This is a genomic window from Amycolatopsis sp. NPDC052450 (assembly GCF_044547565.1).
Taxonomy (GTDB): domain Bacteria; phylum Actinomycetota; class Actinomycetes; order Mycobacteriales; family Pseudonocardiaceae; genus Amycolatopsis.
This window is the reverse complement of the sequence record NZ_JBIUAQ010000001.1, coordinates 909,045-963,407: the sequence shown is the minus strand read 5'-3', so window position 1 is coordinate 963,407 and position 54,363 is coordinate 909,045. Positions and strand designations below refer to the sequence as shown.

Below are 54,363 nucleotides of genomic sequence, written 5' to 3'. Positions count from 1 at the left end.
CTTCCAGATCCAGCTCGACCAGCGTCTCGTCGATGATCGCCGGGGTCCGCGCGCGGCTCAGCGCGGCCGCGAGCCGCTCCCTGCCGACGGCGTCCAGGCGCAGGCCGGTCGGGTTCTGGAAGTCCGCGACGAAGTACGCGAGCCTCGGCGCGGATTGCCGCAGCGCCGCCTCGATCCCGACGATGTCCCAGCCGGTGACCGGGTCCAGCGGCACCGGGACCGGGATGGCGTGCGCGGCGCCGATGGCTTCGAGCGAGTTCGGGTACGTCGGCTGCTCGACCAGCACCCGGTCGCCGGGACCGGCCAGCATGCGCAGGACCTGCACGAACGCGTGATGCGCCCCGTTGGTGACCATCACCTGATCGGCGTTCGTCGGCAGCCCGCGTTCGGTGTAGCGCCGGGCGATCCGCTCACGCAGGATCCGCAGGCCGCGTACGTGATAGCCGTTCTCGCCGAGGTGGTCCACGAGCGCCTTCCGCGCGGCGTCCACCGCGGGCACCAGGCCGGGGATGGCGGGCGGACAGGCTTGCGCGAGGTCGATGAGGTCCCCGCCGCTCGGCAGGATCGGGTCCCGGCCCCGGCCGCCGGGCGACGCGATCCACGAACCGGCGCCGCGACGGCTGGCGACCAGGCCATCGGCCCGCAGTTTGTCCAGCGCGGCACCGATCAGCGTGCGGCTGACCTCCAGCGCGTCGGCGAGCTCGCGTTCGGCCGGGAGTCTGGTGCCGAGCGGGAGCCTGCCGTCGAGGACCAGCAGCTCGACGGCGGCCGCGAGATCCGCGGCACCGTGTCGAGAACCACTCTGCCGCCAGTTCCCCAGCAAAACGGCCAATTTCGCACCCGAAACGCGTCCAGTCAGCGGGATCAGCGGTTCCATAAGGCCAATTGTTCCAGATTGGCCATGGTCAAGGTAGCCACTTACCCCCGATGGTGCACTCGTGGCACTGAAACTCGATCTCCGACCCGTCGGCATCTCCCAAGACACCACCCGCCGCTCGATCCAGCTCGTCGCCGGACTCGTCCTCTACGGCGGCAGCATGGCCATGCTGACCAGGTCAGGACTCGGACTCGACCCGTGGGACGTGCTCCACGAAGGCCTGATGAAGATCACCGGCCTGTCGTTCGGCACGGTCACCGCGATCGCGTCGGTCCTGGTGCTCCTGCTGTGGATCCCGCTCCGGCAGCGGCCGGGCATCGGCACCGTCGCCAACATCGTGGTCATCTCGCTCACCGTCGACTTCGTGCGGCTCTTCCTGCCCGACCAGGACGTGCTCGGCTGGCAGCTCCTCAACCTGGTCGCCGGTGTCGTGCTCAACGGCCTCGGTGCCGCGGTCTACGTCGGCGCGCGGCTCGGCCCCGGCCCCCGCGACGGTCTGATGACCGGGCTGTCGGCCCGGACGGGCAAGTCGATCCGCCTCGTCCGGACCCTCATCGAGATCACCGTTCTCGCGGCGGGCTGGTTGCTCGGCGGCACAGTCGGCGTCGGCACCGTTCTCTACGCGCTCGCCATCGGACCGCTGACGCAGGCGTTCCTGCCGTACGTCATCTGGCGGGGGCGCACCGCCGAACTCGCTTAGGTACGTTCCGCCGGCGGTTTCGCGTGTTCGGATGGACGGCACACGTGACTGGATGGACGACACACGTGATGGGGCGGACGGCTCGTGGCGGGATCCGGCCGCGGTCGTGTCGTCCGTCCAGTCACGCGTGTCGTCCGCCGGATCACGCGTGTCGTCCGTCCGGTCATGCCGCCGCCCTCCCGCCGGCTGCTTGCAGAGGCGTCCTGAAGGTCACCTTTGGGACATCGAACGTCTCAAAGGGCCCTTTCAGGACACCGGCCGAGGGCCACCCAGGGCGGGCCGGCTCAGCTCGCCTCCCGTTGTTCCAGCAGGCGCCGGACGGCGAGGTAGTCGATACCCCGCTGCGCGAGGACGTCGGCGGCCACGCCGGGGACGGCGGTCATCGCGAGCAGGAGATGCTCGCCTTCGATGCGCTTGCTGCCGACGTCGATGGCTTCGCGAAGGCTCTTCTCCAGCACCTTCTTCGCCTCCGGCGTGAACGGCCGATGGCCGCGCCCGGTGCGACGGCCGCCGGTCAGCGCGCCGGGGCCGTGCGTCTGCTCGACCCGCTCGACGATGTGCTCGACGTCGATGCCGAAGCCGCTCAGGGCTTCGACGTCGGCGTCGCTCATCCCGCCCCGGCGGCGTACTCGCCGGAGGTCGTCGGCGAGTTCGTCCGCCGGGCAGCCCAGTGCGGTGAGCACGCCGGTGTGCCGGGCGAGGGACGTCAGCAGGTGCAGTGGGTCGACGTTCCCGGCCACCTCGTCCGACGCGACGCGCTGGGCTCCGACGACGACTTCGCGGGCTTCGGTGGTGAAGCGTTCGAACATCAGTGCCTCCCGTACTTCTTGTGCACCGCTTGCCTGCTGACCCCCAGCTCGGCCGCGATCTCCTGCCAGGACCAGCCGTGCACCCGCGCGCTGCGGACCTGCACGGCCTCGAGTTGTTCCAACAGCCGGCGCAAGGCGGCGACGGCGCGCAATCCCACGCGGGGATCGCGGTCACCGGCTCGCGCGGCCAGATCTGTCGCTTCGGTCATGACGTCAACCTACGTTGACATCGCCATCCATGTCAACCTCAGTTGACAGTTAGGGTCGGGGACATGCCCCAGATCTCAGTGGCGGAAAGGGACGGAGTAGGCGCGGACGGAGCGACGCGCCCGACCGAAGACCATGTCGCCGTACTCGGCAACGCCGTGGTGGTGCTCGACGGAGCGACCGCGCCGCGGCCGGATCTGCCGTCCGGCGGCTGGTACGCGAGCCTGCTCGTGCACAGCCTGTCGCGGGCTTTGAGCGCGGAACCCCAGGCGGATCTCGCGGTGCTGCTTGCCGAGTCGATAGCCGACGTCGCACGTCGTGAAGGCCTCGAACCGGGGCGATCGCCGTCGAGCACGGTCGCGATCGCACGCTGGACGGACGACACCGTCGACGGGCTGGTGCTCGCCGACAGCCCGATCGTCGCCTTCGGTCCTTCGGGCGCCGATCCGCTCACCGACGACAGGCTGGTCTCGCTGCGCGAAGACGGCCAGCTCCGCACAGGCGCCGACGTCCGCGCGAAACGCAACGCGCCGGACGGCTTCTGGGTCGCCGAAGCGGAACCGAAGGCGGCCGCCGAAGCCGTACGCCGCAGCTGGCCGCGCTCGGAGGTCGACGCCCTGCTCCTGGCGACGGACGGCGTCGCGATCGGTGTCGACGAGTACGAGCTGTTCGACTGGCCGGAAGTGCTCGACATCAGCAGGCAGCGTGGTCCGGACGCCGTCCTCGACGCGGTGCGCACGGCGGAGAAACAGGACCCGGACGGCGAGCGCTGGCCCCGTGCGAAAAGGCACGATGACCAGCTACTGGTACTGGTCGACTTCGGGGTAGCCCCAGGGTAAAACCGGGGGCTTCCCGGATCGGAAATTCGCGACGGCGCGAGCACGCTGGACGCATGACGTTCCCTGGGGAGAGATCGAGGACCAAGCCCTGGCTGATCGTGTCGGGCACGGCCATCGGCTGGGCACTGTTCACCATGGTCGTGCTCCATCTGATCAGCTCACGCGATCCGGTGTTCGACACGCTGTCCAGTTACGCCTACGTCGACCGCGGCACCGGCATGCTCGGCGCCAGCGTGCTCTCCCTGTCGATCGGCTCGCTCACCGCGCTCGGCGCCCTGGCCGCGGCCGGGATCCAGCTCAGCCGCACCACGAAACTGCTGTTCGTGCTGTGGTCGCTCGGGCTGGCGGCGGCCGCGATCTTCCCGGCGAGCTACCCCGAATTCCCGGATCCGGTCAGCGGCGAGATCCACCTGTACGCGTGCCTCATCGCGTTCCTCAGCCTGCCCGCCGCCGGATTCACGCTGCGCGACAACCTGCGCGGAACGCCCGCGGCCAAGCTGGTCGGCCGCCTGGCGTGGGGCAGCGCGGCGGGGTTGATCGTCTTCGGGCTCAGCTTCATCTTCGTGCGCCTGTCCGATATCCCGTTCTTCAAGACGCTGACCGACATCGCGCCGGTCGGTGTCATGCAGCGGGTTTCACTGGTGGCGCACGTGGTCCTGATCGCCGGGATGCTGAAGGTCGCGTCAGCGGCGCAACGCGTCGGCGAATTCGGGGGCGTAACCGTAGAGGCCGGGCAGACCGCCCGTGTGCAGGAAGACAACGTGCTCGTCGGCCGCGAAATGGCCTTCGGCGGCCCAGTCGATCAGCGCGGCGCCCACTTTGCCGGTGTACACGGGATCGAGCGCGATCCCTTCCGTACGACCGAAAAGCCGCACCGCTTCCCAGGTCCCGCCGGTCGGGATGCCGTAGCCGGGGCCGATCGCGCGGTCGTCGATGCGCAGGCCGTCGAGTGACGGCGGCTCGGTCCCCAGCAGTACCGACGCCGCGATGGTGAGATCCGCCAGGTTGTCGAGGGCCTCGTCGACCGGATGGCTGACGCAGGCGATGTCCAGCGTCAGCCAGTCGAGGTCCGCCGTTCCGACGATGAGCCCGGCGGAGGTCCCGCCGCTGGCGTGCGGGGCGACCAGCCGCGCCTGGGTGATGCCCAGCTCGGTGAGCTGCCCGGCGAGTTCACGCGCGGCCGCGACGTAGCCGAGTGCCCCGACGCCGTCGGAACCGCCGACCGGGAACGTGGCCACCTCGCGACCCTCGGCCGCGGCCTCGGTGATCAGCCGCTCGTAGGTCCTTCCGGTTTCTTCGCCGTCACGGCAGATGTGCACATTCGCGCCGAAGAGGTGGTCGAGGGACACGTTGCCGGACCGTTCGTACGCGTCACCGTCGCGAGGGACCTTCGCGGTGAGTACGAGCTCGCACCGCAATCCCAGCTTCGCGCAGGCCGCGGCGGTCTGGCGGCCGTGGTTGGTCTGAAGCGCGCCGAAGGTGATCACCGTGTCGACGCCGTTTTCGATCGCCGCGCCGAGCAGGAACTCGAGCTTGCGCAGTTTGTTGCCGCCCACCCCGAGTGGATGCACGTCGTCCCGCTTGAGCAGCAGGTTCGGCAGGCCGAGGGCCTCGCCGAGCCGGGGTGCCGAATGCAGCGGCGTCGGGTAGCCGCCGAGGTCGACGCGGGGGAAGCGTTCGAGGTTCATGAAAGTCACGTAACCACATCGACCTTACCCGGTGGTATCGTTCGTTTGAACGAACGAGACGTGCAGGGGGAGCCATGACCACCTCGAAACCGAAGCTCGCGTTCACCGGCCTGGCCGAACAGGCCGCGATGCTCGCCAGCGGAGCCACGACGTCAGTCGAGCTCACGCGCTTGGCGCTCGAAAAGGCCGAAGCCAGCCAGCCGGTTCTCAACGCCTTCAAATGCCTTCGCACCGAAGAAGCCCTTCGCGAGGCCGAAGAGGCCGACCGGAGGCTGGCCGCCGGCGAAACCGCTCCCCTGCTCGGCGTCCCCACCGCGATCAAGGACGACCTCGACGTCACCGGACTGCCCACGGCGTTCGGCTGCGAAGGCGACTTCTCCGTCGCGACGGAGGACTCCCCGCCCGTCGCCGCGCTTCGCCGCGCGGGCGCGGTGTTCATCGGGAAGACCAACACCCCGGAACTCGGCCAGTGGCCGTTCACCGAAGGCCCGGCATTCGGCGCGACCCGCAATCCGTGGGACACCGAACGCACGCCGGGCGGTTCCTCCGGCGGCGCGGCGGCGGCCATCGCGTCGGGGGTGATCGCCGCCGCGCTGGGTTCCGACGGGGCCGGTTCGATCAGGATCCCGGCCGCGTGGACCGATCTGGTCGGGATCAAACCGCAGCGCGGCCGCGTCCCGACCGAACGCGAGCTCTTCCACGGCTTGACCGTGGTCGGCCCGCTCGCGCGCACCGTCGCCGACGCGGCCCTGCTGCTCGACGTCGCGGCGGGCACCGGCACCGCGTTCCAGTCGGCCGCCCGCCGCGAACCGGGCCGGATGCGGATCGGGCTGTCCACGCGGATCCCTTTCACCGCGACGAAAACCCGGCTCGAACCGCAGGCGCACGCGGCCGTCGTCCGGCTCGCGGAGCGGTTCGCCGAACTCGGCCACGAGATCGTCGAGATCGAACCCGACTACCGCCTGATCGGCCTCACCTTCCTGCCGCGTTCGCTCGTCGGCGTCCGTGACTGGTCTCGTCGAGTCCCGGATCAGGCGCGGCTCGACCCGCGCACCCGCGCCAACGCCCGGCAGGGCTCGGCACTCGCCGGACCGGCACTGAGCCTCGCCCGCGCCGCGGAACCGTTGCTGCAACGGCAGATCGGCTCGGTGTTCGGCCGGGTGGACGTCGTCCTCACGCCGACCACCGCGACGCCGCCACCGCGGATCGGCGCCTTCGACAAGCTCACCGGCTGGCAGACCGACCAGGCCATGATCGCGGCGTGCCCCTACGCTTGGCCGTGGAACGTGCTGGGCTGGCCGGGCGTCAACGTCCCCGCCGGGCTGAGCCCCGAAGGCCTGCCGCTCGGCGGGCAGCTGCTCGGCCCCTCGCACGCCGAGGAACGGCTGATCTCGCTGGCCGCACAACTGGAAGAGGTCGAACGGTGGCAGGACCGCAAACCCGAGACCGCTTGGTGAACACCCGCGAGACCATTCTCCACGCCGCGCTCAAGGTGGTCGGGGAACAGGGCGTCGGCGGGCTGACCAACCGCCGGATCGCGACCTCGGCCGGCGTCTCGCTCGGCACGCTGACCTACCACTTCCCCAGCCAGACCGCGTTGCTGCGCGAAGCGATGCTGCTGTTCGCCGAAGAAGAGACCACGAAGCTGACCGGCTTCGTCGACGCCTACCGCGAACAGGGGTTGAGTGTCGAGCAGGCCGCGTCGGTGGTCGAGCAGGTCATCGCGCGGCTTCCGTTCGGGACCGACGAACTCGGCGCGCACGAGCTGTATCTCCAGGCCGCGCGCGACCCCGGGCTCCAGGACGCGGCCGCGCGGTGCTTCGCCGCCTACGACGAGCTGGCGCTGGTGATCCTGCGGACGCTCGGCGTGCCGTCCCCGGAGCGGCTGACCGGTCCCGTCGTCGCGTTGATCGCCGGACTCCAGTTGCGCAGACTGGCCACGGGCGATGACGGGGTCGCGGTGGCGCAGTCGTTGATGATGCTCATCCGCGGCGCGTCATGACCGGTCCGCCGATCGTCAAGGGGACGGCGGCGTGGAAGTACTTCGGTGACTTCCGGGCCGGTTTGCTGGCCGGCCAGGTGCTGGTGCTGCAGGTCGCGCATCCGGTCGTCGCGGCCGGGGTGCGCGATCATTCCGACTACGTCGAGGATCCGTGGACGCGGCTGATGCGCACGGCCGCTTCGCTGTCCATCTACATTTACGGCGGCCCGGAAGGCGCGCGATACGAGGCGGACCGGCTGCGGGCACTGCACCGGTCGTTCACCGGTGTCGACGCCGACGGCCGCCGGTACAGTGCGCTGAACCCGCACGCGTATGCCTGGGTGCACGCCACGCTCGTCATGGTTCCCGTTGACACACAACGGTTCTACGGCACCCCGATGACACCGTCCGAAGTGGACGAATACTACGCGCAGATGTGCGACGTCGGGCGGCTCCTCGGCCTGCGCGAACAGGATCTGCCGCCGACGTGGCCGGAGTTCGAGCGGTATTACGCGGACATGCTCGGCGGCTTCGGCCCGAACGAGACGATTTCGACGCTGTTCGAAACGATCCGGACGGTCAAGAAACCGTGGCGATGGCTGCCCGACAAACGCTGGGTTCGGCTGCGACGGTGGCAGTATCGAGGACAGATGTTCGTCATCCGCGGCACGCTGCCGCCCGCACTACGTGATCGTCTCGGTCTACAGTGGACAGCAGATGACCAGCGCAGATTCGACCGGTTCCGTACGGCGGTGAGGCTCATCGGCAGGCTGGTGCCGGTGACGTTGCGCTCCTCGCTCGTCCGCCGGATCGGCAGGCTGAACGTCTGGTTCCGGGCGCATCCGCGCGCGTATCGTTTCCTGGGCGGCTGACCCCACCGGAGTAAGGGTCATCATCCCCTTTACGGGGGACCCCGATTCACCCCGCGCCGTGACGCTTTCCCCCGCCGCCGTCGCTAACTTCAGCCGGGATGGGGAATTCACCGAGGGGTCGGCGCACGGCGCCGTCGGTCATCGCCCGCGTACTCGTACTCTGCGCGCTGGCGTCCTTGCTGCTGGGCGGCACCGCGCGGGCGGACGGCGTGTCGAGCGGCGCGGACGTCCAGGTCGCGCAGACGCTCGGCACCCGCGATCTCACGATCATCCTGCGGCGGATGGACATCGCACCCGGGCCGCTGCACGTCGACGTCGTGACGCACACCGGAAGCGCGCCGGGAACGCTGAAACTGCGTGCGTCGACCGCGGGGACGACGTTTTCCGAAACCACCGTACTGCTGGACGGCAGGCCCGGCGCGCATTCCGCGCGGCTACGGGTGGACCAGCCGGGGCCATGGGAGCTCGGCCTCGACGACGGGACGGACACCGCGTCGATCCCGTTCATCGTCCCGGCCAGGGTCATCCCGCCGTGGGAGAAGGCCACCTTCGGCGGATTCGTCGCCGCGGGCGTGTTCCTGGTGCTCGGTCTCGTCGTCGCGATGCGCGTGCGCCGGCCGCGGCTCGCGCTGATCCCCGCCGGCGGGATGGTGGCCGCGCTCGCTGTCGCGATCACCGGCGCGATGCTCTCCGCGTCGACGCCGCCGCCGCCCGCGCCGGGCGCCGCGCTGGATCCGACGATCGACAACATCCGAGACCCGTACGCGAACGCGCAGATGTCCACTGTGGACTTCTCGCGGCCGCCGGTGAACCTGGCCGTACGGTCCGCGAACGCGCGGTCGGGTGCTCTCACCGAGGTCCGGCTCGCCATCGCCGACGGCGCGACCGGCCGCGCCGTCGACGATCTTTTGGTGCACGACAACGCCTTGGTCCATCTCGTCGTCATCTCGCCGACGGGCAGGCTCTGGCATCTGCATCCGGTGCGGGTCGGCCCCGGTGACTACCGGGTGAAGTTCACGCCGCCCGAGGCCGGCACCTACGCCGTCGCCGCGGAACTCGCGCGGCGAGGCGGTGGCGTGCAGCTGGTCCGCTCGACGCTGGCTGTCGCGGCCGGAACGGACTCCCCCGCCGAACCCGTCCCCGCCGGCGCCGGGAAGCGGGTCGTGAACGGGAACCCGGTCGACGTCGACGTCAGACCGGGTACGCCGGCCACGATCACCGCCCGGTTCGGCCGTGCGGACCTCCAGCCGTGGCTGGGCATGCTCGGCCATCTGATCGTCGTCGGCCCGATCACCGACGACAGCCGGGTCGGCGCGGCTGCCGCTGCCGCGCCGACCTGGGCTCACGTGCATTCGATGATCCCGCAATCACCAGGGATGCCGGGAAAGCCGGACGAGACCGTCGCCGCGTACGGCCCCGACGTCCCGTTCACCTACACCTTCGCCGCACCCGGCAAGTACCGGATCTGGTTGCAGGCCGAGCGCGAGTACACGGTCTTGACCGTGCCCATGCAGATCGAGGTCCCGGCGGAAGGGGCACCGCAGTGATTTCCACAGTGGACAGACGAAAGCCCGTCCTGCTGATCTCCGTGGTCGCGGTGCTCGTGGTGGCGATCGTGGCCTGGCTGGTCTGGCCGAGCGGCGGCGGCACCCAGGTCCAGCGCTCGACGCAGGGCCCGTACACCGTGCAGCTTTCGGTCGAAGATCCGCACCAGGGCGGGAATGTCTTCGAGCTGACCGTCACCGGCGCCACCCCGGACGTCGTCACCCTCGAACCGGTGATGCCGCAGATGGGCCACGCGCTCGCCCCGTCGCCCGCGATCGCGGAGGCCCCGGGGAGGTTCCGCACCGGCGACGTCCTGCTGCCGATGCCGGGGCAATGGGAGATCACCGTTTCACTGCGCGGGCCGTCCGGCGCCACGCAGCACGTTTTTCCTTTGCTGGTCAAGTAAGAGAGGGAGGTCGGGGGGTTATGGATCTCACCGCGGGAGGAGCGAGGGTCGCCTCGGTGGCACGAAGTGAACGCACCGGTCTCGTACCGGCGGGCACCGTGCTGGCCGGATCGGTGATCTCGCTGGTCGGGCTGACCTGGGACATCCAGTGGCACGGCGACGTCGGCCCGGACACGTTCTTCACGATGCCGCACCTGTTCCTGTATTCGGGCAGCGCGATCTCCGGGCTCGCGAGCCTCATGGTCGTGCTGATGACCACGGCGGCACGCCGGGCGGGCCGTCCGATCGACGCGCGCGTCGGCGGCCGCGCGATCAACGTCTTCGGCAAGGTCTTCGCCGCCCCGGCGGGCTATCTGGTGACCGGGACCGGCGCGGCGATGTTCCTGCTGTACGGCCTGTGGGACCAGTGGTGGCACGGTCTGTACGGCTTCGACGCGGTGATCGACTCGCCACCGCACATCGGGCTGCTGCTGTCGATCACGCTGAGCATCATCGGCACGGTCATGGTGTTCGCGGCCGCGCGGGAGCACCGCTGGGGCACCGTCGGCGTGGTCGGCAGCCTCGGCGTGCTGATCGCGTTCAGCACGGTGACCGTGCTGGGGCTGGAGCAGATCGACGTCGACGGGCTCGACGTCGTCTCCGTGGGGATCGCCCTGCTTTCGGTGCTGCTGGTCTCGGCGGGCGCCGGGTTCTGGGGCCGGCCCGGCGGCGCGATCCGGGTCGCCGCGGCGCTGGCGGTCATCCAGGCGATCACCTGGTGGTTCTCGCCGTGGGCCGCCGAGGCGTACGCGAGCGCCGTCGGCCTGCCGATGCGGGACTACATCGACGGCGTACCCGCGATGCCTTCGATGATGCCGATGGCGTTGCTGCCGATCGCGGCCGTACTCGAAGCGGTGTACCTGCTTTCGCGGCGCGGCTGGTCCGCGGGCCGCGTTTCGGTGCTGGCGGGCGCGATCGGCGGCTTCCTGGTCGGCGCGAGCATGCCGATCCAGAACGCGATCGTCTACGGGGCCGACTCGGTCAGGTGGCCGATCGTGTTCGCGACGGCCGCCGCCGGCACGGTGTTCGGGCTGCTCGGCGGGTTCGCCGGGTGGCGGTTCGGCGGGATGCTGAGGCTGCTGGCCCCGGCGAAGGGGGACAACGCGCATGCGTAAGACACTGCTGGCCTTGGCGGCGGCGATCGGGTTGCTGTTCGCGACCACGCCCGCGGCGAACGCCTACGAACCGGTGAACATCGTCCACACCGAACGGGTGCAGGTCGGTCCGTACGGGATGACGGTCGGCTTCAGCACGTGGCCGTTGCGCGCCATGCAATCGCTGGACTTCACGTTCATCCCGGACGACGGGATCGCCGGGAAGTCGGGGACGCTCGCGTTCCTCAATCCGGAGACCGGGCGGCTCGGCCGTCCACAGCCGCTGGCGAAGCATCCGCGGAAACTGGAGGTGTGGGGACTGGACATCCGGGCCCTGCAGACCGAGGGCTCGTGGACGTTCCGGTTCGAGATCGACGGGCCCGCCGGCAAGGGCTCGGGGGAACTCCGTGATCTCGCGGTGCTCGAACAGCCGGGGCCGCCGATGGCGGTGAGCTGGTCGATCAGCCTGATCCCGCTGATCGTGCTCGCCGTCCTGATCACCATCGCCTGGCGGCGCACCAAGTCCAGGCTGCGCGGGAACGGGCTCCCCGCGACGGTGTGACTCGAAGTGACCGAAGATCGGATGGCTCGCGTGTCGAGGCGGGCACGCGAGCCATCCGTCAAGGGCTCAAATCGAACTGTCCGGCCTTGACCGCCTTGAGGAAGGCGTTCCACTCACCGGAATCGAAAACGAAGACAGGACTGTTGGCCAGTTTGGTGTCACGTACCCCCACCAGGCCTTCGTTGGCGAGGTTGACCTCGACACAGTTCCCCCCGTTGGGCTCGCTCGCGAAGGATTTCTCCCACGTGGCGTCGTCGAACAGCGACACGGCCGTGGTCGGATCGTAATCCGCCGCCGATGGATAATCGGCCATTGGTCGTACCTCCGAACGTCGGTCGGGGGTGCGGGTCGCGACCTGCGCGAACCGTCACGGCCCCAGCTTCTCCCTGCCTCAACGGGACTATCCCGCACGGCCAAGTGGGTGATCAACTCCGCCCACCCTCGACATGAAGATTATTCCAGGAGTAGGATTAATCGCAGCGGCCGGGGCTCGGTTGTTGGTGAATCGCTCGCAGCACGTACAGCTCTCGGCGGCAGACGCCACCGGGCGGCGTCCGACGGGAGTTCCACCGTTCCGGCAGGCCACCGACGGCAGGTGACCGGCAGGGGCACCACCCCGCGGCGCATGACCACCCACCGCCGACCTCGTGGGGGAGGATCAGCGTGATCATTCAGGACACCATGCCGGCGACGGTACTCGCCGTCGGCAGGCTCATGGCCGGAACGGCGGGCGAAAGCCGCCGCTCCGCGCACCTTTTCGACTTGCACTCCAGGGGTTCGCACCCCGAGTTCCTGCACGCCCGGTGCGGCGCGGCGATGCCTTACGACCACCTGGAATGGATCCCCGTCGGTTCGGGGATGCCCTGTGAGCGTTGTCTCGGCCTGGCCGGTTCGGCCGACCAGACGCGGTTGCCGCGGCCGAGCCGGGGGGTGTGACGCCATGGCCGTCCGCCTCACCACGCTCTTGTTCCGCCGTGAGGACGAACGCATGGCTTCGGCGAAGCAGCACCACCGCACCATCGGTCTCGAACTGCGTCAGCGGTTCGGGTTCAGCCTCATCCAGGCCCCGTTGCGCAAGCAGCCGCCATGGAACTCCGAGATCGATTCGCCCGGCGCCCACCGGGACCTGATCAGGACCGGCCGGCCGCTCGAAAGCCGTTTCGAGCTGACGCCCCTGATCGGGCATCTGACCGGCCGGGCCTGATCCGCCTCAGGGCTTGCGGCCCAAGCCGCCGAGCCCGCCGGTGAAGGTCGGGTCGTCCGCGAACCGGTCGCTCGCCCGGGAAGCCGCTTCGTCGAGATGCCAGGCGGCCATCCAGTCGATGCCCGGCTCCACCATCTCCAGTCCGTCGAAGAAGGCGGCGAACTCCGCGCGGGACCGCAGATGGAACGGCGCGCTCGTCTTCTTGTACAGCTCCTGGACGTTCTCCCGGTTGTCGCCTTCCTTGCGCGTGACGCCGTCCTCGGTCAGATGCGAGGACAGGAAGTACGAACCCGACGGCAGGAAATCGAGGTACTGCTTGACCATCTCGTGGACCGGTTCGTCCGGGCCGAGGAAGTACAGCAGGCCGACCATGACCAGCCCGATCGGCTGACGCGGATCGAGCACGCCGGTTTCCAGTGCCCGCTTCCAGATGTCGGCGGGATCCTTGACGTCACCCTGCAGGACCGCGTGCCGTCCGAGCAGCCCCTCGCGTTCCAGCAGCAGCTGGGAATGCGCGACGGCGACCGGCTCGATGTCGACGTACACGACCCGCGAGCCGGGGTTGATCGCGCTCGCGATCTGGTGGACGTTGCCGACCGTGGGCACGCCGGAACCGATGTCGAGGAACTGCGTGATCCCCTGGCGCGCTAGGTATCCCACGCCGCGGCCGAGGAAGTCGCGGCCGACCCTGGCGAAGGTCTTGACCTCCGGGAACTGCTTGAGCACCTGAGTGCCGAACTCGCGGTCGATGGCCCAGTTGGCCGAACCACCGAGGAACCAGTCGTACACCCTGGCCACGTTGGGTCGTTCGAGATCGACACCTTCGGGAGCTTCGGGGTCGTGCTGCGTCGTCATACCGTCACACCTCGTCAGAAACCGGGTTTGCGGGCGACCCCGCCGATGGCGCAGTCAACCGCAGGTGAGCGGGGGTCGTCCAGCCGCCATGCGCCGACCGGGACCAGACCCGGCGCGACCAGCTCGAAATCCCCGAAGAAACCGCGGATCTCCTCCTTGTCGCGGAAGGTCGCGGGAGTGCTCGACTGCTCGTACTGCTTCACGACGCGCTGGATCTGTTCCAGCTCGGCTCCCTCCACGCCGGACATCGTGACATGGGAAAGAACGTAGAAGGAGCCGGCGGGCAGCAGCCTCCGGTACCGCGCGATGACGGCGGCCAGTCCGGGCTCCGGCACGAAATGCAGGACCGCGACGGTGAGCAGGGCCACCGGTTTCGCCGGATCGAGCACGCCGGTGTCGAAGGCGCTTTCCCAGATGTCGTCCGCGTCGCGCAGGTCACCGGCGAGCACCGCGTGCCTGGCGGGATCGCCGCCTTTCTCCAGCAGGATCCTGGCGTGCGCCACGGCGACCGGTTCGTTGTCGACGTACACGCACCGGCTGTCGCCGTCGATCTCGCCGGCGATCTCGTGGACGTTGCCGACCGTCGGCACGCCGGAACCGAGGTCGAGGAACTGGTTCACGCCGTTCTCGACGCAGTGCCGCACCGCGCGGCCGAGGAAGGCCCTGTTCGCCCTGGCGGCGGTCCGCACGAGCGGGAAGGTCTTGACCAGCTGTTCGCCGAATTCCCGGTCCACCGCCCAGTTCGCGGTCCCGCCGAGCGCCCAGTCGTAGATCCGGGCGGCGTTGGGCCGCTCCAGATCCACGCCTTCGAGGACGAACCGCGGGTCCATCTCAGGCTTGCATCTGTGTCCGGTACAACTCGGCGAGTTCCTTGAGGAACTGCCGGGTCTCCTGGCGTTCCAGCGCGGCGCCCCGCAACCGGTCCCAGGAATCGACGAAGATGTTGAAGTCCTTGACGTCGTCGAGGTACAACCCGCCCGCCGAATGCTCGATGTAGACGAAATCCCTGGTGCGATCAGGGAAACGCATGATCGTGAAGTCGTTGGGCACCGCGGCGAGCCGCGCGCCGAACGGCAACACGTGCACATACACGCGCGGATGTTTCTCCAACGCCAACAGATGCTCGACCTGGTCCAGCATCACCGCCGGGGCGGAGCCGCCCGGAGCGCGGCGCAGGGCGCCTTCGCTGATGATGAACCGGTAGTACGGCGGCTGCTGTTGTTCGAAGACGGCCTTGCGGTCCAGCCGGTTGCGGACCAGCGAAGTGACATCGGTGGCGCCCGCTTCGGTGAACTGCTTGAGCATGTAGTGCTCGGACTGCAACGGGCCGGGAATGCGCTCGCCGTGCCAGGTGAGGATCTCCGCGGCCGCGGGTTCGAGGTCGGTGAACGTGCGGAACCAGTGCGGCACCACGGATCGGTACCCGGACCAGTGGCCGCGCTGCCCGGCCGCGGCGCGGGCCAGGTTCATCAACGTGTCGGCCTCGTCGCCGTTGATCCCGAACGCGTTCAGCATGGATCGCACATCCCCGAGCTTGACCCCGACGGCACCGGACTCGATCTTGTTGACCTTGCCCTGGGTGCAGCCGAGAACCTCGGCGACCTGCTGCTGTGTCATCCGCGCGGCGTTGCGGGCATGCCGGAGCTCGTTCCCGAGCTGCTTCCGGCGCGAGGTGACGGTGCTGGCCATCAGCCTTGCTCTCCCGGACCACATAGCCAGGACCACGGCTGCCCGCCGTCCTGCGCGCGAATGTTCGAACCCACCCAGGGTACTTCACCTTGCGGGGTTCGATGATGACATTGCGCAGCGTTCCAGGAAACGTCCGAAAACACCAGTCACCTGGTACGTCACCCTGGTGGCGGAGCGATCTCGTCACATTTCGGGCACCTTCGTCGGGCATAGTGACCGAGTGGACCAATCCCCCTTCGCCAGGCAGGTCACCGATGGTGTCTTCGGGTACGTCCAACCTGACGGATCGTGGTGGATCAACAACTGCGGGTTCGTCGCCGCGGGCGGGCACACCGTGCTGATCGACACTTGTTCGACCGAACGGCGTACCCGGGCACTGCTGGCGACGGCGGAGTCGGCGGGCGGGGCGCCGGTGACCACCGTGATCAACACGCATCACCACGGCGACCACACGAACGGCAACCACCTGGCGGCCGGCGCGACGATCGTCGGGCACCGGAAGACCCGCGAAGTGATGGTCGCGACCGGGATCAACACCTACGAGAACTCGTTCACCGGGAACGACTGGGGCCATCTGGAACTACGGCCGCCCGAGGTGGTGTTCGACGACCGGCTGACCGTGCACGCCGGCGACGTGCGGCTGGAACTGATCCACCCCGGACACGCCGCGCACACCACCAACGACGTCCTGGTCTGGCTGCCGGAGCGGCGAGTGCTGTTCGTCGGGGACCTGATCTTCAACGGCGGCAGCCCCTTCGCGCTGATGGGCTCGCCCGCCGGCTGGCGGAAGGCGCTGGACCTGGTCCGGGAACTGGAACCGGAGACGATCGTGCCGGGCCACGGCCCGCTGTGCGGACCGGAGGCGATCGACGTCGTCGACGGATACCTGGGTTTCCTGCAAAAACTCGCTTCGTACGGGAAGGCCGCCGGACTGACGCCCCTTCAGGCCGCCCGAGAAGCGGATCTCGGGCCCTACGCGGAACTGTCCGAACAGGAACGGCTGCCGGCGAACCTGCACCGGGCCTACGCCGAACTGGACGGTCTCGACTGGGGCGCGCCGATCGACCTGGGGGCCGCGCTGGCGGACATGGTCACCTTCAACGGCTCCCCCATCCGGTGCTTCTCCTGACGCGGTCCAATGGGGACGCTTGACCGCCGTTTTCCGGGTGGTGCTCGCGGCGCTGCCCGCTGCTACCGCCGCCGCCGCCGTCATCGCTGCCCGCCGCCCGCCCTTGCCGCTGCTCCCGTCGCTGCCCGCTGCTACCGGTGATGTTGCGAAAGCCACTTTCAACGTTGAAGGTTGCGAAAGTGGCTTTCGCAACAGCCGCCCGAGCTTCCCGGCCCGGGCCTCCTTGTTGCAGGGCCTGCGGTCCCATCCCGATCGCGGATGTCTTGAAAGGGTCGTTCAAGACACTTTTTGTCCTGAACGACCCTTTCAAGGCATCCGCACCCGCTCGAGCCGAGTTGTCCACAGGCAGGCCCGGTTGTGGACAACTCCCGGTTGATCCCTTCTCGCCCCGGCGCCGTATCCCTCAACGGGGATAGGCTCGGCACGGGAATCGAAGCGGAAGGGTGCGGATGAGCAAGAAGGCGAGCATCGGGGTCACCGGCCTGGCGGTCATGGGCCGCAACCTGGCCAGGAACCTGGCGAGGCACGGGCACACGGTGGCCCTGCACAACCGCTCCGAGCAGCGGACGAAGGAACTGGTCGAGCAGTTCGGCGACGAAGGCGACTTCATCCCGGCGTATTCGGCGCAGGAGTTCGTCGACGCGCTGGAGCGGCCGCGCCAGGTCGTGATCATGGTCAAGGCCGGTGCGCCCACGGACGCCGTGATCGACGAGTTCGTCCCGCTCCTCGAGAAGGGCGACGTGATCGTCGACGCGGGCAACGCGCACTTCGCGGACACCCGGCGCCGCGAGGCCGCGCTGCGCGAGAAGGGCATCCACTTCGTCGGCACCGGTGTGTCCGGCGGCGAGGAGGGCGCGCTGCACGGGCCGAGCATCATGCCGGGCGGTTCCCAGGAGTCGTACCAGTCGCTCGGGCCGCTGTTCGAGGACATCTCGGCGAAGGTCGACGGCGAACCGTGCTGCACGCATGTGGGCGCGGACGGCGCCGGGCATTTCGTGAAGATGGTGCACAACGGCATCGAGTACGCCGACATGCAGCTGATCGCCGAGTCGTTCGATCTGCTGCGCGGCGCGGGCGGTTACTCCCCCGCCGAGATCGCCGACGTGTTCCGCACCTGGAACTCGGGACGACTGGACTCGTACCTGATCGAGATCACCTCGCAGGTACTTGCCCACACCGACGCCGCTTCCGGCAAGCCGTTCGTCGACATCGTGGCGGATCAGGCCGAGCAGAAGGGCACCGGGCGCTGGACCGTCCAAATCGGACTGGACCTGGGCGTGCCGATCAGCGGCATCGCCGAAGCCGTCTTCGCGCGTTCGCTGTCCGGCTCGTCGAACCTGCGTGAGGCCTCACGCGGTCTCGGCGGTCCCTCGCGCGCTCCGCTGACAGGGTCCGCTTTGGACACCTTCGCGGACGACGTCGAGCAGGCGCTGTACGCGTCGAAGGTGGTGGCGTACGCCCAGGGCTTCAACCAGATCCAGGCGGGCGGCGCCGAATACGGCTGGGACATCGACCTCGGCAAGGTCGCTTCCATCTGGCGCGGCGGCTGCATCATCCGCGCGAAGTTCCTGAACGACATCACCGCCGCGTACGCCGAAGAGCCCGCGCTGCCGACGTTGCTGACCTCCGGCGGCTTCCGCAAGGCCGTCGAGGACGCCCAGGACTCCTGGCGTTCGGTGATCTCCACGGCGGTGCGGCTCGGCATCCCGACCCCGGGCTTCTCGACCGCGCTGGCCTACTACGACGGTCTGCGCGCGGAGCGGCTCCCCGCCGCGTTGGTGCAGGGGCAGCGGGACTACTTCGGTGCCCACACGTACCGCCGCGTCGACCGCGAGGGTTCGTTCCACACCGCGTGGGCGGCCGACGGCCGTCCCGAGTCCACCGCCTGACGGGTCCCGTGATGGCCCCCGACCGCGAGGAAAGGGGCCATCACGCGTGACTGGACGGACGACACGTGTGTCCAGACGGACGACACGCGTGTGCGAAGGGCCATCACGCGGCCAACAGGACAAGGGCGACGAACACCAGGACGGTGAGCGCGACTCGCGTCATACCCCGCGCGCCGCGACGATCTCCGCCAGTGCCTGCACGATCAGCGCCTCGGTCTTCTCCTTCGTGAGCCCGAGCCCGGTCAGCAGGTCGTCGCCGAGTTCGAACAGGGCCAGCAGGATGTGCTCGGTGCCGATGTAGTTGTGCCCGAGCCGCAGCGACTCCCGCATGGTCAGTTCCAGCGCCTTCTTGGCCTGCGCGCCGAACGCCATCTTCGCCGCCTCCGCCGGTTCGTCGGCGGGTTCCGGCAGCCTTGCCACCGCGGCCTCGCGTACGGCTTCGAGCGTCACCTTCTGCGCCACGATCGCGCCGGCGGCGAGCGCGGCGGGTTCGGCGAGCAGGCCGAGGACCAGGTGCACGGGCTCGATCTGCGGGCTCTTCGCCGCGACGGCCTCGTCCCGCGAGGCGACGACGACGTGCCGTGCGCGGTCGGTGTAGCGACTGAACACCTTCACCAGGTCTTCGAGCGAAGAGCCGCTGGAGTCGACAAAGCGCTTCTGCGCGGCCTGTTTGGACACCCCCATGTTCTTGCCGATTTCGGTCCAGGAGGCGCCGGAGCGCCGCGCTTGGTCGACGAAGTGGCCGATCAGGTGGTCGGCCACTTCGCCGAGGTGCTCGCCGAGGAAGACCGCGTCGGAAAGCTGGCCGAGCACGTCGCCGTCGGGGTGCTGTTGCTTGATGTGGGAGATGAGGTCGTCGAGCCGGACTGGATTCGTCATACCGTCAACTCTAGGTTGACGCCCGACTAATCGTCAACCACGGGTTGACGCAAAGGTCGCCTTGAGATCGAAGCCGTGCGCCTCCAGCGTCTCGAACCGCGGTTCCGGATCCACGGCGAACAGGCGGCGCGCGGCGATGTGGTCCGGCGGCCGGTTCACCGACTCCACCCCGACGAGCACGCCGTCCCGGAACGACAGCACCGAGAACTTCCCGCCCTCCCGGTCCCCGGTGACGACGGTCCTGTCCGCCCCGGTCAGCAGCCCGGCGATCTGCAGTTTCGCGCCGAGCTGGTCGGTCCAGAACCACGGCAGGCTGTCGTAGGGCGCGGATTCGCCGGCGATGTCGGAGGCCACCGCCCGTGCCTGGTCGACGGCGTTCTGCACCGACTCGAGCCGGGTCGCCGTGCCCGCCTGGACACATGGGAAGTTCGCGCAGTCCCCCACCGCCGAGATCTTCGGGTCGCTCGTGCGCAGGTGTTCGTCGACGACGACGCCGTTCGCCACGGCGAGCCCTGCCTCCTCGGCAAGCCTTGTCCGCGGCTCCACGCCGACCCCGACCAGCACCAGGTCGGCGAGCAGCCTGCTGCCGTCGCTCAGTTCCACCTCGGCCACCCGGCCGTCGCCGTGCAGTGCGGCGACACCCGTGCCGAGCAGGACCGTATGTCCGGCTCCCTCGTGCAGAGCGGCGAAATACGCCGAGACCTCGGGAGTCGCCACGCGGGCCATCAGCCTGTCCTGCGCCTCCACGATCGTCACGGGCCGCCCGGCGTGCGCGGCGAATTCGAGTCCGATGAATCCGCCCCCGACCACGACCACGTTCGCCGCGCTTTCCAGCGCGGCACGCAAAACGTCGGCGTCGTCCTTGGTGCGCAGGGTGAACACACCGTCCAAAGTGGACCCGGGCACCGGGAGAACGCGGTTGTCCGCGCCCGTCGCGAGGACGAGACGGTCGTACTCGTGGGCACTTCCGTCCTCGAGCACCACCTTCGCGCCAGCACGATCCACCGACGCGACACGGCCTGGGATCAGCTCGATGTCCTTCTCCGCGAAAAAGTCCTCGGGCCGTAAGCGCAGCTGGGCGTCACCCGCCGTCCCGGCGAGATAGCCCTTCGACAGCGGAGGTCGTTGGTACGGCAGGCCGGGTTCGTCGCCGATCAGCACGACCCGCCCGCCGAACCCCTTGTCCCGCAGCGAGGTCGCCACTCCGAACCCGCTCTGTCCGGCCCCTACGACGAGGACGGTCTCCATCGGCGCTCCTTCCGTTGTACCCAGTGTCCATTCAACACAGGCTCCGGCCCTTCCGACCGCCCTTTCGCAACGTGATCCTCACGCGGCGGACGCGTTACGGTCATGCGCGACGAGTCCACTGGTGTTCCCGCACGTCAGAAGGGGGTTACATGACTCACCCGGTCGACGCCCGCCCGCCACTGCCGAAGCTGACCCTGCTCGGCCTGCAGCACATGACGATCATGTACGCGGGCTCGGTGGCCGTCCCGCTCGTCGTGGGCAGCGCGCTGAAACTGGACGCGGCGACGATCGCGTTGCTGGTCAACGCGGATCTGCTGGTCGCGGGCATCGCGACGCTGATACAGGCGATCGGGATCGGGAAGATCTTCGGCATCCGGCTGCCGGTGGTGGCGGGCGCGACGTTCACCGTGGTCAACCCGATGATCATGATCGCGTCCCAGTACGGCATGCAGGCCGTCTACGGCGCGATGCTCGCCTCGGGGGTTTTCGGCCTGCTCATCGCGAAGCCGTTCGCGAAGATGATCCGCTTCTTCCCGCCGCTGGTTTCGGGCACGCTGCTCATGGTCATCGGCATCTCCCTCATCGGCCCCGGTGTCGGCCTGATCGCCGGCCACGACACCGGATCGCCGGACTACGCGAAGCCCGCCAACATTGCGCTCGCGTTCGGCGTGATCGCGGTGATCGTGCTGTTCACGCGGGTCCTGCGCGGGTTCGCCAGCCAGATCGGCCCGCTGCTGGCGCTGCTGATCGGCCTGGCCGCGGCCATCCCGATGGGCCTGGTGAGCTTCGAGGGCATCACCGACGCCGGCTGGTTCGGTCTCGCGTCGCCGTTCCACTTCGGCCCGCCGACCTTCCCGATCGCGGCCGTGCTCTCGATGTGCGTCGTGATGCTGGTGACCTACACCGAATCCACCGCGGACCTGGTCGCGGTCGGCGAGATCACCGGACGCCCGGCGACCGGCTCCGACCTCGCGCGCGGTCTCGCCACCGACGGTCTCTCGGCCATCCTCGGCGGCGCGATGAACTCGTTCCCGGACACGGCTTTCGCGCAGAACGTCGGCCTCGTGCAGATGACCGGCGTGCGCAGCCGGTGGGTGGTCGCGATGGCGGGTGGCCTGCTCGTGCTGATGGGACTGGTGCCGAAGGTCGGCGCGTTCGTCGCGGCCGTACCGGAACCGGTGATCGGCGCGGTCGCGGTGGTCATGTTCGCGATGGTCGCCGCGGTCGGGGTGCAGAATCTGAAGAAGGTGGAGTTCTCCGGCAACCACAACACCTTCATCGTGGCGGTGTCGGTCGGCGTCGGGCTGCTGCCCGCGTTCTCCACGAACCGGTTCGGGAACTCGATCTTCTTCCAGCACTTCCCGGCGTGGCTTCAGACCATCTGCGGCAGCCCGATCACGGTCGCCGCGATCGTCGCCTTCACCCTCAACCTGCTGTTCAACCACCTCGGCAAACGCCGAGAGCCGGATCTACTGCAAGCGCCCTAACAGAAAAGCCACTTCGGCCACAGATTGCACTCTTCGGTGGGTGTCGTGGAGGGCGGCGGCGGGTTCGGGTTGGGCGGCTGCGGAACGACCGTGGAACCGGTCGTCCGCGGCGGATCGGCAGGCTCGTGCGGCGACGTGGGCGAAGTGGGCGTGGTGGGGTCCGGGGAATCGGACGTCGACGCGGCCGAACTCGACGTGCGGCGGCTGGACGTCGACCTGCTGGGCTGGGATGAAGTCCCACCCTCGCCGGTTTCGACCGTCTCGGTGCTCGGGGCCGCCGACGTCGCGCCGGCTCCCCCGTTGTCCGAAGGCCGCTTCGGCATCTCGATCACGCCGACCTGGTTCGGCTGGGCGGTCGGCTCGGGATCCGCGTCGAACCCGACGAGAACCGCGGCGGCACCACAGGCGACGACCACGGCGATCACCACCGCGATCACTCTCCAGCGTGACTTTGCCCGTGACTCCTCGTGGTCGTCCCAGCCTTCGCGAATGAGCAGGTCGGCGACCGAAACGTCGTCGTCATCCACCAGCTGAAACCTTTCGCACCGGGAACGAGCGAGGAGTAGTTTTACCGCAACTCGCCGCCGAATGGGTGAAGTTAACCAAAAATTATTCACCCGATGGAACAACCCAGCGTATGCCAGTCACAGAGCGTGTATTCATACGCTTTCGCGCATATCGGCGTCGGCCTACGTTCGGCTCGCGTATACAGCGCCCTCCCCGGGTGGTGTAATCGACGGTGCCAGCACCGGAAGAGGGGGTTCGGACGGATCATGGAGGCTGATGCCCTCGCCGTGCCCGGAGCCGGGAATTCCGGCCGTCCGGCGGGCGCGCCGCTCGGAAACGAGCCGGTCGGCGACCTCGGCCTCGCGGGCGACCACGCCGCCATCTGGTCGTACGACTTCGAGCGCGAGAAGCTGTCCTGGCTGCCCGGACTGGAGAACCTGCTGGGTGGGGCCGCCCTCACCGAAGCCGAGATCGAGTCAAGGCTCGCCGATCTGGTGGCCCCGCTGACCTCCGGCACCCGCACTTCCCCGGCCTGGCGCGAGTTCGAGCTCGAGCAGTCGTTCCGGAACCCGGCGGGCGAGGTCCGCTGGGTCCGCCTGCGCGCCCGCACCATCGGCGACGACACCGGCTCGACGGGGCTGCTCGGCATCGCCACCGACGTGACCGACGTCCGCGAAAACCGGCAGGCCCTCGAAGATCTCACTGACCGTTACCGGCTTTTGGTGGAACTCAGTCCCGACGCGGTCTGTGTCCACGAAGCCGGCGTTGTCACCTACGTCAACCGGGCCGCCGTCACCGCGCTCGGAGCATCGTCGACCGCCGAACTGATCGGGCGGCCGATCATGGATTTCGTCGCCGACGAGTCGCTGCCCGCCCTCCTGGACAGGATCGCGTCGCTTCACCGCCAGGGCGCGTCGACCTCTCCCGCGGACACCGTCATGCTCCGTCTCGACGGCACGAAGTATCTGGTACAGAGCATTTCGGTGCGCACGACCTGGGAAGGCAGGCCCGCGTTCCAGGTCATCATGCGCGACATCAGCGCGCAGAAGGCCGCCGAAGCGACGCTTCGCTATCAGGCCGCGCTGATCAGCCACGTCAGTGACGCGATCATCGCGACCAGCGGCACCGGCATGGTGACCAGCTGGAACCCGGCCGCGGAGAACGTCTACGGCTGGACGGCCGGCGAGGCGATCGGCGGCACGGTGAGTGAACTCGTCGGCGCCGCGCTCGATCCGGAAACGGTGCTGCGCAGGGGCGGCGTCATGCAGATGACCCACCGCCATCGCAACGGCTCGACACTGGCCATCCGCATCTCGGCCGCCGAGATGAACGACGGGTTCGTCCTGGTCTGCGCCGACGAAACCGCCCGGCGGCGCGCCGAACAGCACTACAGCACGGTGGTCGCGTCACTCGACGAAGGCGTGATCGTGATCGGCCCCGGCGGCCTCATCGAATCGGCCAACCCCGCGGCGTGCCGGATCATCGGCGTCGACCACGACGACCTCATCGGCATCCCGTGCGTGACGCTGGAGCTGTACGACGAACAAGGTCGCCTCCCGCCCGCCAGGATGCCGTCGGTGGTCACCCGGCGCACCGGGGCCACGCTGACCGGTCTCGTGCTGCGGCTGCGGCGGCCCGACGGCGTGGACGTCTGGATCTCGCTGACCTCGCGGCTGCTGACCCCGGAGGACCCGTCGGCCTTGGCGGTGGTCGCCTCGTTCACCGACATCACCGAACGCCGCGCCATCGGCAAGCGGCTCGCCCACGAGGCGACGCACGATCCGCTCACCGAACTCGCGAACCGGACGCTGGTGCTGGACAGTCTCGCCGAGGCGCTCTCCGGCGCCGGCCGCGCCGAGTTGACCACGGTGCTGTTCATCGATCTCGACAAGTTCAAGGTGATCAACGATTCCCTCGGCCATTCCGTCGGCGACAAGGTGCTCCGCATCGCGGGCGAACGGCTGCGCCGGGGAATCGGCGAAACCGATCTCGTCGGCAGGCTCGGTGGCGACGAATTCGTCGTCGTCACCGCGGAGATCACCGAACCGCACGAGATCAAGGCACTGGCCGAACATCTGCGCGAGGCGCTGACCGAACCGATCACCGTCAACGGCAGGCAGCTGCACATCGACGCCAGCATCGGCATCGTCACCGCCGCCAACGACGACACCCGGACCGCCGAAGACCTGCTGCGGGACGCGGATGTCGCGATGTACCAAGCGAAAACGCTCGGCCGGGCGCGCTACGAGTTCTTCGACGTCGAGCTGCGCGAGCGGATGCAGCGACGGCTGCGCATGGAGCAGGACCTGCGCGACGCCCTGCAGAACGAGGAACTCTGGACGGCGTACCAGCCGGTCGTGGACATCGAATCCGGTGAGATGGTCGCCGTGGAAGCCTTGCTGCGCTGGAAACATCCGGCACACGGCACGATCTCGCCCGCCGAATTCATCCCGCTGGCCGAGGAAAGCGACCTGATCAACCTGATCGGCAAACACGTCCTGCGCACGACCACCCGCGAGATCGCCCGGCGGCGTGAACAGCTCGGCATCGACCTCAACCTCAAGGTGAACCTGTCGGCCCGGCAGCTGGACGACCCGCATCTGGTGGCGGGCGTGCAGGACGCGCTGAAGACCACCGGGCTACCGCCGCACGCGCTGACCCTGGAGGTCACCGAGAGCGCGCTGATGCGCGACCAGGCCGCGGCCGCCGAAGTGCTGACGTCGTTGCGTGATCTCGGTGTCTCGCTGGCGATCGACGATTTCGGCACCGGATATTCGTCGCTCGCGCAGCTGCAACGGCTCCCGCTGGACACGCTCAAGATCGACCGCACCTTCGTCACCGGCATCGCGGAATCACGCGACGCGGCCGCGATCGTCAAGAGCATCATCGCGATGGCGCACGCCGTCGACCTGATCGTCGTCGCCGAAGGCGTCGAAGACGAAGAGCAGCTCGCGGTCCTGCGTGAGCTGCGCTGTGACCAGGCGCAGGGCTTCCACTTGGGTCGCCCCGCGCCGCCGGACGAACTTTTCGGAGCCTGGTAATGAGTGTCGAGATCAACGCCGGAGAAGACCGCTACGACATCGTCGTGGACGGGAAACCCGCCGGGTTCCTGGAAACCCGCACCCGCCCGGACGCGATCCTGTTCCTGCACACCGAGATCTCGGACGACTTCGCGGGCCAGGGACTGGCGGGCAAGCTCGTGACCGCGGCGCTCGACGACGTCCGGGCGCAGGGCAGGTCCGTCCTGCCCTACTGCCCGTACGTGCGTTCGTTCATCGCGAAGCACCGCGAGTACGAGGATCTCGTCCCCGAGGACAAGCGCGCGGAATTCGAGCTCTGAGCCTCAACCCGGGTAGATCGTCAGCAGTTTCGCGAGTTCGTCCCCGGTGAGGACGACGTCCAGCTCGCGCAATGTCGCGTCGAGCCGCTCGGCCGGGACCTTGGTGGTCTCCTTGGTCCCGTCCGGGCGTTCGACGACGAACTCGTCGCCGACCAGCTTGCGGCTGAGCCCTTCCTCCAGGCGCATGACCACCAGCTGCCCGGTGAACGGCGATCGTGGGTGCGTCGACGTGTAGTGGTGGTAGACCTCGTAGTCGATCCGGTGCATCGGCGTGAGCGTGAACGCGTGCAGGTCGGTCCAGTCGCCGCCCTCCAGTTTCTGCAGGCGCCACCACTCCCCGTCGGCGACGAGCCGATGCGGCCAGCCCGCCTGATCCACCACGGCGCCGTCGACCAGCGGCATCGGCACCAGCATCCCGGCGCCGAAACCGACGTCGACCAGATGCCCGACGCCGTCCGCTTCGACCACGAGCGTCATATGCGTGTACGGCCCGTTCTTCTGCGGCTGCACCCGCGCGACCAGGCGGCGCACGGGGTAGCCGAGCTGTTCGGCGGCCGCGGCGAACAGGCTGCCGTGCTCGTAGCAGTAGCCGCCGCGCTGACGGCGGACGAGTTTGCCGATCACGTCTTCGAGTGCGATTCCCTTGTGCTGCCCCAAAACGACGTCGACGTTCTCGAACGGGATGGCCAGGATGTGCGCCTTCGCCAGCTCACGCAACGCGACGGCCGAGGGCTTCGCGCGGTCCTGACCGATCCGGCCGAGGTACGCGTCGAGGTCGAGGGTGTCGACGGTCCATTCGTCGACCTGCTCAGGTGCGAGTGTCATGCCGTGAGCCTGACACCTCGACCTTACTAGAGGTCAAGGTCCGTGGCGGGCACGGAAAACCGTTACCCCAACTGGTAACTGGCAACGGCCACCGACTTTCGTCAGTTCCACGAACGAGTGCCGATTGGCCACCCTTCCCGAGTAGCCGGTGACCGACGCCGGTGTGGAAGGAGAAAACAGATGAGGACTCGTTCCCTGGTCGCCGGTCTGCTGGCCGGAGCCGCCGCCGTACTCGGTGCGGCGATGCCGGCTTCCGCCGCCGAACCGCCCTCGGGCGTGCAGCCGTTGATCGTGGGTGGTGTGGACGCGACCGAAACCTACAGCTTCATGGCGTCCATGCAGACCAAGAGCGGCGACCACAACTGTGGCGCGTCCCTGATCTCACCGGAATGGCTGGTGACCGCCGCGCACTGCGTCGAGGGTGAGCAGCCCGCCAACTGGCAGTACCGCCTCAACACCACCGACCACACCAAGGGTGGCGAGGTCGCCGAGGTGGACAAGTTCGTGGTCCACGAGAAGTACGACGGCTCGGGCCCGTACGACATCGCCCTCGTGCACCTGACCAAGCCGGCGGAGGCGGCGCCGATCGAGATCGGCCAGTCCCCGGCGGCGGGCACCGACGTGCGGGAGATCGGCTGGGGGCTGACCTGTCCGACTCGCGGCTGCGGCAGCGCCCCGGTGGTGCTCCAGCAGCTCGACACCAAGATCGCGGAAGACGCCGGATGCTCCGGCTCCGGCGCCTACGACGCGCAGACCGAGCTGTGCATGGACAACCAGGGCGGCAAGGCGAGCGCCTGCTACGGCGACTCGGGCGGCCCCGCCGTGGTCAAGGCTGGCGACAAGTGGACGCTGGTCGGCGCCACCAGCCGCGGTCAGACCGCGAGCTGCCCGGAGATGCCGGGCATCTACACCGACGTGACCGCGTTCTCCGACTGGGTCAAGCAGCAGACCGGTAAGTAGCACGCCAAGCCCCCGCACCGCGCGGTGGCGCCCGATGCTCCTGCGACATCGGACGCCACCGCGCGTTGCTGTGTGCGGGCTCTTTCGGCCTCAGGCATGAAAAAACCGCCTCGATCTGCATCGAGGCGGTTCTGCGAGCGGTGGCCAGGGCCGGGGTCGAACCGGCGACCTTCCGCTTTTCAGGCGGACGCTCGTACCAACTGAGCTACCTGGCCGGGAACGCCGGCAAGGAGCCGAACGATCTTGCGACCCTGACGGGACTCGAACCCGCGACCTTCGCCGTGACAGGGCGACGCGCTAACCAACTGCGCCACAGGGCCTTGCATACTGCGTTGTAACTGTCTGCTTTGAAACTGTACTGCGTACTCCCAACGGGATTCGAACCCGCGTTGCCGCCTTGAAAGGGCGGAGTCCTAGGCCGCTGGACGATGGGAGCCCGGTTCGGTTTCGGCGAACCGACCGACCCGCGCTCTCCGGTGTCCCCGGGAGCGAACATAACTATAGGACACCCCCGTTTCCGCTTCCGCACAGGGGGTCCCCTAGTTGTTCACAGGGCTGGGACCTGCGAGAACGCGGCGAGTTCAGGATATCAGGGCCGAGGCGTCCCGCAGGGCGCCGAGACGTCGTCGAAGCTCGTCCCGCTCGTCGTCCGTGAGAGTGGCGGCGAGGAGTTCGGCCACGCGCTCGTCGGTCAGCCGCTCGGCGTGCCGCCACCGCTGCCGTAGATCGCCCTTGGCCTCCGCCGTGGCGACCAGCGCGTCCGCGGCCTCCTCGGACCACGCGGTGCGCAGGAGACGGCCACGTCCGCCTTCCGGATCCGCGACGACGGCCTCGGGCACCGTCAGGCCCACGGCGCGAAGGGCCGCGAAGTGGACACCGCCGCGGAACTCGCGGAACACCATGAGCGCAAACGCCAAGCGCTCGACATCGTCTTCGGGGCGTCCGGCGAGTTGCCAGCCGGCGAACAGCGCGAGGCCGCTCGCGTCCGCGGCGTCCACTAGCCGGAACAGCAGATCGGCCGGGCGGCCGGGGTCGTCGGCACCCGAAAGGTGGACGCGTGCCCAGTTCGCCGATGACCGCGAGTAGGCACGGACCGCGGAGGCCGCGTCGAGGGCCGCCATCGCGGGCGGCAAGGCGAACTCGAAGAGCCAAGACGGGAAGATGCCGAACAGCTCCGCGACCACTTTCGGCGGCGGGTCGCCCAGCACCGCCGAACGCCCTCGCAGGTACAGCGTCCGCGGCGACAACCCCACTTCGGCCTCGACCTCGGCGAGCTCCGGAGAGGTCATGAATTTTCCGCCAAGTACCTGCACCGCGCCCCGGATCTCCGCGATCGCCGCTTCGTCGGCCATGTCGCCACACCTTCCCGCCAGTTGATTGGTAACAGTGTTACACAACTGGCGGGCGGCTCACCGAAACGAACGAAAGCCCGGCCGCGTGGCGCACACACCACACGACCGGGCCCTCACGGACGACTTCAGCGCTGAACGGGCGCCTGCCCGTCCTCGTCCAGCGTCAACCCCAGCATGTCCAGCAACTGGACACAGTCATCGACACCCAGCGCGCCATTGGCCACGGCCAACCGGGCACGCCGCACCTGGTCATCGGACACCCGCTGGGCATCCCCCTGACCCGTGCGCTGCGCCGGCAGACCACCGGCCAACGTCGTAGAGCTTCCCCCATCGGCACCTTCGTACCGAAGGAGGAACTGTCGAACTTCCACAGACCCACCCATGGTTCCTCCAGACGGCCAACGAACAGCTTGGCCGCGAGGCTAGCCAGAGCCGGCCGCGACACACAGCCCCCCGGAGAGTGAACCTGTCGCCACGCTCCGCACAACGCAGAGCGATCACGCGCACACCCGCGCCACATGAACCACAGGCGAACCACAGGTGGCGCGCCGACCGGAATTCTGCCCGCGCCCACTCGCCCTTCTCAGCAAACCGTGCAACAATCGATTTGCTGACACACCCCCGGTCAGCGCCTGTGGAGATCCCCTCCGACCCCCGCGTTCCTCCCCCTGGCGCGGGGGTCGCTCCGTGTTCTGGGGGGCCACCCCCCAGACCCCCAGGGTCCGTGCGGTGGCGGTTGATAGCCCCACACCGGTGACGGTTGCGCGACCGAACCTCGCTCGCGCGAATGGTTTTCTTTGGGGTTCTTGATCGCTGTTGGTGATCATTGGTCCGGGTGTGGGTAGGGGTGATTGGGCCGTTCGGGGAAAAGATTTGAGTGTGTCGTGGCTCACTGTGGTTGGTTTGCCGAGACCGAACCGTTATCGTGGCCCGGTGCCCCTTCCTTCCCTGAGCCGTCGTAGCGGCAGCCGTACAAACTTGAAGCCGGTCAACCCGGGTCGTCACCGCAACTCCGCCACCAAGGAGGCGGAAGCGGTCGTCGAAGACACGGAGCTGACCAGCTACCTTCGTGCCCTCGCGCCGGAGAACGACCCGGAGAGCACCGGCACCGGCAAGCGCTTCGGCGAAGCCCAGGTGTTCCAGCTGCGGATGAACCTCATCGCCTGCGAACAGCTCAAGGACGCCGCCGCCGAGCGCAACCTGTCGCCGCAGGCGCTGGCGCAGGAATGGATCCTCGAGCGCCTCTCGTGGGAGTCGCAGGCCAACTCGGCCCAGCAGCGCCGCCACGAGGAAGCCCACACCGACGAATTCCGCTTCGACGCCAACGCTTGGGAACAGCCCGTCCCCCGCTGATCCCGCTACCCCGGAACGGAACAGCACACCGGAAGTAGCCTTCAAGGCAAGAGAAAAGCCCCCGGCAAATCGCCGGGGGCTTTTCTGATCAGTCTGAGCAACGCCTGAAGGGCGGACTCAGATCGCGCGGACCTTCTGGGCCTGCGGGCCCTTCTGGCCCTGACCGACCTCGAACTCCACTCGCTGGTTCTCCTCGAGCGTGCGGAAACCGCGACCCTCGATCTCCGAGTAGTGAACGAAGACGTCGCCCTCGCCGCCATCCTGCGCGATGAAGCCGAAGCCCTTCTCCGCGTTGAACCACTTCACAGTGCCTTGCGCCACCGCTTTACTCCTCGTTGCACATCCGCTTCGAGTGCCTCCGAAGCGACACCCAGACCGTCCCGGGCGGTTCCAACGAGTCGAGCGATAAGCGCGTCACCGGCTCATGGCTCGCGTCAGAAGTTCCGCGAGTGTGAAGCCACGAACACGCAAAACGACGGCCTGAGGGAAGAGTACCGGGATCTGGCCATATTTGAAGCCCGTGATCGGACTCTGGGCACCCCCGAGTACCAAGGTCACCGGAACGTCGTATAAGGATCCGTCTTCTGTCGGACCCCCTCGCTACCCTGTCGCCGCACGCCGACCTCCGATCTTCGCCGGACACGGACCGAAGTCGGCCATGCCCCGATCGTGAACGACGATCCACCCGATTGTGACTCGCATCACTCTCGATCGGATCAACTTATCGGGCGGTCCGGACGTCATGGTCGGTGTACAGGGGAGCAAAGGGGAAGCTTTGAGGTTCACGAAAACCGCGCGCCGCCAAGCGGCGTTCGCGGCACTGGGGTTGGTGGCCGTTCTGACGCTGGGGGCGTGCAGCAGCGAGCCGACCGTCTCGGCCAGCGGGCCGGACGGCGGCGGGCCGGTCAGCAGCGACACCGGCGGGAAGGCGCCCGCGCCCGCCAAACTCACGTACGAACCCGCCGCCGGCGCGCAGGACGTCGCGCCGGGTCAGCCCATCAAGGTCACCGTCGCCGACGGCACCCTCGACCAGGTCGTCCTGACCAATCCCGAGGGCAAGCAGGTCGCGGGTCAGCCGTCCGAGGACAAGAAGAGCTGGTCCACCACCGAACAGCTCGGCTACGGCAAGGCGTACACGTGGTCCGGCAAGGCCACCGGCACCGACGGCAAGCCCGTCGAGATAGGCGGGGCGTTCACCACGGTCAAACCGCGCAAGCAGGTGGGCGCGAACATCAACGTCTTCGACGGGCAGACCTACGGCATCGCCATGCCGATCACGCTGACGTTCCCGGGCAAGGTCACCGACAAGGCCTCGGTCGAGAAGGCGCTCTCGGTCGAGACCACGCCGAAGACCGAGGGGTCCTGGGCGTGGGTCCACGACGACACCTCGGTGCACTGGCGGCCGAAGGCCTACTGGCAGCCCGGCACCACGGTGAAGTTCAACGCCAAGATCTACGGCGTCAAGATCGGCGAAGGCGTGTACGGCAAGGAAGACCGCTCGGCGAGCTTCACGATCGGCCGCTCGCAGATCGTCAAGGGCAACACCCAGACCCACCGGCTCGTGGTGATCCGTGACGGCCAGCAGATCGCGGACTACGCGGCCAGCTACGGCCTCGACGCCGACCCGGGCCGCGTCACGCCGACCGGCACGCACGTGGTGATGTCCAAGCACGATACGTACTCGATGACCAACGAGCGCTACGACTACGAGAACATCGTCGTGCCGTCCGCGGTGCGCTTCTCGACCAACGGCGAATTCATCCACGGCTACGCGCCGTCGATCTGGGCGCAGGGCAAGAAGAACATCTCGCACGGCTGCGTGAACCTGGCGCCGGCGAACGCCAAGGCGTACATGGACGGCGCCCTGGTCGGGGACCCCGTCGAGATCGAGGGCAGCACGGTGAAGATCAACCGGGCGCGCGACTACAGCGACTGGACCTACTCCTGGGAAGAGTGGTCCAAGCTTTCCGCTCTCGCGAGCTGAAGTACTTCCATGGAACCGGGCGGCCGGGAGACCCACAAGTCTCCCGGCCGTTCGTGTCCGGACCAGAACGTGTCTTCCGGGAGCGCGCCGGCGCGACGGGAAGACTTCACCCCGCGCGCCGCTTTTGGCCGGAGGCCACGGAAACATTTTGCCGGGCGCCTGAGTCGTGAACCGCCGCTGACCTGCGGTCTAGCGCCCGGCGAAATTTTTCCGTCAGCGCGCGGAAAAGTCACTGCAACCGAATGGTGGGCGGGGCGCATGTCTAACGACGTGAGGCGCCGCGGCCAATGAGCGGCGCCCGGATCGAGGAGACTCTCTTGCGTACTCGTATCGCTCTTTCCCTCGGCGCGCTGCTGCTGGCGGGCGGCGCCGCCTTCGCGACCACGTCGCTCGCGTCGGCCGATCAGAGCGCCCCGACGCCGACGGTCACCCAGGCACCCCAGCCGACCAACGCGCCCACCGCGGCACCGGGCGAGCCGACCCGGGCCACCACCGCCCCGGCGCGTCCGGAGGCGGCCCCGCCGAAGACCAGCGCCGGCGTCGTGAAGCCGGGCGAGCACCGCGTGCCCAAGGCCGTTCCCGCCGGGCCGACCGGCGACCTGAACCTCCCCGCCGTCACCGAAGGAGCCGGTAACTAGGTGTCGCCGAGCCGCTCGTCGAAGACCGGGACGGGCTCGCCGTGGGACGGCGAGTTCGCCCGGTACTTCGACGAGCGCGCGCACAGCCTCCGTGCCACCGCGTACCTCCTGTGCGGGGACTGGCACCAGGCCGAGGACATCACCCAGGCCGCGCTGCTGAAGCTGTACCTGGCTTGGCCGAGGCTCTCCCGGCACGACGCGCTCGACGGCTACGCGCGCAAGATCGTGCTGCGGACGTTCCTCTCCGAGCATCGGCGGGTCTGGCGTAAACGGGAGAAACTCACCGACGAACTTCCCGAAGTCGCGGGTGAAGCGGGCGGCACGGAGCAGGAGATGCTGGTCAGGCATGCCCTGTCCGGCATCGCCCCGAAGCAGCGGGCCGTACTCGTACTGCGTTATTTCGAAGATCTCAGCGTCGAAGAGACGGCCGCGGCGCTGGGCTGCAGCACCGGGAACGTGAAGAGTCAGAGCGCGCGGGGTCTGACGACTCTGCGCAAGCGGCTCGGGCCGCATTTCAGTGAACTGGCCTTGAGCGGAGCGCACGACGATGGGAGGTGAGGAGATGGACGAGGACATCAAGGGCGTGCTTTCGCACGGGGCGAGCGGTCCCCCGCTGGGCATCCGGGCGGCGGACATCATCGAGAAGGGTGGCCGGATCCGGCGACGACGCAAACGGCTGGCCGTGGCGGGCAGTTCGCTGGCGACGGTCGCGGTGATCGTGTTCGGCGCGATCGCCGTCGGTGGCCGCGGCGGTGAGGGACCCGCGCCGGTCCAGCCCGCTGGCCCCGGCCTGTCGACCGTCGCCCCGGCACCCGTCTCACCGGCGCCTTCCGAAGCGACTCCTCGGCCGGCGGTCACTCCCGGGGAGCCGTCGTCCGCTCCGGTGACGCCCCCGAAGCACGATCAGACGCGCACGACACCCAAGACCCCGCAGCCCGGCCGCACGACGGCCGTCCCTCCTCGTGGGCCGACGCCGACGCAGGCACCGAGCGGGCCACCGACCGCGGTCACGACCCATTGATCTCCTGCCCGGAACGTCCGATTCCTGAGTTGTGACCCAAAGTAATCGGAAATTCTCCGACATCGGCTTCACCTGGTCGTTCATCACCGGTCTGGGGGAACGACCGTCGCACGACCGATCCAAAGCGCTGAATCAGCACGTTTGAACACCTACGGTCGAGGGAACAAACCCTCGACGATGGGTAAGTAAACGGGTGGGTCGGGAGGTCAAACCCATGGCCGAAGAGGCGCTGAGCGCGTCACATCAGGAAAAAGGGGAACCGGCGGAGGCCCCACCTGAACAGATCAGAAAGGCCGTCGCCGGAGCGGCGATGGGTAACTGCATCGAGTGGTACGACTTCGGTGTATTCGGCTTCATGCCCGCCATCCTGGGGCAAGTCTTCTTCAATGCTTCGAGCACTTCCGAAGGCGCGCTGGCGACCTTCGCGGTCCTCGCGATCACCTTCATCGTGCGGCCGTTCGGCAGCTTCGTGTTCGGTCCGCTGGGGGACAAGATCGGGCGCCAGAAGGTCCTCGCGCTGACGATCATCCTGATGTCCGGGTCGACGTTCATCATCGGCCTGTTGCCGTCCTACGCGACGATCGGCCCGGCCGCGGCGGTCCTGCTGATCCTGTTGCGCACCATCCAAGGCTTCTCGGCGGGCGGTGAGTACGGCGGCGCGGCGACGTTCATCGCCGAGTACGCGCCAGCCCGGCGCCGGGGTTTCTGGGGCAGCTGGCTCGAGTTCGGCACGCTCGTCGGCTTCGCGATGGGCGCCGGGTTCGTCACGATCTTCACCGTCGTCCTCGGCGACGAAGCCATGCGCGAATGGGGCTGGCGCCTGCCGTTCCTGATCGCCGGCCCGCTCGGCATCGTCGGTCTCTACCTGCGGAACAAGCTGGAGGACACTCCGCTGTTCCAAGAGATCGAGAAGAAGAACCAGGTCGAGAAGTCGCCGCTGAAGGCGCTGCTCAAGAAGCACTGGACGTCGATCCTGCACCTGATCGGCATCGTGGTGATGCTGAACGTCGCCGACTACATCGTGATCACGTATCTGGAGACCTATCTCAAGGACGTGGTCGGGTTCAGCGGGCACACGCCGTTGCTGATCATCCTGGCGACCATCGCGTTGATGCTGATCCTGATCGTGCCGGTCGGCATGCTGTCCGACCGCATCGGGCGAAAACCCATCCTGATCGCGAGTTGTGCGAGCTTCCTGGTGTTGCCGATCCCGGCGTTCTCCCTGATGGGCGCGGCCGCGGACGACCAGAACGCCTGGCAGCTCATGCTCGGCCTGGTGATGATCGCGGTGCCGCTGGTGCTGATCCTCGCCGTGCTCGCGGCGACGCTGCCGGCGATGTTCCCGACGCAGGAGCGCTACGGCGGTTTCTCCATCGGGTACAGCGTTTCCACCGCCGCGTTCGGTGGCACGGCGTCGTACGTCATCGGCAGCCTGGTCAAATCGACCGGCGACAACCTGTGGCCCGCGTACTACCTGATGGGCGCGGCGGCGATCGCGGCCATCCCGATCCTGTTGCTGCCGGAGACGGCCGGGGTGTCGCTGCGTCGCATCGTGAGTTCCCGCATCATCCGGCGCCGGAAGCCGGAAACGGTCACTCCCGGCGATCCCTCCCAGCTACCCGCGAGTTAACGTCTGTCCATGAGCCGTATCTCGCAGCCGTGGCCGCCGGTCGACGTCGAACCGGCGACCGTTCACCCGGAAGCCCCGGAACAGGGCAGCCACCTCGGCATTCACTACGGTGAATGCTTCGGGTGCGGCGACGAGATCGAGGCCGGGCTCCACCTGCATTCGACGGTGGGCGAAGGGACGACGGTGTACTCGAAGTTCACCGTCACCTCCGCCCACCAGGGCGCGCCCGGCCTCGCCCATGGCGGCCTGCTGGCCTGCGCCTTCGACGAGGCGCTCGGCGCGACCGTCGGCAACCTGCTGCGCCGCCCCGCCGTCACCGGGAAACTGGAGACGGACTTCCTCCGGCCGGTGCCGGTCGGTTCGACCCTGTACATCGCCACGAAACTGGACGGCGTCGCCGGCCGGAAGATCTACGTGAGCGCCGACGGACGGCTCGACGCCGAAGACGGCCCTGTCGCCGTGCGCGCGCGGGCGTTGTTCGTGCGGGTCGAGTTCGAGCACTTCAGCACCCACGGGGATCCCGAGGCGCTGCAAAAGCTCGCCGCCGCGCACGAGAAGGCCCAGCGCGCCCGCGAGTGGGACATCAACCCCTGAGCGATTCGTCACCTACTTGCGGTGGTTGGTAAGGCGAACCATCGCAAGTAGGTGACGAATTGCGGGGCTAGGTGAGGGTGCGCGGCCGGATCGCGTTCGCCTTGTCGACGAGTTCGACACGCTGGTCGACCGTTCCGGCCAGGCGGGCGAGGGTCCGGTAGCAGCGCTCAAGGCCGAACCGCAGGTCTCGTTCGTCCAGCGCGCAGCCCAGCACCTTCGCGCCCGGCGTCGGCTGGTTCTGCGAGTTGAGCCAGCCGTGCGCCGCTTCGAGGACCTCCGCCGACAAACGCGTGCGGCGTTCGGCGTCGAGCTGCAACCGCTCCAGGCGCGTCGAGGCGTCGACGAGATCCCGCTCGGACACCATCACCGGGTCCTTGCCGCCGCCGTTGATCCTGGTCTTGATCTTGATCGCGGCCACCTGCGCGGCGACGTAGTGCGACGAGGACGCAGGGACGGCTTCGAGCACCTCGATCGCGCTGGCCCTGGCGCCCTGCGCGAGGTACACGCGAGCGAGGCCGAAGGCGGCGCTGACGTACGACCGGTCCGTCCGCCACACCAGCTCGTAGTAGCGCGCGGCGCCGAAGTAGTCCCCGACCCCTTCCGCGCTGACGGCCAAGGCCAGCTTCGGCGCGATCTCGCCCGGAAGGTCGTCGTACACCGCTTCGAACGCGACGTGCGCGACGCGGGACCGTCCGCCGGCGAGCTCGATCAGGCCGCGGTACCAGTCGATCCGCCAGTCGTGCGGGAAGCCCGCCTTGATCGCGAGGTACTGCGCGGCCTGCAACTGCCGTTGCGCCTCGACCAGCTCACCGAGCTCGATGCGGGCCCGGACGATGCGCAACCGGACCTCGATCGACTCCCGCGGCGCCCCGGCCAGCGACTCGATCGCGCCCTTGGGATCGAGCGCGACCGTCGACGCGAGCACGCCCGCCGCCGGGTCGTCCGTGTCGACCTGCGGGATCGGCAGCCCCGAGACCACCTCGCCCGGATCCGGCAGCGGCACGCTCCCGCCGTGCTCCGGAACGACCAGGTCGACGCCGAACGTGCGGGTCTCCGGGCCGAAGACGGTCGAAGCACCGGGTCGCGGTTTCCCGGTGCCCAGGGCCATGATCTCGCGGAGCACACCGGTCAGCTGGTCGGCCATCTCCTCGGCCGCGATGAACCGGCGGTCCGGGTCGGAGTGCGTGGCGCGCTTCAGGAAGCGGTAGTACGAACCGAAGAGCGCGAACAACGGGACGACGTCCGGGCCGGGCAAGGTCGTCTTGTACTTGCTGGTGTAGCCCGAGAATTCGAAGCTGAGGACGGCGAGCGTGCGGCCGACCGTGTACAGGTCCGATGCCACCGAAGCGCCGTGGGTCGCCAGTTCGGGCGCGCTGTAGCCGGTGGTGAAGAACAGCGGGCTCTCGTAGTCGTCGACGCGGCGGACCGCGCCGAGGTCGATCAGCTTGAGCTGCTCGTGCGTCTGGATGACGTTGTCGGGCTTGAGGTCGCAGTACAGCAGGTTCTGGCTGTGCAGATAGCCCATGGCGGGCAGGATTTCGAGTCCGTAGGCGATCACCTGGCCGATCGGCAACGGCTCTGGGCGCTTCGTCTCGCGATGGTGCGCGAGCGCGAGCTGGCGCAGCGACTGGCCGCCGACGTACTCCATGACGATGTAACCGACCGAGTTGCCGGTGTCGCCGTCCGGATGCTGCACGAAGTTGTGGATCTTGACGATGTTGGGATGCTCGACCTCGGCGAGGAACCGCTGCTCGTTCGCGGCGGCCGCCATCGCGGTGGCGTCACCGGTGTCGATCAGGCCCTTGAGCACCACCCAGCGGTCGCTGACGTTGTGGTCCTGCGCGAGGTAGATCCAGCCGAGCCCGCCGTACGCGAGCGCGCCGAGCACCTCGTACTGACCGCCGACGATCTCGTTCGGCCGCAGCTTCGGGACGAACGAGAACGGGTTCCCGCACTTCTCGCAGTTGCCCTCGGGTGAACCGGGTTCACCGTCCTTGCCGCGGCCGACCTTGGCACTGCAGTTGCCGCAGAAGCGTTTCTCCTCCGACACCATCGGGTTCTCGAGGACCGCGGACGCCGGATCGCGATACGGCACCTGCGGGACGTCGACGAGCCCGGCGCCGAGACGGCCGCGGCGCGAGGTGCGGGACGACGTCCGGCGCGCGGTGCCGGGGAACGAACCCGTGCCCGTGCCCGTTCCCGTGCCGGTGCCCCGGCTGCCCGATCCGGTGCCGGTGCCGGTACCCCGGCTTTCGCTGGCACGTTCGGGCAGGACGCTTTCCGTACCCGGGTCCGGCAGGGGCCCCGGACCGTTGTCGACGCGCGGCGTCGGCGGCATGATGCTCTGCGTCTCCGGCGTCGGCGAGGAGAGCACGCTGGTCGGCTGCGGCGCGTCGGCGGGCGCCTGCCACGCCGGGCGGACGACCTGGGTCTGCGGGCTCACCGGGGCCATGTCACCCGGCGGGCGCGTCGGGTCCTCGGCGCCGGGGATCGGCCGCTGCTGGCCGCGCGGCGGAGTCTGCGGACGCTGGACCGGCGCGTGATAGATCGTGCGCTCGGCGTCCTTCTCCGGCTCGGGCTGCTGCTTCGGCCGCGGCGGCTCGTTGAGATCGAGCCTGCCGGAAATGGACGGTTCGGGCGTTTCCCAGCGGACCGGCGCCGGCGGCGTCCAGGAGGCGGGCTCCGCCTCACGATCCGGCGTGGCGTCGTCCGGCGCTGCGTGCCGAGGACGGCGCGGCTCTTCCGACACTGGTACCTCCCGAAATCCCCGCGACAGCGTCGCCCCTGATCCTAGACGTGAGCAGGCAGGTCGTGCCCGCGCCGGGTCGAACCCGCTACGGTGCGAGAGAGAACCGATTCAGCAGGTGATGAGGGGGAGGGACCGGTGCCTGCGTCATTTTCGATGTCGATGGCCCAGCTCGACGTCGTACTCGAAGAACTCGGGCTCGGCAGATTCGTGCTGCCCTACGAAATCCCGACCGTCGGAACCACCTTCACGGAACGCGAGCGGCACTGCGAAGAAGTCTGGGCCGAGCTGGCCGATCGAGGCTTCGCCCGCGACCGCGAACTCCTGCGCGACCACGAACAGACCCTCCGGCTCTGGGCCACCGGGGACTTCGTCGTCACCATGGAAGCGCACGAAGTCGAGCAGGACGCCGAATACCTCTACCGGGGCGCTTGGAACAGCAGTCTCGGCGTCGTGAGCCAGCAACGCGGATTCGACATCCTCTTCGAGCCGGTCTACCCCGAACAGGTCGTCGCGACCTTGCTCGGCTATCTGCCGTCACTCCAGCCGTTCCCCGGACGGGTGACGACGTCCAGCACCCTCCCGCCGTCCAAACGACCGGACGACCCGTTCGACGAGGACCCGGACAACCTCCGCCTCGGCGCCGCCGCCCGCTTCTTCGAACACCCGCTCGCGCGACTGGGCACGATCAGCCTCACCCTGCGCGACGACCGCGGCAAACCGCAGCAGAAAAGCGTCCAGTGGTTCGACAGCGTCCAAGGCCGCTTCATGCTCACCACCGACCGCTTCCCCGACGGCGAAGTCCGCCGCACATTCACCCCGACGAGCGGCTCTCACCTGGCACGATGGGTCCACGACCTGGTCGAAGCCGCCCGCGTCGGCAGCGCGTGATCCTCGCCGGAAGGCGGGCTTCGAGGCCGTTCCCGCTGATATCGTGATCTGACGAGCGCTACGAGTAACCGGGACTTGGTACAGGGGAGAGACCATGACTGACGGCACCGGCGGACCGCCGGGCAACTTCTCGGACATCCTGGGCGACTTCTCGGCGCAGGCCGATCGGATGGTGAAGGCCGCCAAGGACGGGGACTTCAAGGTCAGCGAAGAGGCCGGGGAGGCGTTGAAGACCGCCATCAACGATTACGTCACCGACTGGGCATACAACCAGATCCGGTTCCAACGTCTTACGGAAACGCCCAAGTTGGGTACTGGCCCATTCGCACAGCAAGTCGGCCAGCACGCGATCCTGGTGGCTGACGGTGACGAGTTGTCAGCCAAGACCCAGCTTGACGCGCTGCGCGATGTCCTCAACCGCGCCGAAGAAGCCATCAATCTGGCCAAGTCCAAGTATTTACAGCGAGACACCGCCAACGCCGACCAGCTGAAATCTCTCCAAAAGGACTGACAAAGATCGACATGATCACGAAATCACAGAGCCTGCTCGTCGTCTCTTTGTCGGCCCTGCTCGCTGTCGGACTTTCCGCCTGCTCCACAGAGAAACCTGGCAACGCCACACCTGTGCAGACACAGCCCGGTGGAACGTCGGTATCGGCGAGCACCGCTCCTGAGGACGTCTTCGGGAAGCTGAAAGCCTGCGATCTGCTGGAGCCGACGAGCACAGCCAAGGGCTTCGACCCACCTGCCGAGGAAACCTACGAGAGCGACAACGGCTGCGGTACACGGAAGTACGGGTACGGCTCGGTGACCCTCTACCTCGTTCCCGAGGCTGGGATCGACCAACTGTCTGCCGGCCAAGGAACCAAGATCCCGACGAAGGTCGGTGAACGGGACGCGGTCGAAATCCCTGGAGACGCCGGCAAACAGGCCTGCACGGTGGCGATCGCCGTCACCCCGACCGCCCGCATGACGGCATCGACCGGTCTGAACAAGGGAACCAACGAAGAAGCCTGCGCACTCTCCCGCGAGATCGCGACGGCCGCTGAACCGAAGCTGCCTAAAGGCAACTGACTACGGAACGAGAGGGACCATGGTCAACGTCGGGCAAGACGACTTCGACAGCAAGTTTTCGGCGATGGGCAACCCCGGCCGGACGTACGAGGCCAAGCGGTATTCCGACACGTACAACGAGGTCAACGCGGGTCCCGGGGGCAACTCCGTCACCGCGAGGCTGACAGCCGAGGCGCAGGCCGGGCAGTACTCGGCCGATCAGGCCGCGGCGCTCGCGCAGGGTCAGCAGTTCCGCGCCGGGCTCAATCCGTCGGAACAGCGCTATGAAGCCGTCCCGCACGGCGAGCTGAAGAACATGGTCACGCAGGACCTCGATCCGGGGGACATCGACGAGAAGGGGCAGCTCTGGAACAACCAGGGCAACTCCCTGAACACCTTCAGCAACGCTGTCCGTGACGCGATCGGCAAAGAGGGCGAGCATTGGCAGGGGGACGGCGCCAAGTCGGTCACCGATTTCTTCACCAACGTCAGCAAGTGGGCCGACACCGCGGGTGACGGCGCGTATCTCGCGTCCAACCGGTTCTCCCAGTCGGCGGCCGCGGCCACCACCGCGAAGAACTCCATGCCCGAAGAGGTTCCCTTCGACCGCAACACCGAGTACAAGAACGCCCTCGGCCAGCTCGCGTCGGGGAACTACGCGGGTGCGGTGGACACGGTCAGCAACATTTCGGCCAAGCAGGAGCAGTCGTTCCAGGCGCATCAGCAGGCCGCGCAGGTGATGCACACCTACGACCAGTCGCTCTTCGACGTCAATTCCAAGCAGCCCACGTTCGCTCCGCCGCCGGAGATGGGTGATTCGACGGCGGCGTCCGGGTTTTCCGGGGGTACCGAGGCCAAGGGTTTCAGCAGCGGCGGGCCGGTGCCCAACAGCGGGCCCGGCATGCCGGGGCCGGGTGGTGGGCCGAGCGGGCCGACGCCGGGGCCGGGGATCACCACGGGCGGCGGGCATACCGGGGTGTCCGGGCCGAATCAGTCGTTCGGGGGGTCGCAGGGGTCGTTCCGGCCGGGGCCGACGCCGGGGCTGGCCGCGATGAACGGGCCTGGCCCCACCGGGCTCGGGCGGCTGGGCAGCGAGCAGTATCGCGGGAAGCCCGGCCGGACGCCGAGTGGGCCCGGTGGCAGTGCGGCGAGCCGGTTGACCAGTGGCGGCGGGGGCGGCGGGTTCGGGCGCAACGGCGGGTCGGGCAATGTCGCCGAGCGGCTCGCGGGCGGCAAGGTTTCGGCCGGTGACGCCGAAAAGCTCGCGGGCAAGGGCGGCGGGTCCGGGGCGGGCAAGCTGCCGGAGGAGCGGGTCACGCGGGGAGGCGCGGCCGCGGCGGGCAAGAGCGGTGGGCCGGGTGCCATGGGCGCGGGCGCTCCCGGTGGCAAGGGGCAGAAGGAAGAGGACAAGGAAAAGAAGGCCCCGAACTACCTGCAGGAGGAAGACGCCGACGTCTTGTTCGGCGGTTACGAAGGCGAGATGAAGCCGGTGCCGCCGGTGATCGGCGACAAGTCCCCGTAAGAGGAAGCGGGCCGTTCGGGAACGAATCCCGAACGGCCCGTTCTCACTTGTACACCGCCGAAGGCGGCGTCCCGCCTTCGAGTTTGTTCCCGATCCATTTCGCGTAGATCGACTGCCACGCGCCACCGCGCACGTTTTCCAGCACGGCGTTCACGTACCGCACCATGTCCTCGTTCTCCTTGGGGACACCGATGCCGTAGTTCTCCTCGGTGAACCGGTCCCCCACGATCTTCAGCGTCGGGTCCTGCGCGAGCATCCCGGCGAGGATGACGTCGTCCGTGGACACGGCCTCGACCTGCTTCTGCTGCAGCATCACCAGGCAGTCGGACCAGTTGTCCACCGAGACCGGCACCGGCTTCGAGGGGTCCGACGCGATCTTCGTCAGCGAGGTCGACGTCTTGGTCGCGCACACCCGCCGTCCGCCGAGGTCCGAAAGCTGGGTGACCTTCGACCCGGATTCGACCAGGATCCGTTGCCCCGCTTGGTAATACGCGGTCGAGAAGTTGACCCTCTTCAGCCGGCTGCAGGTGATGCTGTAGGTCCGCACCACGATGTCGACCTGCTTCTTCTCGAGCACTTCTTCGCGCAGTTTCGACGGGATCGCCCGGAACTGCACGCGGCCTTCCGCGCTGCCGAAGATGGCTTTCGCGATCTCGTTGACCATGTCGATGTCGAAGCCTTCGAGCTGGCCCGACGTCGGGTTCCGGAAGCCGAACAGGAACGTTGTCTGGTCGACGCCCGCGACGAGTTTGCCGTTCTCCTTGATCTTCGCCATCGTCGAGCCGCTGGTGATCGACGTGCCGTTGGTCGGCCGCAGGCTGGCCAACGGGTTGCAGCTCGTGTCGGTCGTCCCGCCGCCGCCGGCGTTGTCGGCGCCGCCGACGTTCGCGGGCAACGGCGGCGCGACGTCGCCGACGGGTGCCGGGTCGACCGGCGCCCCCGCGCTGCCGCAAGCCGTCGCCAGCACGAGGACCGCGCCGAGCACGGCCCCTCGCAGACCGTTCCGTATCACCGGTACTCCCTCAGCCGTTCACGGATTCCCAACGCGGACCCCGCCGCCGCGAGCAACGCCAGCACCGCGATCCCCGGCGGGAGCAGGGTCAGCGCGCGTTCGGCGCCGCGGGTGTCGTCGAGGAACTCCTGTCGCCCCACGTTGATCGCGGCCACCAGGTTCTCGTCGAGCCGCAGGAACGCCCCGGCCGCGCCGTCCTTCTTGTCGTCGCGGATGGCCGTGCCGACGGCGTCCTGGTAAAAGCCGTCGTCGTCCTGGCGCCGCACCTCGGCGTGCGCCTTGAACCACGCCGACGCCGCTTGGATCGCCGCGTCGACCTTCTCCGCGGCCGCGCCGCCCGCCGCGAGGCCGCGTGCCTCGCCCAGCAGGCCACCTTGCCCGTCGGTGCCGCCGAGTTGCGCGGCGAGGGCACCGAAGTCCTTTTCGTACGCCGCGCCGTCGCCGCGGGCGACGAGGGTCAGTGTCTCGTCGGCTCGCGCCTGCAGCGCCGCGATACGGGCGCGCACGAGGACGTCCACCTGGTGCGAGCCGTCTTCCTCGCCGCTGCCGACGAGGCTGCTCTGCACGATCAGCGCCACCGCGCCCCACAGCAGGGCGACCACCACCGACGCGGTCGCGACGACGAGGCCGACGTTCAGCAGCCGGTTGGTCTTCCGCGTCAGATGCACCTGCGTGACGATCAGCGCGGCGAGCAGTGCGAGCACCAAAGCCGTTGCCAGCCAAGGGAATCCGGTCGCGTCGTCTTGTTCGGCGGCGAGCCGGTCGGTGTCGATGCGGTACAGATCCTGTGCGGCGGGAAGGATTTTCGCCCGCATCAGCTCGGATGCCTCTCGCAGATAAGAGGCACCGACAGGATAGCCCTGCCGGTTGTAGACACGCGCGGTCTCGATCAGTCCTGTGTAGACGGGGATCTCGCGGCCGAGGGTGTTGATCTGCTCGGCGGCTTCGTCGACGCCGGAGGAGTCCGACGCCGCCTTCGCCAGCGCCGCCCCGGCTTCCGCGATGTCGCGTTCGTACCGCTGGCGCATCGGGAGCGGCTCGGTGCCGATCGAGAGGAACGAACTGGCCGCTGTCGCGTCGGCGTCCGAAAGCGCGCGGTAGACCTGCTGCGCGGCGGCGGCCAGCGGTTCGCGGTGGTCGATCAGGCCGTTGATCGTGTCCTTCTTGTCCTGCGCGGCCAGCGTGCCGAACAGTCCCGCGACCAGCGACAGCAGCACGAGGCCGATCGCGATCACCGACAGCCTGCCCGGGGTGGTCGCCGCGGACCGGATGATCGCGCGGATCCCGTTCCCCGGCAGTTCGAGCAGCCCGGCGATCCCGCTGCGGCCCTCCGGCGCAGGGGGCGGCGCGGGGCTCCCCGGCGGCCCCGGCCGGGTCACAGTGCTCGTCATCGCCGATCCTCCCCATTGGTTCTACCCGCAAAGAAGGTATCCGAGTCGGGATCAGCGCAGCCAGTGACACCGGCGTGTGTCATCGGCACGTGATCTCAGAGGCCCTTTTCCAGTCCGTAGCGCACGGCTTCCGCACGATTGCGCACACCGATCTTGGCGAACGCGTGATTGATGTGGCTTTTCACGGTGGCCTCGCCGATGTACAGCTCGGCGGCGATTTCCGGATTGGACAACCCTCGGGCGATGAGGCCGAGCACTTCGGCTTCGCGGGTGGTCAGGCCGTCCGGGAGTTCGGCCTTGGCCCGCGTGACCGTTCTGGCTTCGAGCGCGGCGACGAGTCTGTCGGAGACTTCGGCGGCGAAGATCGCCTGTCCGTTGGCGGCGGAGCGGATGGCCGCCCCGATCTCGGCGCGTCCGGCGTCCTTGGTCAGGTAACCGCGGGCTCCGGCACGCAGCGCGTCCGCGATCGAGGCGTCGTCCGCGTACGTCGTGAGGACGACGACAGCGACGTCCGGGTGATCGCGTTTGAGCAGTCTGGTGGCGGCCACCCCGTCCAGGACGGGCATGCGCAGGTCCATCAGCACGACGTCGGCCGCGGTGTGGCCGAGCAGGTCGAGCGCTTGCCGTCCGTCGCCCGCGGAGCCGGCGACCTCGACCCCGTCGATCAGCCCGAGCAGGGCGACCAGCCCTTCGCGCATGACCTGCTGGTCATCGACCACGACCACCCGGATCACGCCCGCACCACCGCCTCCACCGTCCAGCGCCCGTCGACGGCGCCCGCGGTCAGCGTGCCACCGGCGAGCGCGAGCCGCTCCCGCATCCCGGTGAGACCGAATCCGCCGGTGTCCGCCGATCGGCTGGTTTCGCCGAGCTCGTTCCACACCCGCAAGCGGACCTCCGCCGGAGTGAAGTGCAGCCGGAGTGACACGGGCTGCCCGGCGGCGTGCTTGGCCGCGTTGGTCAACGCCTCCCGCGCGACGCCCACCAGCGACACCACCTCGGCGGACGGCAGTGGCCGCTGCTCCCCCTCGACCTCGAACGAAACGTCGTCGTGGTGCGCGTCCGCCAGCCGCCGCAAGGCTTCGGCCGGTGACGGGACGTCGCTGCGCAAGGCGGCGACCGCGTCCCGCGCCTCGGCGAGCCCGTCGGCGGCCAGCCGCCGCGACAACCGGACCCTGCCGAGCGCACCGTCCACATCGGACTTCTCGGCCAGCAGGGCCTCGGCGACCTCCAGGTGGATTCCCAGCGCTCCCAGCGAATGCGCGAGGACGTCGTGGATCTCCCTGGCGATCCGCGTGCGCTCGTCGAGCGCGGCGGCCCGCGCGTGTTCGGTCCGCGCCAGCTTGGTCTGCTCCAGCAGCGCGGCCGCCTGCGCCGCCTGCACCTCGTACTGCCGCCGGTTCAACCCCAGCAGCATCAGCACGAGCAGCACGCCGGCGTTGCCCAGCACCAGCGGTCCGGACGCGCCCGCGACCAGGCCGGTGACCGCCGCGAGGCCCGCGTCGAGCCCCACCACCCCCATGATGGCGGCCACCGACGGCTCGGTCAGGGTGGCGAACTGGCTGACCGTGACCACCGCCAGCACGATGGCGGAGGAGTCCTCCGCCCAGCCGAGCGCGATCGACGGCGCGACGCTCGCCACCGCCAGCAGGACGGTCGCCACCCGGGGGAACCGCGGGGAGGCCGCGACGAATCCCAGCCAGCAGGCCCCGCAGACGCCGTAAGCCGTCCAGATCCACGCGCCGGACTCGCTCGCGGTCAGCAGCACCACCACGACCGCGGCCGTGCCGAGCAGCTGGACGACCAGCCAGCTGGGCGCGATCGTGTCCGGCAGCAGCGGCCTCTCCCGCTTCCCCATCTCGCCCCTCAGTGCTCGCTCAGCCGTGTGATCAGCTCGACCAGGATCAGCCGGTAGGCCAGGAATCCCAGCAGGACGACGACCCCTGCGACGGCCAGCGCCAACAGGCCTTTCGCGTTCATCTTTCCCATGTCACGGACGTTAGGCACGCCGAGGGGTGGACCGGGACCATCGCCGGGTTGACCCCGGGGTGGAGGTTCAGGCGCGGACGGCGGGCGCGACGGAATGCGGGAGGACGTCGCCGTCGGCGGGCCGTTCGACGAGCACCTCGACGTCGTCCGCGAAACGGTACGGCCTGCCCAGCAGGATCCCGCCGAAATGCCGCCGCATCCGGGACATCTCGGCGCGAACGGTGACGGTGCGGCCCGCGTCGCCGAACAGGTCGCGCGACAGTTCCGACGCCGACCTCCCCTCGCGATGACGCGCGAGGACGTACAGCATCTCCGCGTGCCGCGGGCTCAGCCGATGCGACCACGTGCCGGCCTCGCCCGAGACGCGCAGCGTGCTCTCGCGCGCCGACCTCAGATCGAGCACGACCCGCGTCGGCGGCACGTCCTCCTCCTCGGTGAGCCGGACGAGCCACCCTCCCGGCAGCGGCTCCAGCAGGCAGTTCCCGTAGGTGGGCAGCCAGGCCCGGCCCGCGGTCGCGTCGTTCGGCAGCGCGATCCGGCCGACCGGGACGAGGCCCGCCGACGCCGCGATCCAGCCGTGTGGGTCGGCGATCACCGCCCTGCCCTTCACCTTGGTGAGCAAGGGTGACGCCAGCCCGCGCAGCCGTTCGAGTTCCGAGAGATGGGTGGTGCGCAGCTGCGCTTCGGCGAGTTTCGCGACCGTGTCGACCAGTGCGAGGGTGGTCGGGTGCACGGTGGAGGCCGGGCCGGAGAGGTCGACGACGCCGAGCAGCCTGCCGTCCCTCGGATCGTGCAACGGCGCGGCGGCACAGGTCCATTCGTGCTGGCTACGGACGTAGTGCTCGGCCGAGTAGACCTGCACCGGATGCCGGACGACCAGCGCGGTTCCCATGGCGTTGGTGCCGACGGCGTTCTCACGCCAGTCGACGCCGTCGACGAGGCCGAGCCCGTCGGCGCGGCGGCGGACCGCGGTGCTGCCGTCACGCCACAGGACGCGGCCGCCCGCGTCGACGACGACCATGATGTGCGCGGCCTGTTCGGCGAGGCTGATCAGGCCGCCTCGCAGGGCGGGCAGGACGGCGGCGAGGCCGCTCTCGCGACGGCGGGCTTCCAGCTGCTCCGGGGCGAGCGCGGGAACCGGCGCGCCGCGGTCCGGGTCCAGGCCGAGCCGGCGCATCCGCTGCCAGGAAGCGCCGATGACCGCGCGCGGATGGCTCGGAAGCGCGCGACCGGAGAGGGCGGCCTCGTGCACTTCGGCGAGGGCGCGCGCGTGACGGCGCGGATCCGCGCCGACCGGCAAAGCCGCCTCCAGCCGCACCTGGCCCACTCCTTTGGTCCGTTTCGACCAGTGTGCCCGGCGGCCCCGGCGTGCGGAAGGCTTCTGTGATCTGGGCGGGCTCACCCGCTGAAAGGCGCGTCCACCAGGTGGGTCGCGGGAAAGGACCCGGTCGGCTTGCGGCCGAGGAGCAGGCCGGTCCTGGTGGCCTCTGCCATCACGGCGCGGACGTCGACGCACCACGGGCCGTCGGGCTTCAGCTCGACGAAAGCGCTCTCTCCCGGCTTCAGGACGAAGTGCGGTTGCCCGTCGAGCGCGATGGAGCCTCCGCCGGCGGCGAGGTCGACGCGGACCCCGGCGTGCAGCACGCTCCAGCCCCGGACGCCCACCGCCCGGACCTCGCCGGGCGCGATCGGCGCCTGCACGACGTACGGCGTCTCGTCGACCGGCCCGAGCGACACCGCGACACCGTCCACAGTGGACTTGGGGCTGGGGCACAACCGCCCGGGGATACTCGACAACCCGACCCCGTCCGGGACGGCGAACGTGCAGTACAGCTCGGTCAGCGACGCGGGATCCCACCGGCTCTCCGAGCACACGCTGACGTCGGTCAGCGCGATCTCACGGCGTGCCTTCGTCACCACCTCGAGCACGGTCGCGCGGTTCGTGACCAGGTCCGCGTCCACCTGATGGGTGGCCAGCAGCCCGGCGGCGAGCCCGGCGACGGCGGTCTCGTCGGTGCTCCCGGCGGGCAGCATGAGCAGCGGGACGTCGCCGCAGGCGGCCGCGGCGGCCCGCATCATGCCCTCGTTGCCGAGGCAGATGACCACGCTCGCACCCGCGTCCACCATCCGGCGGACGGTGCCGATGATCTTCCCCGCCTCGGTCCACACCATCACGCGGCCGACCCCGGCCACTCTCAGTGCCGAACGCAGGCTCTGGATATCACGCTCCGAAGCGGGGTTCGCCACGATCCCCGCAACCGCTTCGCCCACATGTCCTCCGCTGCCGCGCCAAGTCCCTACAAGGAAACGACGTCGAGGCCGTGAAAGAAAGAGTTGCACGAGGTTGCATCACAAAGCCACCTCCGCGGAGGAAGGCGACCAGCAGCGCGAGTTCGAGGATCAGCAGGATCCGTTCGGCCACTCCGGTCACCGCACGGGCGTCGAGCAGGAACGTCGCCACGAAGACCGCCAGGGCGGCCAACGTGGCGTAGGACAGCCGCCGGACCGCGCCGAGGACCAGTCCTGCCAGCGGCAACGCGGCGAAAGCGGCGAGCGCGACGTACCGGTGGATCGCGCCGTGCCAGGTCAGCGGCTGGTCCATCGGCTCCTGCGGGAACACCGCGAGTACGCACAGCCCGGCACCGAACAAGGCGACCAGCCTGGCCGCCCACACCGCCCCGGACAGCCGGACGCCGCCCGCGACGGTCAGCGCGCCGAAGCCGGTGGCCAGCATGGCGACCCCGACGAGCCGCGCACCCTGTCCGACGTGGACGTACTCGCTGAAGGTGGTGGCGAGGGGATCGACCGCGCCGGCGTTGACGACCTCGACGTAGACCGCGATGACCAGTCCCGCGGCCAGCCACGTGAACGCGGACAGCCGGAGCAGGGCTCTGATGTCGTTCATGAACCGAGCCTGACCGCGCGCCGCCGTCCGGCACATCCCGCTCGGGCGAGCAGTCCGCTTCCTCCCGCAGGGGACTTCCCGGTGTCCCCCACGAGGGGATGTGCCCGGTCCGCGGCGTCGTTAGCGTCGAGCCATGGACACGTACGGCGGCTCCCTTGGCTGGGCGCTCCTCACCGGACGCGACGCCGATCTGGAACCGCCGTCGGCCTGGTGGCGCGTCCCGGTCTGGATCAAGGCCGTCCTCGCCGGATCCGCGCTCGCGGTGCTGATGGGCCTGACCTACGGCACTTGGGCGCGTTACCTCGGCGGCGCCAGTGTGCCGCTGATCTTCTTCCTGCTGATCCTGCAGATCGCGCCGCCGTTGCTGGTCGTCAAACTCCCGCTGACCGCCGTCCGGGTGGCGGCGGCGGGAATGGTCAGCGCGATCATCGCGGTCCTCTTCCCCGCCGACTACGCGCTGTTCGGCCGGACAGTGTCGGACTGGCCGTTGCAGACCCAGGTCCTGCCGTATCTCCCGGTGCTCGCGCTGACGCTCGCCCGCACGAAACCCGGGCAGGGCCGGGGGATTTCGATCATCGCCGTGACGCTGGCCGTCGGGGCCGGCATCGCCCAGCTACCGCGGACGGGCACGAAGACCCTGGTGTGGTCGTTGATCGTGGTGACCGCGACCATCGTGGCCGGATACGGGATGCAGCAACGCCGCCGGGCGCTGGAGCAGGCCGACGCGGCCGAGCGCACGACGGTCGAGGAACGGGCGAAACGGGCGACGTTGCAGGAACGCGCGTTGATCGCCAGGGAACTGCACGACATCATCGGCCATCACCTCTCGCTGATCGCGCTGCGGACCGACAGCGCGCGCTACCGCGTCCCGGACGTGTCCGAGGCCGCGGAGGAGGAGTTCCGTGCCATCGGGGTCGCGGCCAGGGAAGCACTCGACGAGGCCCGGCGGCTGGTCGGCGTACTGCGTGACACCGAGGCCGAGCCGGAGCACGAACCGCAGCCGGGGCTCGCGGAGGTGCCGTCGCTGATCGACGGCTGCCGGGCGTCCGGGATCGAGATCCGCGCGGAGATCTCCGGCGGGGACGACGTTCCCGCCCTGGTCGAACTGGCCGCGTACCGGATCCTGCAGGAGGCGTTGAGCAACGCGGCCCGGCACAGCCCGGGGGCGAAAGTGGACGTCGAGGTGCGGCGGGAACCCGACGGGCTCGAGATCGTCGTCGAAAACGGGCCGCCCACCCGGCCTGCCGGGTCTACTTCGAACGACGGCACCGGCCTCGCCGGGATAGCCGAGCGCGTTACCCTGATCGGCGGTTCCCACGAGGCCGGGCCGCGGGCCGACGGCGGTTTCCGCGTGGCGGTCAAGCTGGATCTCCCGGGGGTGGGCGAAGCGTGACGACCCTTTTCATCGTCGACGATCAGGCCTTGGTGCGGGAGAGCTTCGCCGGCCTGCTGAACGCGCAACCGGGGCTGGACGTGGTGGGCCAAGCAGGCGACGGGATCGCGGCGCTCGCGGGCCTTTCCGCCTTGGCCACGCCACCGGACGTCGTCCTGATGGACATCCGGATGCCGGTGATGGACGGTCTCGAAGCGACCAGGCGGCTGCTCGAAGGCGACGGCGAGAAGCCGAAGGTGCTCGTCCTGACGACGTTCCACCTGGACGAGTACGTCTACGAGGCGCTGCGGGCGGGCGCGAGCGGGTTCCTGTTGAAGGACGCGCCGTCGGCCGAACTGATCAACGCCATCGAAGTGGTCGCCGCCGGTGACGCGCTGCTCTCCCCCGCTGTCACGAAACGGCTCATCGCGAACTTCGTGGCGAGCGCGCCGGTTCCGCGGCCGTCCCCGGCGAGGTTCGACGTGCTCACCGAACGCGAGCGGGAAGTGCTGCGGTTGATCGCGAAAGGAAGGTCCAATCCGGAGATCGCCGCGGATCTGGTGCTCTCGGCGCAGACCATCAAGACATATGTGGGCCGGATACTCGCGAAACTCGGGTTGCGGGACCGGGCACAGGCGATCGTGCTGGCCTACGAGGCGGGACTCGTCTCCCCCACCTGAGGGCCGGCTTGCCAGGAAAGCGTAGGCGCCCGCGGGTCCTATGTCGTGAAGGGCCCCTTTGAGACCTTCAACGTCTCAAAGGGGCCCTTCACGACATCCCCACGACCGGCGACCGCCTGACTGGAGTCCTTCACGTACCTGGGGAAGGGCTGAAGGCCCGAATCGCCACTCACGACCGGGCGGCCCCGGAAAAGCAGCAGGGCCGCCTTCCCGAGGGAAGACGGCCCTGCTTGAAAACCTGGATCAGATCACGGTGACCGAGGTGGCCTGCGGACCCTTCGCGCCCTGCCCGATCTCGAACTCCACGCGGGCGTTCTCGTCAAGGCTGCGGAAGCCATTGCCCTGGATCTCGCTGTAGTGCACGAAGACGTCGCCGCCGCCGTTGTCGGGAGTGATGAAGCCGAACCCCTTCTCGGAGTTGAACCACTTCACAGTGCCCTGAGTCATAAAATCTCCATATGCAACACAAACAAACAGGAAGCCACGTCGGCAGCCCGGGTCATGACCAGACGGTTTGCTTCCCCGGAAACACGAGGAGACACTACGCCCGCTGAGTTCTGCGAGCGTGAACCAACACGAACACAAAAAACGAGACCTGAATCAGTAAAGCACACCCTATGCAGGCGGACAAGACTCATCACCCGGGTGTGCCGGGCCGCACTCTACCCTCGCGGCCCCGCTCCTCACCGTCCGGCCCTCGCCGGGCTATTCGCCACTCGCCGCGCGCAGCGGCGCTTCGGCGCCGAACGGTGAACGGCGCAACGCCTCCCGGTTCGTGGCCACGACGGCGATGTCGTGGGTCTCCGCGTCCGCGCTGAACTGCACCGGCACCACGCCGGAAACGGACTTGTCCTGTGGCTTCGTCTCGTCAGCCATGTTTTCTCCCAGTGTCAACACAACGCTCGTAGTACGACGTTAAGTACTGCGTGCCAACAACCCCACCGGTGATCGCTACGGTCCATATCGGACTCTCGGTGTTGCGGCGATTGTGCCACGGCCGACCGACAAAATCCGGTCTCCGCGACCGAAAGTCGGCCGAGTCGTCACCGCTTTCCCACCTTTTGGAGCAGGTGAAGGCTGTCCGACAAGGGATTCTGTGTATCCCCTGAGAAAGTGCCACCCGGCCGCTACTGGCCGCCCTGCTGTGGCCTCGCGGCGCCCAGCAGGCTCGTCAGCCGGATGTCCGGGGCCACCACGTCCGGATCCGTCCTGATGTCGATGACGCACGGCCGTTGCCGGACCAGCGCGCTCGCGATGATCGGCTCCAGTTCCACAGGGTCGTCCACGGTGTACCCGGCGGCGCCGAGGCCTCGCGCCCAGGACGCGAAGTCGGTGACGGGCACGGTGACCCCGGTGAGCCGTCCGTGTTTGCGTGCCTGATGCACCGCGAGCGGGCCGTGCAGTCCGTTCTGGAACACCAGGACGGTCACCGGCACCCGGTAGCGGACGGCGGTCTCGATCTCCTGCCCGGTCATCAGCGCGCCGCCGTCGCCGACCACCGCGATCACCGTCCGGCGCGGCTCGGCGAGCTTCGCCGCGACGGCCGCGGGAACGGCGTAGCCCATGGCCGCGTTGCTCGGCCCGAGCTGGCTGCGCGGGGCGGTGAAACACCAGTAGCGGTGCATGAACTGGGCGAAGTTGCCCGCGTCGCTGGTCACGATCGCGTCTTCGGGCGCGAGTTTGCGCACCGCGCGGATGACGTCGGCGGGATGGATGCGGGTGGCGCCGCTGGTGTCGGGCGGGGTCATGAAGGTGTGCACGGCGGCGTTCGCGGCCGACGCGCGCCGTTGTCGTGGCGAGGCGACGTTGCGCAGTTCGCGCAGGAACGGCTCGACCTCGGAGTCGACGCGGAAGGTCAGGCCGCCGCGGCGGGCGGGCTCGATCCCGGTGCCGACCAGCACCAACGTCTGCGACGGCGTCGGATAGCGGAAGGACTGCGTGGTGACCTCGTCGAGCTGTGTGCCCAGCGCGAGCACGAGGTCGGCGCGCTCCAGCGCGTCGAGCTGCCGCGCGGGGATGCCGATGCCGAGGTGGCCCGCGTAGCGCGCGTGGTTCTCGGGGAAGGCGTCCTGACGGCGGAACGCGTTGTACACCGGGAGCGCGAGTTCGTCGGCGACGGCGATCAGCTCGTCGCGTGCCGCGCGGGCCCGGCCGCCGACGATCACCACCGGGTAGCGGGCCTCGTCGACCAGTTGCGCGACCGCCTCCGCGGTCCGGCCGAGCGCACCGGTGGCGGGCGGGCGCACGGAGGCGACCGGTTTGGCCGAATCGAACGGGACACCCCAGAAGTCGGCGGGGACGGCGACGATGGTGGGCCCCGGCCGCCCTTCGCGGCACCGGTTCAGGGCCTCGACCAGCAGGCCGGGGACCTCGTCCGGGGATTTCGCGCGGCCGGTCCACTTGGCGAGGGGTTCGAGCATCGCGGTCAGGTCGGCGGTGGGCAGCTCGCTCGTCGGCCCGGGTTCCGACGGCGGGTTCTCCAGGAGGACGACCATCGGGCTCTCGTCCTGGTACGCCGTGGACACACCGATCGCGAGGTTCGCCGCGCTCGGGCCGCGGCCGGCGAGCAGCACCGCCGGATGTTCGGTGAGCTTGCCTT

General features: G+C 68.9%; 57 protein-coding genes, 3 tRNA genes and 1 pseudogene (2 of these 61 running past the window's edge). 31 read left to right on the top strand and 30 right to left on the bottom strand.

Features of this window, described 5'->3' with window-relative positions; translation table 11 throughout:
* Positions 1-877, bottom strand: partial view of a PLP-dependent aminotransferase family protein gene (locus tag ACIHAO_RS04765; RefSeq protein WP_396554744.1) — the 5' portion only. 578 nt of this gene lie to the left of the window's left edge; only the first 877 of its 1,455 coding nucleotides appear in the window; the start codon lies at positions 875-877; its stop codon lies off the left edge, out of view.
* Between the two features lie 61 nt (positions 878-938).
* Here ACIHAO_RS04765 and ACIHAO_RS04760 point away from each other — a divergent pair, with 61 nt between their 5' ends.
* Complete coding sequence (locus tag ACIHAO_RS04760; RefSeq protein WP_396554743.1) at positions 939-1,577, top strand: YitT family protein; 639 nt, start codon at positions 939-941, stop codon at positions 1,575-1,577.
* 284 nt (positions 1,578-1,861) lie between these two features.
* Here ACIHAO_RS04760 and ACIHAO_RS04755 read toward each other — a convergent pair whose 3' ends face one another.
* The gene (locus ACIHAO_RS04755; protein WP_396554742.1) at positions 1,862-2,386 is read right to left on the bottom strand and encodes a Clp protease N-terminal domain-containing protein; all 525 of its coding nucleotides are present in this window, start codon (positions 2,384-2,386) and stop codon (positions 1,862-1,864) included.
* Positions 2,386-2,595: a sigma factor-like helix-turn-helix DNA-binding protein gene (locus ACIHAO_RS04750; RefSeq protein ID WP_004559389.1), complete on the bottom strand. Its 210-nt coding sequence runs from the start codon at positions 2,593-2,595 to the stop codon at positions 2,386-2,388. The genes ACIHAO_RS04755 and ACIHAO_RS04750 overlap by 1 nt, the downstream gene beginning before the upstream one ends.
* A gap of 63 nt (positions 2,596-2,658) precedes the next feature.
* Here ACIHAO_RS04750 and ACIHAO_RS04745 point away from each other — a divergent pair, with 63 nt between their 5' ends.
* Complete coding sequence (locus tag ACIHAO_RS04745; protein ID WP_396554741.1) at positions 2,659-3,432, top strand: protein phosphatase 2C domain-containing protein; 774 nt, start codon at positions 2,659-2,661, stop codon at positions 3,430-3,432.
* 53 nt (positions 3,433-3,485) lie between these two features.
* A pseudogene (locus tag ACIHAO_RS04740) lies at positions 3,486-4,037 on the top strand (DUF998 domain-containing protein); the annotation flags it as partial.
* Between the two features lie 78 nt (positions 4,038-4,115).
* Here ACIHAO_RS04740 and ACIHAO_RS04735 read toward each other — a convergent pair.
* The gene (locus tag ACIHAO_RS04735) at positions 4,116-5,120 is read right to left on the bottom strand and encodes a D-cysteine desulfhydrase family protein (RefSeq protein WP_396554740.1); all 1,005 of its coding nucleotides are present in this window, start codon (positions 5,118-5,120) and stop codon (positions 4,116-4,118) included.
* Positions 5,121-5,194: 74 nt separating this feature from the next.
* Between ACIHAO_RS04735 and ACIHAO_RS04730 the strand changes: the two genes are divergently transcribed.
* The 7 genes from ACIHAO_RS04730 (at position 5,195) to ACIHAO_RS04700 (ending at position 11,619) form a co-directional block, all read left to right on the top strand.
* A complete protein-coding gene (locus ACIHAO_RS04730; protein WP_396554739.1) occupies positions 5,195-6,577 on the top strand; it encodes an amidase in 1,383 nt (460 codons plus the stop codon).
* Positions 6,574-7,122: a TetR/AcrR family transcriptional regulator gene (locus tag ACIHAO_RS04725; protein WP_396554805.1), complete on the top strand. Its 549-nt coding sequence runs from the start codon at positions 6,574-6,576 to the stop codon at positions 7,120-7,122. Before ACIHAO_RS04730 ends, ACIHAO_RS04725 begins: the two co-directional genes overlap by 4 nt.
* A complete protein-coding gene (locus ACIHAO_RS04720; RefSeq protein WP_396554738.1) occupies positions 7,119-7,973 on the top strand; it encodes an oxygenase MpaB family protein in 855 nt (284 codons plus the stop codon). The genes ACIHAO_RS04725 and ACIHAO_RS04720 overlap by 4 nt, the downstream gene beginning before the upstream one ends.
* Positions 7,974-8,071: 98 nt before the next feature.
* Positions 8,072-9,520 (top strand): hypothetical protein, encoded by a 1,449-nt coding sequence (locus ACIHAO_RS04715; protein ID WP_396554737.1) that lies wholly within the window; start codon positions 8,072-8,074, stop codon positions 9,518-9,520.
* Positions 9,517-9,924, top strand: coding sequence for a FixH family protein (locus ACIHAO_RS04710; RefSeq protein WP_396554736.1), 408 nt, complete (start codon positions 9,517-9,519; stop codon positions 9,922-9,924). Before ACIHAO_RS04715 ends, ACIHAO_RS04710 begins: the two co-directional genes overlap by 4 nt.
* Positions 9,925-9,944: 20 nt before the next feature.
* Positions 9,945-11,078 carry a hypothetical protein gene (locus tag ACIHAO_RS04705; protein ID WP_396554735.1) on the top strand — a complete coding sequence of 378 codons (1,134 nt, stop codon included), beginning with the start codon at positions 9,945-9,947 and terminating at the stop codon, positions 11,076-11,078.
* Positions 11,071-11,619: a hypothetical protein gene (locus ACIHAO_RS04700; protein ID WP_396554734.1), complete on the top strand. Its 549-nt coding sequence runs from the start codon at positions 11,071-11,073 to the stop codon at positions 11,617-11,619. The genes ACIHAO_RS04705 and ACIHAO_RS04700 overlap by 8 nt, the downstream gene beginning before the upstream one ends.
* Before the next feature lie 58 nt (positions 11,620-11,677).
* Here ACIHAO_RS04700 and ACIHAO_RS04695 read toward each other — a convergent pair whose 3' ends face one another.
* Positions 11,678-11,932: a DUF397 domain-containing protein gene (locus ACIHAO_RS04695; RefSeq protein ID WP_396554733.1), complete on the bottom strand. Its 255-nt coding sequence runs from the start codon at positions 11,930-11,932 to the stop codon at positions 11,678-11,680.
* 350 nt (positions 11,933-12,282) lie between these two features.
* On the opposite strand from ACIHAO_RS04695, the gene ACIHAO_RS04690 reads away from it, so the two are divergent.
* Together ACIHAO_RS04690 and ACIHAO_RS04685 are read left to right on the top strand one after the other, a co-directional pair.
* Entirely contained in the window at positions 12,283-12,555 is a 273-nt protein-coding gene (locus ACIHAO_RS04690) for a hypothetical protein (protein WP_125779694.1), read from the top strand.
* Positions 12,556-12,559: 4 nt separating this feature from the next.
* Positions 12,560-12,823 carry a hypothetical protein gene (locus tag ACIHAO_RS04685; protein ID WP_396554732.1) on the top strand — a complete coding sequence of 88 codons (264 nt, stop codon included), beginning with the start codon at positions 12,560-12,562 and terminating at the stop codon, positions 12,821-12,823.
* 6 nt (positions 12,824-12,829) lie between these two features.
* Here ACIHAO_RS04685 and ACIHAO_RS04680 read toward each other — a convergent pair whose 3' ends face one another.
* The 3 genes from ACIHAO_RS04680 to ACIHAO_RS04670 are packed head-to-tail and all read right to left on the bottom strand — an operon-like array spanning position 12,830 to position 15,367.
* Positions 12,830-13,678 (bottom strand): SAM-dependent methyltransferase, encoded by an 849-nt coding sequence (locus tag ACIHAO_RS04680; RefSeq protein WP_396554731.1) that lies wholly within the window; start codon positions 13,676-13,678, stop codon positions 12,830-12,832.
* A gap of 14 nt (positions 13,679-13,692) precedes the next feature.
* Complete coding sequence (locus ACIHAO_RS04675) at positions 13,693-14,508, bottom strand: SAM-dependent methyltransferase (RefSeq protein WP_396554730.1); 816 nt, start codon at positions 14,506-14,508, stop codon at positions 13,693-13,695.
* Between the two features lies 1 nt (position 14,509).
* The gene (locus tag ACIHAO_RS04670) at positions 14,510-15,367 is read right to left on the bottom strand and encodes a helix-turn-helix transcriptional regulator (protein ID WP_007030807.1); all 858 of its coding nucleotides are present in this window, start codon (positions 15,365-15,367) and stop codon (positions 14,510-14,512) included.
* Positions 15,368-15,587: 220 nt separating this feature from the next.
* On the opposite strand from ACIHAO_RS04670, the gene ACIHAO_RS04665 reads away from it, so the two are divergent.
* Both ACIHAO_RS04665 and gndA read left to right on the top strand, forming a co-directional pair.
* A complete protein-coding gene (locus tag ACIHAO_RS04665; protein WP_396554729.1) occupies positions 15,588-16,496 on the top strand; it encodes an MBL fold metallo-hydrolase in 909 nt (302 codons plus the stop codon).
* A 449-nt stretch (positions 16,497-16,945) separates the two neighbouring features.
* Positions 16,946-18,385: an NADP-dependent phosphogluconate dehydrogenase gene (gndA, locus tag ACIHAO_RS04660; protein WP_396554728.1), complete on the top strand. Its 1,440-nt coding sequence runs from the start codon at positions 16,946-16,948 to the stop codon at positions 18,383-18,385.
* A gap of 159 nt (positions 18,386-18,544) precedes the next feature.
* Here gndA and ACIHAO_RS04655 read toward each other — a convergent pair whose 3' ends face one another.
* Both ACIHAO_RS04655 and ACIHAO_RS04650 read right to left on the bottom strand, forming a co-directional pair.
* Positions 18,545-19,264, bottom strand: coding sequence for a Clp protease N-terminal domain-containing protein (locus ACIHAO_RS04655; RefSeq protein WP_396554727.1), 720 nt, complete (start codon positions 19,262-19,264; stop codon positions 18,545-18,547).
* Positions 19,265-19,297: 33 nt separating this feature from the next.
* Positions 19,298-20,512, bottom strand: coding sequence for an NAD(P)/FAD-dependent oxidoreductase (locus ACIHAO_RS04650; RefSeq protein WP_396554726.1), 1,215 nt, complete (start codon positions 20,510-20,512; stop codon positions 19,298-19,300).
* Between the two features lie 149 nt (positions 20,513-20,661).
* Between ACIHAO_RS04650 and ACIHAO_RS04645 the strand changes: the two genes are divergently transcribed.
* Entirely contained in the window at positions 20,662-21,999 is a 1,338-nt protein-coding gene (locus tag ACIHAO_RS04645; RefSeq protein ID WP_396554725.1) for a nucleobase:cation symporter-2 family protein, read from the top strand.
* Here ACIHAO_RS04645 and ACIHAO_RS04640 read toward each other — a convergent pair.
* A complete protein-coding gene (locus tag ACIHAO_RS04640; RefSeq protein ID WP_396554724.1) occupies positions 21,996-22,526 on the bottom strand; it encodes a serine/threonine protein kinase in 531 nt (176 codons plus the stop codon). The genes ACIHAO_RS04645 and ACIHAO_RS04640 overlap by 4 nt on opposite strands.
* Before the next feature lie 246 nt (positions 22,527-22,772).
* On the opposite strand from ACIHAO_RS04640, the gene ACIHAO_RS04635 reads away from it, so the two are divergent.
* Both ACIHAO_RS04635 and ACIHAO_RS04630 read left to right on the top strand, forming a co-directional pair.
* Entirely contained in the window at positions 22,773-25,547 is a 2,775-nt protein-coding gene (locus ACIHAO_RS04635) for an EAL domain-containing protein (protein ID WP_396554723.1), read from the top strand.
* Positions 25,547-25,846 (top strand): GNAT family N-acetyltransferase, encoded by a 300-nt coding sequence (locus ACIHAO_RS04630; RefSeq protein WP_396554722.1) that lies wholly within the window; start codon positions 25,547-25,549, stop codon positions 25,844-25,846. Before ACIHAO_RS04635 ends, ACIHAO_RS04630 begins: the two co-directional genes overlap by 1 nt.
* 3 nt (positions 25,847-25,849) lie before the next feature.
* Here the strand turns inward: ACIHAO_RS04630 and ACIHAO_RS04625 are convergent, their stop codons facing one another.
* The gene (locus ACIHAO_RS04625; protein ID WP_396554721.1) at positions 25,850-26,671 is read right to left on the bottom strand and encodes an arylamine N-acetyltransferase; all 822 of its coding nucleotides are present in this window, start codon (positions 26,669-26,671) and stop codon (positions 25,850-25,852) included.
* A gap of 180 nt (positions 26,672-26,851) precedes the next feature.
* Between ACIHAO_RS04625 and ACIHAO_RS04620 the strand changes: the two genes are divergently transcribed.
* The gene (locus ACIHAO_RS04620; RefSeq protein WP_396554720.1) at positions 26,852-27,631 is read left to right on the top strand and encodes a S1 family peptidase; all 780 of its coding nucleotides are present in this window, start codon (positions 26,852-26,854) and stop codon (positions 27,629-27,631) included.
* Positions 27,632-27,772: 141 nt separating this feature from the next.
* On the opposite strand, the gene ACIHAO_RS04615 is transcribed toward ACIHAO_RS04620, so the two are convergent.
* From ACIHAO_RS04615 to ACIHAO_RS04595, 5 genes are all read right to left on the bottom strand, one after another.
* Positions 27,773-27,846: transfer RNA gene (locus ACIHAO_RS04615), tRNA-Phe, on the bottom strand.
* Positions 27,847-27,877: 31 nt separating this feature from the next.
* A tRNA-Asp gene (locus ACIHAO_RS04610) sits at positions 27,878-27,951 on the bottom strand.
* Positions 27,952-27,994: 43 nt separating this feature from the next.
* Positions 27,995-28,067, bottom strand: a tRNA-Glu gene (locus ACIHAO_RS04605).
* A 145-nt stretch (positions 28,068-28,212) separates the two neighbouring features.
* Positions 28,213-28,983, bottom strand: coding sequence for a hypothetical protein (locus ACIHAO_RS04600; protein ID WP_396554719.1), 771 nt, complete (start codon positions 28,981-28,983; stop codon positions 28,213-28,215).
* Positions 28,984-29,108: 125 nt separating this feature from the next.
* Positions 29,109-29,366, bottom strand: coding sequence for a hypothetical protein (locus ACIHAO_RS04595; protein WP_020633070.1), 258 nt, complete (start codon positions 29,364-29,366; stop codon positions 29,109-29,111).
* 550 nt (positions 29,367-29,916) lie between these two features.
* Here ACIHAO_RS04595 and ACIHAO_RS04590 point away from each other — a divergent pair.
* Positions 29,917-30,336 (top strand): hypothetical protein, encoded by a 420-nt coding sequence (locus tag ACIHAO_RS04590; RefSeq protein WP_396554718.1) that lies wholly within the window; start codon positions 29,917-29,919, stop codon positions 30,334-30,336.
* A 117-nt stretch (positions 30,337-30,453) separates the two neighbouring features.
* On the opposite strand, the gene ACIHAO_RS04585 is transcribed toward ACIHAO_RS04590, so the two are convergent.
* Positions 30,454-30,657, bottom strand: a complete 204-nt coding sequence (locus tag ACIHAO_RS04585) for a cold-shock protein (protein ID WP_003097368.1) — start codon at positions 30,655-30,657, stop codon at positions 30,454-30,456.
* A 421-nt stretch (positions 30,658-31,078) separates the two neighbouring features.
* Here ACIHAO_RS04585 and ACIHAO_RS04580 point away from each other — a divergent pair, with 421 nt between their 5' ends.
* The 6 genes from ACIHAO_RS04580 (at position 31,079) to ACIHAO_RS04555 (ending at position 36,203) form a co-directional block, all read left to right on the top strand.
* A complete protein-coding gene (locus ACIHAO_RS04580) occupies positions 31,079-32,320 on the top strand; it encodes an Ig-like domain-containing protein (RefSeq protein ID WP_396554717.1) in 1,242 nt (413 codons plus the stop codon).
* A gap of 287 nt (positions 32,321-32,607) precedes the next feature.
* Positions 32,608-32,958: a hypothetical protein gene (locus ACIHAO_RS04575; protein WP_396554716.1), complete on the top strand. Its 351-nt coding sequence runs from the start codon at positions 32,608-32,610 to the stop codon at positions 32,956-32,958.
* Positions 32,959-33,516 (top strand): SigE family RNA polymerase sigma factor, encoded by a 558-nt coding sequence (locus ACIHAO_RS04570; protein WP_396554715.1) that lies wholly within the window; start codon positions 32,959-32,961, stop codon positions 33,514-33,516.
* 4 nt (positions 33,517-33,520) lie between these two features.
* Complete coding sequence (locus ACIHAO_RS04565) at positions 33,521-33,979, top strand: hypothetical protein (RefSeq protein WP_396554714.1); 459 nt, start codon at positions 33,521-33,523, stop codon at positions 33,977-33,979.
* A 214-nt stretch (positions 33,980-34,193) separates the two neighbouring features.
* Positions 34,194-35,609, top strand: coding sequence for an MFS transporter (locus ACIHAO_RS04560; RefSeq protein ID WP_396554713.1), 1,416 nt, complete (start codon positions 34,194-34,196; stop codon positions 35,607-35,609).
* A gap of 9 nt (positions 35,610-35,618) precedes the next feature.
* Positions 35,619-36,203, top strand: coding sequence for a PaaI family thioesterase (locus tag ACIHAO_RS04555; protein WP_396554712.1), 585 nt, complete (start codon positions 35,619-35,621; stop codon positions 36,201-36,203).
* 67 nt (positions 36,204-36,270) lie between these two features.
* On the opposite strand, the gene ACIHAO_RS04550 is transcribed toward ACIHAO_RS04555, so the two are convergent.
* A complete protein-coding gene (locus ACIHAO_RS04550; protein WP_396554711.1) occupies positions 36,271-38,952 on the bottom strand; it encodes a tetratricopeptide repeat protein in 2,682 nt (893 codons plus the stop codon).
* A gap of 135 nt (positions 38,953-39,087) precedes the next feature.
* Between ACIHAO_RS04550 and ACIHAO_RS04545 the strand changes: the two genes are divergently transcribed.
* The 4 genes from ACIHAO_RS04545 to ACIHAO_RS04530 all read left to right on the top strand — a co-directional run bounded on the left by ACIHAO_RS04545 (position 39,088) and on the right by ACIHAO_RS04530 (position 42,415).
* Positions 39,088-39,840 (top strand): ESX secretion-associated protein EspG, encoded by a 753-nt coding sequence (locus ACIHAO_RS04545; RefSeq protein WP_396554710.1) that lies wholly within the window; start codon positions 39,088-39,090, stop codon positions 39,838-39,840.
* A 94-nt stretch (positions 39,841-39,934) separates the two neighbouring features.
* Complete coding sequence (locus ACIHAO_RS04540) at positions 39,935-40,351, top strand: hypothetical protein (RefSeq protein WP_396554709.1); 417 nt, start codon at positions 39,935-39,937, stop codon at positions 40,349-40,351.
* An 11-nt stretch (positions 40,352-40,362) separates the two neighbouring features.
* On the top strand, positions 40,363-40,914 hold the full coding sequence (locus ACIHAO_RS04535; protein WP_396554708.1) for a DUF3558 family protein: 552 nt from the start codon (positions 40,363-40,365) through the stop codon (positions 40,912-40,914).
* A gap of 19 nt (positions 40,915-40,933) precedes the next feature.
* Positions 40,934-42,415 carry a PPE domain-containing protein gene (locus tag ACIHAO_RS04530; protein ID WP_396554707.1) on the top strand — a complete coding sequence of 494 codons (1,482 nt, stop codon included), beginning with the start codon at positions 40,934-40,936 and terminating at the stop codon, positions 42,413-42,415.
* Positions 42,416-42,458: 43 nt separating this feature from the next.
* Here the strand turns inward: ACIHAO_RS04530 and ACIHAO_RS04525 are convergent, their stop codons facing one another.
* The 8 genes from ACIHAO_RS04525 to ACIHAO_RS04490 form a co-directional block, all read right to left on the bottom strand.
* On the bottom strand, positions 42,459-43,424 hold the full coding sequence (locus ACIHAO_RS04525; RefSeq protein WP_125787405.1) for a glutamate ABC transporter substrate-binding protein: 966 nt from the start codon (positions 43,422-43,424) through the stop codon (positions 42,459-42,461).
* Positions 43,424-44,818 carry a hypothetical protein gene (locus ACIHAO_RS04520; RefSeq protein ID WP_396554706.1) on the bottom strand — a complete coding sequence of 465 codons (1,395 nt, stop codon included), beginning with the start codon at positions 44,816-44,818 and terminating at the stop codon, positions 43,424-43,426. The genes ACIHAO_RS04525 and ACIHAO_RS04520 overlap by 1 nt, the downstream gene beginning before the upstream one ends.
* A 95-nt stretch (positions 44,819-44,913) precedes the next feature.
* Complete coding sequence (locus ACIHAO_RS04515; RefSeq protein ID WP_396554705.1) at positions 44,914-45,552, bottom strand: response regulator; 639 nt, start codon at positions 45,550-45,552, stop codon at positions 44,914-44,916.
* Positions 45,549-46,676 carry a sensor histidine kinase gene (locus tag ACIHAO_RS04510; protein WP_396554704.1) on the bottom strand — a complete coding sequence of 376 codons (1,128 nt, stop codon included), beginning with the start codon at positions 46,674-46,676 and terminating at the stop codon, positions 45,549-45,551. The genes ACIHAO_RS04515 and ACIHAO_RS04510 overlap by 4 nt, the downstream gene beginning before the upstream one ends.
* Positions 46,677-46,684: 8 nt before the next feature.
* Complete coding sequence (locus tag ACIHAO_RS04505) at positions 46,685-46,807, bottom strand: hypothetical protein (protein WP_396554703.1); 123 nt, start codon at positions 46,805-46,807, stop codon at positions 46,685-46,687.
* Between the two features lie 67 nt (positions 46,808-46,874).
* Positions 46,875-48,134, bottom strand: coding sequence for a GAF domain-containing protein (locus tag ACIHAO_RS04500; RefSeq protein WP_396554702.1), 1,260 nt, complete (start codon positions 48,132-48,134; stop codon positions 46,875-46,877).
* A 71-nt stretch (positions 48,135-48,205) separates the two neighbouring features.
* Entirely contained in the window at positions 48,206-49,078 is an 873-nt protein-coding gene (locus ACIHAO_RS04495) for an ATP-NAD kinase (protein ID WP_396554701.1), read from the bottom strand.
* A complete protein-coding gene (locus ACIHAO_RS04490) occupies positions 49,029-49,712 on the bottom strand; it encodes a DUF998 domain-containing protein (protein WP_396554700.1) in 684 nt (227 codons plus the stop codon). Before ACIHAO_RS04490 ends, ACIHAO_RS04495 begins: the two co-directional genes overlap by 50 nt.
* Positions 49,713-49,845: 133 nt before the next feature.
* On the opposite strand from ACIHAO_RS04490, the gene ACIHAO_RS04485 reads away from it, so the two are divergent.
* Complete coding sequence (locus tag ACIHAO_RS04485) at positions 49,846-51,105, top strand: sensor histidine kinase (protein WP_396554699.1); 1,260 nt, start codon at positions 49,846-49,848, stop codon at positions 51,103-51,105.
* Positions 51,102-51,764, top strand: coding sequence for a response regulator (locus ACIHAO_RS04480; RefSeq protein ID WP_396554698.1), 663 nt, complete (start codon positions 51,102-51,104; stop codon positions 51,762-51,764). The genes ACIHAO_RS04485 and ACIHAO_RS04480 overlap by 4 nt, the downstream gene beginning before the upstream one ends.
* A gap of 243 nt (positions 51,765-52,007) precedes the next feature.
* Here ACIHAO_RS04480 and ACIHAO_RS04475 read toward each other — a convergent pair whose 3' ends face one another.
* The 3 genes from ACIHAO_RS04475 to ACIHAO_RS04465 form a co-directional block, all read right to left on the bottom strand.
* Positions 52,008-52,211: a cold-shock protein gene (locus ACIHAO_RS04475; protein WP_020669547.1), complete on the bottom strand. Its 204-nt coding sequence runs from the start codon at positions 52,209-52,211 to the stop codon at positions 52,008-52,010.
* Between the two features lie 258 nt (positions 52,212-52,469).
* Positions 52,470-52,640 (bottom strand): hypothetical protein, encoded by a 171-nt coding sequence (locus ACIHAO_RS04470; RefSeq protein ID WP_199746230.1) that lies wholly within the window; start codon positions 52,638-52,640, stop codon positions 52,470-52,472.
* A gap of 251 nt (positions 52,641-52,891) precedes the next feature.
* Positions 52,892-54,363 carry the 3' portion of a thiamine pyrophosphate-binding protein gene (locus ACIHAO_RS04465; protein WP_396554804.1) on the bottom strand. It continues 190 nt past the right edge of the window, so only the last 1,472 of its 1,662 coding nucleotides appear in the window; its start codon lies off the right edge, out of view — the gene reads right to left on this strand; it ends in the stop codon at positions 52,892-52,894.

What these genes read in the sequence shown, in the direction of transcription:
- ACIHAO_RS04755 (WP_396554742.1), bottom strand. Translation starts at nt 2,386, where the DNA reads ATGTTCGAACGCTTCACCACCGAAGCCCGCGAAGTCGTCGTCGGAGCC.
- ACIHAO_RS04750 (WP_004559389.1), bottom strand. Translation starts at nt 2,595, where the DNA reads ATGACCGAAGCGACAGATCTGGCCGCGCGAGCCGGTGACCGCGATCCC.
- ACIHAO_RS04745 (WP_396554741.1), top strand. Translation starts at nt 2,659, where the DNA reads ATGCCCCAGATCTCAGTGGCGGAAAGGGACGGAGTAGGCGCGGACGGA.
- ACIHAO_RS04735 (WP_396554740.1), bottom strand. Translation starts at nt 5,120, where the DNA reads ATGAACCTCGAACGCTTCCCCCGCGTCGACCTCGGCGGCTACCCGACG.
- ACIHAO_RS04730 (WP_396554739.1), top strand. Translation starts at nt 5,195, where the DNA reads ATGACCACCTCGAAACCGAAGCTCGCGTTCACCGGCCTGGCCGAACAG.
- ACIHAO_RS04720 (WP_396554738.1), top strand. Translation starts at nt 7,119, where the DNA reads ATGACCGGTCCGCCGATCGTCAAGGGGACGGCGGCGTGGAAGTACTTC.
- ACIHAO_RS04715 (WP_396554737.1), top strand. Translation starts at nt 8,072, where the DNA reads ATGGGGAATTCACCGAGGGGTCGGCGCACGGCGCCGTCGGTCATCGCC.
- ACIHAO_RS04705 (WP_396554735.1), top strand. Translation starts at nt 9,945, where the DNA reads ATGGATCTCACCGCGGGAGGAGCGAGGGTCGCCTCGGTGGCACGAAGT.
- ACIHAO_RS04700 (WP_396554734.1), top strand. Translation starts at nt 11,071, where the DNA reads ATGCGTAAGACACTGCTGGCCTTGGCGGCGGCGATCGGGTTGCTGTTC.
- ACIHAO_RS04695 (WP_396554733.1), bottom strand. Translation starts at nt 11,932, where the DNA reads ATGGCCGATTATCCATCGGCGGCGGATTACGATCCGACCACGGCCGTG.
- ACIHAO_RS04685 (WP_396554732.1), top strand. Translation starts at nt 12,560, where the DNA reads ATGGCCGTCCGCCTCACCACGCTCTTGTTCCGCCGTGAGGACGAACGC.
- ACIHAO_RS04680 (WP_396554731.1), bottom strand. Translation starts at nt 13,678, where the DNA reads ATGACGACGCAGCACGACCCCGAAGCTCCCGAAGGTGTCGATCTCGAA.
- ACIHAO_RS04675 (WP_396554730.1), bottom strand. Translation starts at nt 14,508, where the DNA reads ATGGACCCGCGGTTCGTCCTCGAAGGCGTGGATCTGGAGCGGCCCAAC.
- ACIHAO_RS04670 (WP_007030807.1), bottom strand. Translation starts at nt 15,367, where the DNA reads ATGGCCAGCACCGTCACCTCGCGCCGGAAGCAGCTCGGGAACGAGCTC.
- gndA (WP_396554728.1), top strand. Translation starts at nt 16,946, where the DNA reads ATGAGCAAGAAGGCGAGCATCGGGGTCACCGGCCTGGCGGTCATGGGC.
- ACIHAO_RS04655 (WP_396554727.1), bottom strand. Translation starts at nt 19,264, where the DNA reads ATGACGAATCCAGTCCGGCTCGACGACCTCATCTCCCACATCAAGCAA.
- ACIHAO_RS04650 (WP_396554726.1), bottom strand. Translation starts at nt 20,512, where the DNA reads ATGGAGACCGTCCTCGTCGTAGGGGCCGGACAGAGCGGGTTCGGAGTG.
- ACIHAO_RS04645 (WP_396554725.1), top strand. Translation starts at nt 20,662, where the DNA reads ATGACTCACCCGGTCGACGCCCGCCCGCCACTGCCGAAGCTGACCCTG.
- ACIHAO_RS04635 (WP_396554723.1), top strand. Translation starts at nt 22,773, where the DNA reads ATGGAGGCTGATGCCCTCGCCGTGCCCGGAGCCGGGAATTCCGGCCGT.
- ACIHAO_RS04630 (WP_396554722.1), top strand. Translation starts at nt 25,547, where the DNA reads ATGAGTGTCGAGATCAACGCCGGAGAAGACCGCTACGACATCGTCGTG.
- ACIHAO_RS04625 (WP_396554721.1), bottom strand. Translation starts at nt 26,671, where the DNA reads ATGACACTCGCACCTGAGCAGGTCGACGAATGGACCGTCGACACCCTC.
- ACIHAO_RS04620 (WP_396554720.1), top strand. Translation starts at nt 26,852, where the DNA reads ATGAGGACTCGTTCCCTGGTCGCCGGTCTGCTGGCCGGAGCCGCCGCC.
- ACIHAO_RS04600 (WP_396554719.1), bottom strand. Translation starts at nt 28,983, where the DNA reads ATGGCCGACGAAGCGGCGATCGCGGAGATCCGGGGCGCGGTGCAGGTA.
- ACIHAO_RS04595 (WP_020633070.1), bottom strand. Translation starts at nt 29,366, where the DNA reads ATGGGTGGGTCTGTGGAAGTTCGACAGTTCCTCCTTCGGTACGAAGGT.
- ACIHAO_RS04580 (WP_396554717.1), top strand. Translation starts at nt 31,079, where the DNA reads ATGGTCGGTGTACAGGGGAGCAAAGGGGAAGCTTTGAGGTTCACGAAA.
- ACIHAO_RS04575 (WP_396554716.1), top strand. Translation starts at nt 32,608, where the DNA reads ATGAGCGGCGCCCGGATCGAGGAGACTCTCTTGCGTACTCGTATCGCT.
- ACIHAO_RS04565 (WP_396554714.1), top strand. Translation starts at nt 33,521, where the DNA reads ATGGACGAGGACATCAAGGGCGTGCTTTCGCACGGGGCGAGCGGTCCC.
- ACIHAO_RS04560 (WP_396554713.1), top strand. Translation starts at nt 34,194, where the DNA reads ATGGCCGAAGAGGCGCTGAGCGCGTCACATCAGGAAAAAGGGGAACCG.
- ACIHAO_RS04555 (WP_396554712.1), top strand. Translation starts at nt 35,619, where the DNA reads ATGAGCCGTATCTCGCAGCCGTGGCCGCCGGTCGACGTCGAACCGGCG.
- ACIHAO_RS04540 (WP_396554709.1), top strand. Translation starts at nt 39,935, where the DNA reads ATGACTGACGGCACCGGCGGACCGCCGGGCAACTTCTCGGACATCCTG.
- ACIHAO_RS04535 (WP_396554708.1), top strand. Translation starts at nt 40,363, where the DNA reads ATGATCACGAAATCACAGAGCCTGCTCGTCGTCTCTTTGTCGGCCCTG.
- ACIHAO_RS04530 (WP_396554707.1), top strand. Translation starts at nt 40,934, where the DNA reads ATGGTCAACGTCGGGCAAGACGACTTCGACAGCAAGTTTTCGGCGATG.
- ACIHAO_RS04520 (WP_396554706.1), bottom strand. Translation starts at nt 44,818, where the DNA reads ATGACGAGCACTGTGACCCGGCCGGGGCCGCCGGGGAGCCCCGCGCCG.
- ACIHAO_RS04510 (WP_396554704.1), bottom strand. Translation starts at nt 46,676, where the DNA reads ATGGGGAAGCGGGAGAGGCCGCTGCTGCCGGACACGATCGCGCCCAGC.
- ACIHAO_RS04505 (WP_396554703.1), bottom strand. Translation starts at nt 46,807, where the DNA reads ATGGGAAAGATGAACGCGAAAGGCCTGTTGGCGCTGGCCGTCGCAGGG.
- ACIHAO_RS04490 (WP_396554700.1), bottom strand. Translation starts at nt 49,712, where the DNA reads ATGAACGACATCAGAGCCCTGCTCCGGCTGTCCGCGTTCACGTGGCTG.
- ACIHAO_RS04485 (WP_396554699.1), top strand. Translation starts at nt 49,846, where the DNA reads ATGGACACGTACGGCGGCTCCCTTGGCTGGGCGCTCCTCACCGGACGC.
- ACIHAO_RS04475 (WP_020669547.1), bottom strand. Translation starts at nt 52,211, where the DNA reads ATGACTCAGGGCACTGTGAAGTGGTTCAACTCCGAGAAGGGGTTCGGC.
- ACIHAO_RS04470 (WP_199746230.1), bottom strand. Translation starts at nt 52,640, where the DNA reads ATGGCTGACGAGACGAAGCCACAGGACAAGTCCGTTTCCGGCGTGGTG.